This is a genomic window from Lactiplantibacillus sp. DA1, from assembly GCF_032681335.1.
GTDB lineage: Bacteria > Bacillota > Bacilli > Lactobacillales > Lactobacillaceae > Lactiplantibacillus.
Genome location: NZ_JAWHTQ010000004.1, coordinates 230,686 through 288,356 on the forward strand (window position 1 = coordinate 230,686; position 57,671 = coordinate 288,356).

61 protein-coding genes, 1 tRNA gene and 2 other annotated features (2 of these 64 only partly in view) are annotated in these 57,671 nt (G+C 43.4%); of the genes, 50 read left to right on the top strand and 12 right to left on the bottom strand.

The window, feature by feature from the left end; all coding sequences use genetic code 11:
- The 5 genes from gndA to RXV91_RS08195 all read left to right on the top strand — a co-directional run.
- Nucleotides 1-741, top strand: the 3' portion of a protein-coding gene (gene gndA / locus RXV91_RS08175; protein ID WP_316439474.1) for an NADP-dependent phosphogluconate dehydrogenase. The gene continues 696 nt to the left of window position 1, outside the view; the window shows 741 of its 1,437 coding nt (coding positions 697-1,437); its start codon lies beyond the left edge, outside the window; it ends in the stop codon at nucleotides 739-741.
- Between the two features lie 168 nt (nucleotides 742-909).
- Nucleotides 910-2,256, top strand: coding sequence for a replication-associated recombination protein A (locus RXV91_RS08180; protein ID WP_316439475.1), 1,347 nt, complete (start codon nucleotides 910-912; stop codon nucleotides 2,254-2,256).
- Nucleotides 2,257-2,446: 190 nt separating this feature from the next.
- Nucleotides 2,447-3,133 carry a response regulator transcription factor gene (locus tag RXV91_RS08185; RefSeq protein ID WP_003638551.1) on the top strand — a complete coding sequence of 229 codons (687 nt, stop codon included), beginning with the start codon at nucleotides 2,447-2,449 and terminating at the stop codon, nucleotides 3,131-3,133.
- Nucleotides 3,133-4,776 (top strand): HAMP domain-containing histidine kinase, encoded by a 1,644-nt coding sequence (locus RXV91_RS08190; protein WP_316439476.1) that lies wholly within the window; start codon nucleotides 3,133-3,135, stop codon nucleotides 4,774-4,776. Before RXV91_RS08185 ends, RXV91_RS08190 begins: the two co-directional genes overlap by 1 nt.
- Nucleotides 4,777-5,620: 844 nt before the next feature.
- A complete protein-coding gene (locus RXV91_RS08195; RefSeq protein WP_316439477.1) occupies nucleotides 5,621-6,589 on the top strand; it encodes a UbiA family prenyltransferase in 969 nt (322 codons plus the stop codon).
- Between the two features lie 143 nt (nucleotides 6,590-6,732).
- On the opposite strand, the gene RXV91_RS08200 is transcribed toward RXV91_RS08195, so the two are convergent.
- Complete coding sequence (locus tag RXV91_RS08200) at nucleotides 6,733-9,918, bottom strand: SMC family ATPase (protein ID WP_316439478.1); 3,186 nt, start codon at nucleotides 9,916-9,918, stop codon at nucleotides 6,733-6,735.
- Nucleotides 9,919-9,920: 2 nt separating this feature from the next.
- Nucleotides 9,921-11,102 (bottom strand): exonuclease SbcCD subunit D, encoded by a 1,182-nt coding sequence (locus RXV91_RS08205; RefSeq protein WP_316439479.1) that lies wholly within the window; start codon nucleotides 11,100-11,102, stop codon nucleotides 9,921-9,923.
- A 575-nt stretch (nucleotides 11,103-11,677) separates the two neighbouring features.
- On the opposite strand from RXV91_RS08205, the gene RXV91_RS08210 reads away from it, so the two are divergent.
- Entirely contained in the window at nucleotides 11,678-12,256 is a 579-nt protein-coding gene (locus RXV91_RS08210) for an SdpI family protein (RefSeq protein WP_316439480.1), read from the top strand.
- A 144-nt stretch (nucleotides 12,257-12,400) separates the two neighbouring features.
- Here the strand turns inward: RXV91_RS08210 and yidC are convergent, their stop codons facing one another.
- Together yidC and RXV91_RS08220 are read right to left on the bottom strand one after the other, a co-directional pair.
- Nucleotides 12,401-13,324 carry a membrane protein insertase YidC gene (yidC, locus tag RXV91_RS08215; RefSeq protein ID WP_316439481.1) on the bottom strand — a complete coding sequence of 308 codons (924 nt, stop codon included), beginning with the start codon at nucleotides 13,322-13,324 and terminating at the stop codon, nucleotides 12,401-12,403.
- Between the two features lie 63 nt (nucleotides 13,325-13,387).
- Nucleotides 13,388-13,660 (bottom strand): acylphosphatase, encoded by a 273-nt coding sequence (locus tag RXV91_RS08220; RefSeq protein ID WP_003638559.1) that lies wholly within the window; start codon nucleotides 13,658-13,660, stop codon nucleotides 13,388-13,390.
- 259 nt (nucleotides 13,661-13,919) lie between these two features.
- Between RXV91_RS08220 and RXV91_RS08225 the strand changes: the two genes are divergently transcribed.
- The 8 genes from RXV91_RS08225 (at nucleotide 13,920) to greA (ending at nucleotide 22,073) form a co-directional block, all read left to right on the top strand.
- Nucleotides 13,920-14,687, top strand: coding sequence for an RNA methyltransferase (locus RXV91_RS08225; RefSeq protein WP_316439482.1), 768 nt, complete (start codon nucleotides 13,920-13,922; stop codon nucleotides 14,685-14,687).
- Nucleotides 14,688-14,787: 100 nt separating this feature from the next.
- Nucleotides 14,788-15,297, top strand: a complete 510-nt coding sequence (locus tag RXV91_RS08230) for an HD domain-containing protein (RefSeq protein ID WP_021731700.1) — start codon at nucleotides 14,788-14,790, stop codon at nucleotides 15,295-15,297.
- Between the two features lie 22 nt (nucleotides 15,298-15,319).
- The gene (locus tag RXV91_RS08235; RefSeq protein WP_003638562.1) at nucleotides 15,320-15,679 is read left to right on the top strand and encodes a helix-turn-helix domain-containing protein; all 360 of its coding nucleotides are present in this window, start codon (nucleotides 15,320-15,322) and stop codon (nucleotides 15,677-15,679) included.
- Nucleotides 15,680-15,725: 46 nt separating this feature from the next.
- Nucleotides 15,726-15,953: a binding site (T-box leader), on the top strand.
- 55 nt (nucleotides 15,954-16,008) lie between these two features.
- Nucleotides 16,009-17,055: a phenylalanine--tRNA ligase subunit alpha gene (locus RXV91_RS08240; RefSeq protein WP_316439483.1), complete on the top strand. Its 1,047-nt coding sequence runs from the start codon at nucleotides 16,009-16,011 to the stop codon at nucleotides 17,053-17,055.
- Nucleotides 17,056-17,063: 8 nt separating this feature from the next.
- The gene (gene pheT, locus RXV91_RS08245) at nucleotides 17,064-19,481 is read left to right on the top strand and encodes a phenylalanine--tRNA ligase subunit beta (protein ID WP_316439484.1); all 2,418 of its coding nucleotides are present in this window, start codon (nucleotides 17,064-17,066) and stop codon (nucleotides 19,479-19,481) included.
- A 146-nt stretch (nucleotides 19,482-19,627) separates the two neighbouring features.
- Nucleotides 19,628-20,833, top strand: coding sequence for an endolytic transglycosylase MltG (gene mltG, locus RXV91_RS08250; RefSeq protein ID WP_316439485.1), 1,206 nt, complete (start codon nucleotides 19,628-19,630; stop codon nucleotides 20,831-20,833).
- A gap of 18 nt (nucleotides 20,834-20,851) precedes the next feature.
- Entirely contained in the window at nucleotides 20,852-21,481 is a 630-nt protein-coding gene (gene udk / locus RXV91_RS08255) for a uridine kinase (protein ID WP_131509768.1), read from the top strand.
- 109 nt (nucleotides 21,482-21,590) lie between these two features.
- On the top strand, nucleotides 21,591-22,073 hold the full coding sequence (gene greA, locus RXV91_RS08260; protein ID WP_316439486.1) for a transcription elongation factor GreA: 483 nt from the start codon (nucleotides 21,591-21,593) through the stop codon (nucleotides 22,071-22,073).
- Between the two features lie 409 nt (nucleotides 22,074-22,482).
- Here the strand turns inward: greA and RXV91_RS08265 are convergent, their stop codons facing one another.
- Nucleotides 22,483-23,184, bottom strand: a complete 702-nt coding sequence (locus tag RXV91_RS08265; protein WP_316439487.1) for a LiaF transmembrane domain-containing protein — start codon at nucleotides 23,182-23,184, stop codon at nucleotides 22,483-22,485.
- Complete coding sequence (locus tag RXV91_RS08270; protein ID WP_316439488.1) at nucleotides 23,185-23,640, bottom strand: LytTR family DNA-binding domain-containing protein; 456 nt, start codon at nucleotides 23,638-23,640, stop codon at nucleotides 23,185-23,187.
- A gap of 184 nt (nucleotides 23,641-23,824) precedes the next feature.
- Here RXV91_RS08270 and RXV91_RS08275 point away from each other — a divergent pair, with 184 nt between their 5' ends.
- Complete coding sequence (locus tag RXV91_RS08275; protein ID WP_021731692.1) at nucleotides 23,825-24,127, top strand: HesB/YadR/YfhF family protein; 303 nt, start codon at nucleotides 23,825-23,827, stop codon at nucleotides 24,125-24,127.
- A gap of 109 nt (nucleotides 24,128-24,236) precedes the next feature.
- Here the strand turns inward: RXV91_RS08275 and RXV91_RS08280 are convergent, their stop codons facing one another.
- The gene (locus RXV91_RS08280) at nucleotides 24,237-26,885 is read right to left on the bottom strand and encodes a YfhO family protein (protein ID WP_316439489.1); all 2,649 of its coding nucleotides are present in this window, start codon (nucleotides 26,883-26,885) and stop codon (nucleotides 24,237-24,239) included.
- Between the two features lie 199 nt (nucleotides 26,886-27,084).
- Here RXV91_RS08280 and RXV91_RS08285 point away from each other — a divergent pair, with 199 nt between their 5' ends.
- The 8 genes from RXV91_RS08285 (at nucleotide 27,085) to RXV91_RS08320 (ending at nucleotide 33,432) form a co-directional block, all read left to right on the top strand.
- Entirely contained in the window at nucleotides 27,085-29,124 is a 2,040-nt protein-coding gene (locus RXV91_RS08285; protein ID WP_316439490.1) for a penicillin-binding protein 2, read from the top strand.
- 123 nt (nucleotides 29,125-29,247) lie between these two features.
- Nucleotides 29,248-29,397, top strand: a complete 150-nt coding sequence (gene rpmG / locus RXV91_RS08290; protein ID WP_003638573.1) for a 50S ribosomal protein L33 — start codon at nucleotides 29,248-29,250, stop codon at nucleotides 29,395-29,397.
- Nucleotides 29,398-29,544: 147 nt separating this feature from the next.
- Entirely contained in the window at nucleotides 29,545-30,111 is a 567-nt protein-coding gene (locus RXV91_RS08295; protein WP_316439491.1) for a 5-formyltetrahydrofolate cyclo-ligase, read from the top strand.
- Complete coding sequence (locus tag RXV91_RS08300; protein ID WP_316439492.1) at nucleotides 30,098-30,781, top strand: rhomboid family intramembrane serine protease; 684 nt, start codon at nucleotides 30,098-30,100, stop codon at nucleotides 30,779-30,781. Before RXV91_RS08295 ends, RXV91_RS08300 begins: the two co-directional genes overlap by 14 nt.
- Nucleotides 30,782-30,799: 18 nt before the next feature.
- On the top strand, nucleotides 30,800-31,021 hold the full coding sequence (locus RXV91_RS08305) for a YqgQ family protein (protein WP_021731687.1): 222 nt from the start codon (nucleotides 30,800-30,802) through the stop codon (nucleotides 31,019-31,021).
- A gap of 18 nt (nucleotides 31,022-31,039) precedes the next feature.
- Nucleotides 31,040-32,002 (top strand): ROK family glucokinase, encoded by a 963-nt coding sequence (locus RXV91_RS08310; protein ID WP_316439493.1) that lies wholly within the window; start codon nucleotides 31,040-31,042, stop codon nucleotides 32,000-32,002.
- 117 nt (nucleotides 32,003-32,119) lie between these two features.
- Nucleotides 32,120-32,758 (top strand): Type 1 glutamine amidotransferase-like domain-containing protein, encoded by a 639-nt coding sequence (locus RXV91_RS08315; RefSeq protein WP_316439494.1) that lies wholly within the window; start codon nucleotides 32,120-32,122, stop codon nucleotides 32,756-32,758.
- 260 nt (nucleotides 32,759-33,018) lie between these two features.
- Entirely contained in the window at nucleotides 33,019-33,432 is a 414-nt protein-coding gene (locus tag RXV91_RS08320) for a rhodanese-like domain-containing protein (protein ID WP_021731684.1), read from the top strand.
- A 49-nt stretch (nucleotides 33,433-33,481) separates the two neighbouring features.
- Here the strand turns inward: RXV91_RS08320 and RXV91_RS08325 are convergent, their stop codons facing one another.
- Complete coding sequence (locus RXV91_RS08325) at nucleotides 33,482-33,658, bottom strand: DUF3042 family protein (RefSeq protein ID WP_003640329.1); 177 nt, start codon at nucleotides 33,656-33,658, stop codon at nucleotides 33,482-33,484.
- 99 nt (nucleotides 33,659-33,757) lie between these two features.
- On the opposite strand from RXV91_RS08325, the gene RXV91_RS08330 reads away from it, so the two are divergent.
- The 7 genes from RXV91_RS08330 to RXV91_RS08360 all read left to right on the top strand — a co-directional run bounded on the left by RXV91_RS08330 (nucleotide 33,758) and on the right by RXV91_RS08360 (nucleotide 39,885).
- Nucleotides 33,758-34,492 carry a glycerophosphodiester phosphodiesterase gene (locus RXV91_RS08330; RefSeq protein WP_316439495.1) on the top strand — a complete coding sequence of 245 codons (735 nt, stop codon included), beginning with the start codon at nucleotides 33,758-33,760 and terminating at the stop codon, nucleotides 34,490-34,492.
- Nucleotides 34,493-34,496: 4 nt separating this feature from the next.
- Nucleotides 34,497-35,432 (top strand): tRNA (adenosine(37)-N6)-dimethylallyltransferase MiaA, encoded by a 936-nt coding sequence (gene miaA / locus RXV91_RS08335; RefSeq protein ID WP_316439496.1) that lies wholly within the window; start codon nucleotides 34,497-34,499, stop codon nucleotides 35,430-35,432.
- Between the two features lie 111 nt (nucleotides 35,433-35,543).
- A complete protein-coding gene (locus tag RXV91_RS08340; protein WP_021731680.1) occupies nucleotides 35,544-35,924 on the top strand; it encodes a MerR family transcriptional regulator in 381 nt (126 codons plus the stop codon).
- A gap of 43 nt (nucleotides 35,925-35,967) precedes the next feature.
- Nucleotides 35,968-37,314, top strand: a complete 1,347-nt coding sequence (gene glnA / locus RXV91_RS08345; RefSeq protein WP_316439497.1) for a type I glutamate--ammonia ligase — start codon at nucleotides 35,968-35,970, stop codon at nucleotides 37,312-37,314.
- A gap of 133 nt (nucleotides 37,315-37,447) precedes the next feature.
- On the top strand, nucleotides 37,448-38,383 hold the full coding sequence (locus tag RXV91_RS08350) for an exonuclease SbcC (protein WP_316439498.1): 936 nt from the start codon (nucleotides 37,448-37,450) through the stop codon (nucleotides 38,381-38,383).
- Nucleotides 38,373-39,329 carry a hypothetical protein gene (locus RXV91_RS08355; protein WP_316439499.1) on the top strand — a complete coding sequence of 319 codons (957 nt, stop codon included), beginning with the start codon at nucleotides 38,373-38,375 and terminating at the stop codon, nucleotides 39,327-39,329. The genes RXV91_RS08350 and RXV91_RS08355 overlap by 11 nt, the downstream gene beginning before the upstream one ends.
- 16 nt (nucleotides 39,330-39,345) lie before the next feature.
- Entirely contained in the window at nucleotides 39,346-39,885 is a 540-nt protein-coding gene (locus tag RXV91_RS08360; protein WP_316439500.1) for a dUTP diphosphatase, read from the top strand.
- A 43-nt stretch (nucleotides 39,886-39,928) separates the two neighbouring features.
- On the opposite strand, the gene RXV91_RS08365 is transcribed toward RXV91_RS08360, so the two are convergent.
- From RXV91_RS08365 to RXV91_RS08375, 3 genes are all read right to left on the bottom strand, one after another.
- Nucleotides 39,929-40,267: a hypothetical protein gene (locus tag RXV91_RS08365; protein ID WP_316439501.1), complete on the bottom strand. Its 339-nt coding sequence runs from the start codon at nucleotides 40,265-40,267 to the stop codon at nucleotides 39,929-39,931.
- A 56-nt stretch (nucleotides 40,268-40,323) separates the two neighbouring features.
- Entirely contained in the window at nucleotides 40,324-40,524 is a 201-nt protein-coding gene (locus tag RXV91_RS08370; protein WP_033611728.1) for a hypothetical protein, read from the bottom strand.
- A gap of 343 nt (nucleotides 40,525-40,867) precedes the next feature.
- Nucleotides 40,868-40,941 (bottom strand) — tRNA-Arg (locus tag RXV91_RS08375).
- Between the two features lie 475 nt (nucleotides 40,942-41,416).
- On the opposite strand from RXV91_RS08375, the gene RXV91_RS08380 reads away from it, so the two are divergent.
- On the top strand, nucleotides 41,417-41,542 hold the full coding sequence (locus tag RXV91_RS08380) for a hypothetical protein (protein WP_015380266.1): 126 nt from the start codon (nucleotides 41,417-41,419) through the stop codon (nucleotides 41,540-41,542).
- 92 nt (nucleotides 41,543-41,634) lie between these two features.
- On the opposite strand, the gene RXV91_RS08385 is transcribed toward RXV91_RS08380, so the two are convergent.
- Nucleotides 41,635-41,790 carry a hypothetical protein gene (locus RXV91_RS08385; RefSeq protein WP_003640341.1) on the bottom strand — a complete coding sequence of 52 codons (156 nt, stop codon included), beginning with the start codon at nucleotides 41,788-41,790 and terminating at the stop codon, nucleotides 41,635-41,637.
- Nucleotides 41,791-43,015: 1,225 nt separating this feature from the next.
- Between RXV91_RS08385 and RXV91_RS08390 the strand changes: the two genes are divergently transcribed.
- The 19 genes from RXV91_RS08390 to RXV91_RS08480 form a co-directional block, all read left to right on the top strand.
- Nucleotides 43,016-43,645 (top strand): TetR/AcrR family transcriptional regulator, encoded by a 630-nt coding sequence (locus tag RXV91_RS08390; protein WP_251898161.1) that lies wholly within the window; start codon nucleotides 43,016-43,018, stop codon nucleotides 43,643-43,645.
- 61 nt (nucleotides 43,646-43,706) lie between these two features.
- Nucleotides 43,707-43,780, top strand: a sequence feature (ribosomal protein L21 leader region).
- Between the two features lie 22 nt (nucleotides 43,781-43,802).
- Complete coding sequence (gene rplU, locus RXV91_RS08395) at nucleotides 43,803-44,111, top strand: 50S ribosomal protein L21 (RefSeq protein ID WP_003640343.1); 309 nt, start codon at nucleotides 43,803-43,805, stop codon at nucleotides 44,109-44,111.
- A gap of 21 nt (nucleotides 44,112-44,132) precedes the next feature.
- A complete protein-coding gene (locus RXV91_RS08400) occupies nucleotides 44,133-44,468 on the top strand; it encodes a ribosomal-processing cysteine protease Prp (RefSeq protein ID WP_021731672.1) in 336 nt (111 codons plus the stop codon).
- Nucleotides 44,469-44,492: 24 nt separating this feature from the next.
- A complete protein-coding gene (rpmA, locus tag RXV91_RS08405; RefSeq protein WP_003638594.1) occupies nucleotides 44,493-44,771 on the top strand; it encodes a 50S ribosomal protein L27 in 279 nt (92 codons plus the stop codon).
- Between the two features lie 191 nt (nucleotides 44,772-44,962).
- Nucleotides 44,963-46,027, top strand: coding sequence for an aminopeptidase P family protein (locus RXV91_RS08410; RefSeq protein WP_316439502.1), 1,065 nt, complete (start codon nucleotides 44,963-44,965; stop codon nucleotides 46,025-46,027).
- 70 nt (nucleotides 46,028-46,097) lie between these two features.
- Nucleotides 46,098-46,655, top strand: a complete 558-nt coding sequence (efp, locus tag RXV91_RS08415; protein ID WP_003638596.1) for an elongation factor P — start codon at nucleotides 46,098-46,100, stop codon at nucleotides 46,653-46,655.
- A gap of 47 nt (nucleotides 46,656-46,702) precedes the next feature.
- A complete protein-coding gene (locus RXV91_RS08420) occupies nucleotides 46,703-47,161 on the top strand; it encodes an Asp23/Gls24 family envelope stress response protein (RefSeq protein WP_316439503.1) in 459 nt (152 codons plus the stop codon).
- Nucleotides 47,158-47,577: a transcription antitermination factor NusB gene (gene nusB / locus RXV91_RS08425; protein WP_021731669.1), complete on the top strand. Its 420-nt coding sequence runs from the start codon at nucleotides 47,158-47,160 to the stop codon at nucleotides 47,575-47,577. Before RXV91_RS08420 ends, nusB begins: the two co-directional genes overlap by 4 nt.
- A 146-nt stretch (nucleotides 47,578-47,723) precedes the next feature.
- Nucleotides 47,724-48,584: a tetrahydrofolate dehydrogenase/cyclohydrolase catalytic domain-containing protein gene (locus RXV91_RS08430; RefSeq protein WP_316439504.1), complete on the top strand. Its 861-nt coding sequence runs from the start codon at nucleotides 47,724-47,726 to the stop codon at nucleotides 48,582-48,584.
- On the top strand, nucleotides 48,577-49,920 hold the full coding sequence (xseA, locus tag RXV91_RS08435) for an exodeoxyribonuclease VII large subunit (protein ID WP_316439505.1): 1,344 nt from the start codon (nucleotides 48,577-48,579) through the stop codon (nucleotides 49,918-49,920). The genes RXV91_RS08430 and xseA overlap by 8 nt, the downstream gene beginning before the upstream one ends.
- Complete coding sequence (locus RXV91_RS08440; RefSeq protein ID WP_003638601.1) at nucleotides 49,920-50,150, top strand: exodeoxyribonuclease VII small subunit; 231 nt, start codon at nucleotides 49,920-49,922, stop codon at nucleotides 50,148-50,150. Before xseA ends, RXV91_RS08440 begins: the two co-directional genes overlap by 1 nt.
- Nucleotides 50,143-51,033: a farnesyl diphosphate synthase gene (locus RXV91_RS08445; RefSeq protein ID WP_316439506.1), complete on the top strand. Its 891-nt coding sequence runs from the start codon at nucleotides 50,143-50,145 to the stop codon at nucleotides 51,031-51,033. The genes RXV91_RS08440 and RXV91_RS08445 overlap by 8 nt, the downstream gene beginning before the upstream one ends.
- A gap of 14 nt (nucleotides 51,034-51,047) precedes the next feature.
- Nucleotides 51,048-51,866 (top strand): TlyA family RNA methyltransferase, encoded by an 819-nt coding sequence (locus RXV91_RS08450; RefSeq protein WP_021731665.1) that lies wholly within the window; start codon nucleotides 51,048-51,050, stop codon nucleotides 51,864-51,866.
- Between the two features lie 83 nt (nucleotides 51,867-51,949).
- Nucleotides 51,950-52,408: an arginine repressor gene (locus RXV91_RS08455; protein ID WP_021731664.1), complete on the top strand. Its 459-nt coding sequence runs from the start codon at nucleotides 51,950-51,952 to the stop codon at nucleotides 52,406-52,408.
- A gap of 101 nt (nucleotides 52,409-52,509) precedes the next feature.
- A complete protein-coding gene (gene recN / locus RXV91_RS08460; protein WP_316439507.1) occupies nucleotides 52,510-54,204 on the top strand; it encodes a DNA repair protein RecN in 1,695 nt (564 codons plus the stop codon).
- Between the two features lie 571 nt (nucleotides 54,205-54,775).
- Nucleotides 54,776-55,960, top strand: a complete 1,185-nt coding sequence (locus RXV91_RS08465; RefSeq protein ID WP_021731662.1) for a betaine/proline/choline family ABC transporter ATP-binding protein — start codon at nucleotides 54,776-54,778, stop codon at nucleotides 55,958-55,960.
- Nucleotides 55,957-56,586, top strand: a complete 630-nt coding sequence (locus RXV91_RS08470) for an ABC transporter permease (protein ID WP_021731661.1) — start codon at nucleotides 55,957-55,959, stop codon at nucleotides 56,584-56,586. Before RXV91_RS08465 ends, RXV91_RS08470 begins: the two co-directional genes overlap by 4 nt.
- A gap of 12 nt (nucleotides 56,587-56,598) precedes the next feature.
- Complete coding sequence (locus RXV91_RS08475; RefSeq protein ID WP_316439508.1) at nucleotides 56,599-57,534, top strand: osmoprotectant ABC transporter substrate-binding protein; 936 nt, start codon at nucleotides 56,599-56,601, stop codon at nucleotides 57,532-57,534.
- A protein-coding gene (locus tag RXV91_RS08480; RefSeq protein WP_003640359.1) for an ABC transporter permease crosses the window boundary here: on the top strand, nucleotides 57,534-57,671 show its 5' portion. It continues 516 nt past the right edge of the window; only the first 138 of its 654 coding nucleotides appear in the window; the start codon lies at nucleotides 57,534-57,536; the stop codon falls past the right edge of the window. Before RXV91_RS08475 ends, RXV91_RS08480 begins: the two co-directional genes overlap by 1 nt.

Consider the following 57,671-nt stretch of genomic DNA (forward strand, 5'->3'; position numbering starts at 1 on the left):
TACTTGATTGAAATTACCGCTGACATTTTGTCACGTAAGGATGATTTAGGCGATGATAAGACTAAGCCGATCGTTGACATGATTTTGGATCGTGGGAATAACAAGGGGACTGGTAAGTGGAGTTCCGAAGATGCCTTGAACGTCCAAGTGCCACAATCAGTTATCACGGAAGCAGTCTATGCCCGTTATATCTCGATGATGAAGAACGAACGGGTCGCTGCTTCTAAGCAGTTAGCTGGTCCAACTGCCGATGTTGAATTACCAGCCAAAGAAGAATTGGTTGAAAAGATTCGGCAAGCACTCTACTTCAGTAAAATCATGAGTTATGCTCAAGGCTTTGAACAACTCCGTTTTGCTTCCGAACATTACGGCTGGGACTTGAAGTTTGGTGAACTTGCTCAGATCTGGCGTGCCGGCTGCATTATCCGGGCACAATTCTTACAAAACATCACGGATGCTTTCGATAAGAAACCAGACTTAAATAACTTATTAATGGACGACTACTTCACTGATATCGCCGCTAAGTACCAACAATCAACACGTGAAGTACTTAGTTTAGCCATCCAAGCGGGCGTGCCAGTGCCTTCATTTAGTGCCGCATTGTCATACTACGATTCATATCGGGCCGAAGTTTTACCTGCTAACTTGTTACAAGCACAACGGGATTACTTTGGTGCCCACACGTATGAACGGACTGACCGTGAAGGCTTGTTCCATTACAGTTGGTACGAAGAACAATAAAACAATTTTGAGCTGAATAACTGTGACTGATGACGATGTTCGCCGTTAGTCACAGTTTTTTTGTGCTGAAGTTGGGTTGACCTATGATTAGCGGTGATTTAAGTGGATTAGAACGTACGTTTGCGTTAAGATTAAAAGTAACGAACAAACGCGAAAGTGGGGGTTGCTATGCGACAAGAATCATTATTTAATCCGGATAAGGCTAGTAGTCCGTTGGCGTACCGAGTCCGACCAGTGACGTTAGCTGGCTTTGAAGGTCAAGATCACTTGCTTGGTCCGGGTAAATTATTGCGACAATTAATTGCTGAAGATCAGTTACCGTCCTTGATCTTCTGGGGACCGCCGGGTGTCGGCAAGACGACGCTAGCCGAAATTATTGCGCAACAGACACAATCACACTTTATTACTTTCAGCGCGGTTACTAGTGGTATCAAAGAGATCCGCCAAATCATGGATGAAGCGGAAGCCAACCGTGATTTCGGTGAGAAGACGATTGTGTTTATTGACGAAATTCATCGGTTCAATAAAGCCCAACAGGATGCATTTTTGCCCTACGTTGAACGTGGGAGTATTACCTTGATCGGAGCGACAACGGAAAATCCGTCGTTTGAGATTAACGCAGCGTTACTATCACGATGCAAGGTACTGGTACTAAAGACATTGACGGTCGCTGATTTGGAAGCAGTCTTGCAAGGGGCGTTGCATAATCCGAATGGGTTTCCCAATCTGGAGATTACGTTGCAACCAGATACGTTACGACTAATTGCGGAATTTGCCAATGGCGATGCTCGCATGGCACTCAACACTTTGGAAATGGCGGTCTTAAATGGTGATCGGGATGGTACCCGTGTCACGGTCACCGCAGCGGGACTATCGCAATTGATCAATACAAAGTCGTTGCGTTACGATAAGCATGGCGAGGAGCATTATAATATTATTTCTGCATTACACAAGTCGATGCGCAATAGTGACGTGGATGCGGCGATCTATTGGTTGATGCGAATGCTTGCTGGCGGTGAAGATCCCTTGTATATTGCACGACGTTTGATTCGTTTTGCCAGTGAAGATGTTGGTTTGGCTGATCGGCAGGCCTTGCCATTGACGGTGGCAGTATTTCAAGCCTGTCAACTGATTGGTATGCCTGAATGTGATGTGAATTTGACGGAAGCCGTGACTTATCTAGCACTGGCTCCGAAATCAAATGCACTATATGCAGCCAAATCGGCAGCTCAGTCAGATATCAAAGCAACGGGAAATTTACCGGTACCGTTACAAATTCGTAATGCACCGACAAAATTAATGAAAGATTTAGGTTATGGTTCTGATTACCAATATGCACACGATACGGCTGATAAATTAACTACCATGACAACGATGCCACCAGAGTTAAGTCAGCATCGTTATTATGAACCAACTAGCCAGGGACAGGAGAAAGCCTGGCAACAGCGCTTAGCTACCATTCGACAGTGGCACCACCAACATCCACAATCGAAACCGACCGATGACGAGACTTAAAGATTGCAATTCAATGAGAATTCACTAAAATTAGATTTGGGTGAGGAACAGACACTGGTTGAGGTGTAGGAAATTCAGTGTTTTCATGTTAAAATAACGTGTTGTACTAGCTTAAGGCAGATTAGTGAGAATCAATCACTATTTTGTACGGTTTTTAGATAAGTTGAATATTAGGAGTGACTAAAAGTAAATGAGTCGAATATTAATTATTGAGGATGAAAAAAACCTCGCACGCTTCGTTGAATTAGAGTTAAAACACGAAGGCTATGATATTCAAGTCGAATATAACGGCCGCAAGGGGTTAGACGCAGCGTTAGCTGAAGATTTTGATGCTATCCTATTAGACCTAATGTTACCAGAACTAAATGGTTTGGAAGTATGTCGGCGGGTGCGTGAAGTTAAGAACACGCCAATTATCATGATGACGGCCCGTGACTCTGTGATTGATCGAGTTTCCGGCTTGGATCATGGGGCAGATGATTACATTGTTAAGCCATTTGCTATCGAAGAATTACTGGCACGCTTACGGGCGTTATTGCGGCGGATCGACTTGGAAAGTGAGCAACAGAGTACTAAACAAACGACCGTCACTTATAAAGATTTGACGATTGAAAAGGAAAACTTAGTCGTTAAACGCGGCGACGAAGTCATCAACTTGACGAAGCGTGAATATGAACTGTTATTAACTTTAATGGAGAATATTAACGTAGTCTTAGCACGGGATGTCTTGTTAAACAAGGTTTGGGGTTATGAGTCAGAAGTTGAAACGAATGTCGTTGATGTTTATATTCGTTATTTACGGAATAAGATTGACCGACCAGGTGAAAAGAGTTACATCCAAACTGTTCGTGGGACTGGATACGTGATTCGTTCTTAATGACTAACGTCAATATTAATAAGGTGACGCCCAAACCACGGCGCCGTTGGTCATTAAAATGGAAATGGGCGCTCGGAACCGCAATTGGGTCCGCGCTCATTTTTATTTGTTTTTCATTATTGGTTTATAAGAGCTTCACGAATCTCTTATTGCACCAAGAACAACGGAACGTGGCGAGTGCTGTCACGACGGTTCAACAATCGTTGCGAACAGAGTCTAAGGGTCTGACAATCAAATCAGTTGCCGCTAAGTTGCAACCAGAGGCGAGTGTCGAGCCAGCGACTAGTATGAGTGAACGCAAGCATGGTGTGTTGCAAAGCAAGATTTTTTCAGATTCTGACTTAACGGCTTTATCGCGTACTAATTTGGCCATTACAGTCTATGATCCACATGGAAACACATTATACTTATCACGGAAGGATGCTCATGAGTTTTCTAAGAGTAAAGCCCGACAAGTCGAGGTGGTTGGGCATGGTGGTGATGCTGAATTAGTTGGGCGGGCGCCTATTTATGCGGCTCACAATCATCGATTGATTGGTTATACCCAAGTGACTGACAATTTGGCAGAGTATCATTCGACGACACAAAATTTAATTTGGATTTTCATTGTCATGACGATGATTACCATCTTTGGCGCCACACTTTTAGGTTATTTCTTAGCTGCATTCTTATTACGACCGATGCGGAAAATTAAACAGACAATCAATGCCGTGAATGATGATCCTCAAACTGATTCACGAGTGCCAGATCTTAAGCGCAATGATGAGTTGTCTGATTTAGCGGTTGTATTCAACGATATGTTAGATCAGATGCAACGTTATATTAATCAACAGCAACAATTCGTTGAGGATGTCTCCCATGAATTACGGACCCCGGTGGCCATTATTCAAGGTCACATGGAGTTGTTGAATCGGTGGGGCAAGGATGATCCGCAAGTGTTATCGGAATCATTAGCGGCTAGTTTATCAGAGACTAAGCGGATGCAGAGCCTAGTTCAAGAGATGTTAGACCTATCACGAGCTGAACAATTAGAGATTAACTTCAGCCATGAGACGTCAGATGTTCAGAAATTGGTGACGCAAGCCTTTAACGACTTCAAAATGATTCATCCGGACTTTAATTTTACATTTGACGATGACGTTAAAAAGCCGGTTTATGCTCAGATCTATCGAAATCACCTTGAACAAATTTTGATTATCTTATTGGATAATGCGGTCAAGTATTCGACTCAACGTAAAGAAATCCATTTGTCATTATCCACGGATTATCGCTACATCGAAGTAGCGGTCCAAGACTTTGGTGAAGGAATCTCTAAGGATAATCTCGACCGCGTTTTCAATCGCTTCTATCGTGTTGATAAAGCGCGTAGTCGTGACAAGGGTGGCAATGGATTAGGGTTATCAATCGCCCAACGGTTAGTTGAAGGTTACCATGGCCATATTAGTGTGGAATCGGTAGTGGGCCAAGGTTCAATCTTCCGGTTCCAGTTGCCAATTTTACGTGATTCAAAACTGTTGGTTAAGGCCGAGGCTGAGACCAACGATGTTGAAAAAATTGCTAAGTCGGAATTGCCAGCCGGAATCAAGCCAGCAATTAGTGATCAAGATGAAGCACCATTGGATGATCATGAGCACGACAATTAGTTAATTGAATAATGTGAAAATGCACTTTCAAGTTGAATGACTGACTTGAAAGTGCATTTTATGTAGCTCATTATAATTTATGAAGGCTCAATATAAGGTGTATACATGTTGTACTAGTTAATTCGGTCATGAATCATGATTAAAATAGGCCAGTTCTTAAGTTCAAAAGTAGCCAAGACCCGCTGAAAAAGGTGAAATTTAGTGTCAACTTGCTTAATTAGTGCTTTCTACACCGACTCCAGGCATTCGAAAGATAGATATTGGCGATCCAACGTTAGTTAAACTAATCGTTGTTTTGCATGTGGCAACGGCTGTGAAATTCGGTGATAAGGTTGATAATAACTGCAACCACTCAGTTACTATGTTAATATTAAATGCTTTAAACAGAGCTAATGGACTAAATATCAAGCCGCATTAATCCGTTGGACAGGTAATGCTGCTCATGGTTGCGTGCAGACTTGAGACTGGAGAGGCTTGGGTACCAATGACCAATGACTAATTCTCAAGGGCGAGAGTCTTCTTGTCTGGGCTAGAAAGAAGACTCGTATTCGAAATTGCACAGCGGGCTTCTGCGTGAGTTCAAGCCGATGGCTGCCATTGATACTCAGCCCTGGAAGTCGGACTAGGGCGAACAAGTGCGGACGAACTGTAATCTAACTAACGACTCATTTTAATGGTGGTTAATACTGAATCATAACTAGCGCAATGTGTAAGGGGATAATAAAAAAGACGGTAACGATCAGACACAATCAAATTTCCGTTGCACATTTGACATGCAAGCATTTTCACAAAGCTGCTTTTTTGTTATAGTGAGAAGAGTAGTTAATTTAACCAGGGGGCGAAGTTGTTGACGAACGAACCAGCTTATCGGCCAATGACGTTCAAGATATTCTTGGAATTCATTCGGCTTAATGCCAAGGCGGCCAGTGTTGTGCCGTATTTTATTGGTGTTTTATTTTCAATCTATTATTTTCATGCGTTTAATTGGATTAATTCGTTAATTTACTTAATTGCGCAAGTAGCAATCGCATTGTTTGTGACGGGGTTCAATAATGTGCAAGACTACTACTTAGCTAAGGATTTACATTATCGGGATACTTATAACATTATTGGCCGTGAACACTTGTCACCACGGCGGTCACTAAGTCTGATGTTAGTTATGCTAGCAACCGCGATTGTTTTAGGCTTAGTGCTAGTTGTTCGAACTAACTTATTATTATTATTCATGGGTGCGGCAGCGATTGGCGTGGCCATCTTTTATACCTATGGTCCGGTACCGTTCTCGCGCTTTCCGTTAGGCGAACTATTATCGGGATGCGTTGAAGGTTTTGGTGTCTTTTTTTTGAGCGTTTACATGAACGTGGCGACACCTGTATTGGCTGGTTTTACGTTTGACTGGCCACAGTTTGCAATCGTCGGTAATTTACAGCATATTCTAGTCATGATTTTGGTAGGGTTACCAGGAATCTTTTTGGTGGCAAATATCATGCTGGCTGATAATATTTCAGATCTACAACAAGATATTCGGAATGAGCGTTATACAGTGCCATATTATATCGGGCATCATTGGGCATTACGAGTTTACGATATGCTTGCGCTGTTAGGTTATTTGCCAGTTTTGGTGAGTGTTGTCTTGCAAATATTACCAATTTATCAGCTGGCAGTGCTATTAGTTTTACCCAAAATCTTGAAGAATATTCAAGCCTTTAACGCGGTACAAGTAAAAGAAACCACGTTTAATACGGCACCACAAAATTTAATGATGTTTCAAGGGATGCAATTATTAGGATTGATATTGGGTATTTTCTTTTAAACTGGCCTATTAAAATTGTTCAAAAAACTGCATCCGCCATTCAGCACTAAAGATGAATGGCGGATGCAGTTTTTTAGACCAGTTATTTAACTGAAATTGTTAACAAGACGTGACCAGCATGCCGCTGCACTTGTGTCGGCAAGTTATTTACTGATCAACTGCACGGTACTACGACCATCACCCATCTTCTTAATGAGGACTTGCTGGCCAATCGTTCGTTTCATTGATTCAATGTGGCTGATGACTCCGACCATTCGGTTCTCACCAATTGTTTCGAGAGCTTGCATGGCTTTTTCTAAGGTCTCATCATCGAGTGAGCCGAAGCCTTCGTCAACAAATAATGCGTCGATTTGGACACCGTTAGCAGAAGATTGAACGACTTCGCTAAGTGAAAGTGCAATCGACAGGGCCGCGATGAATGTTTCACCACCGGACAAAGTATTGGACGAACGTGAGTTGCCGGTTTCATTATCATAAACATTGATATCCAGGCCATGGTCGCTACGGTTGTCACTCGCTTCGGCAGCTAGCTCGAACGTGTAGCGGTTGTTGGAAAGCAAGTTGATAAAGTGATCGTTGGCGTAGTTTAAAACGCGCTGCAAGTAGTTTTGGACAACGTAGGTCTCTAATTTGAGCTTGTGATCGTTGCCATCTTTACCAGTCATGATGTTATACAGACTGGTAATTTCGGCGAACCGCTTCGCAAATGTGCCTTGCTGGTGCACGATTTGTTGGACTTTTTCGAGGCAACTTTGCGCGTCGGTTAAGGTTCGTTCCGCCACGGTTTGTGATTGGAGTGCTTGATCCTTATGAGATTGCAGGTCTGTCAGCTGAGCTTGAATGTTGGCAATATTCGGCCGCTCAACGTTTGTTAAGGCGGTTTGCAGTTGCTCGATTTCGGTTGTCAGGCGTTCTTTATCTTGCCGATAGGTGGCGATTTTGACTTGCAAGGCTGTCAGTTGACCATTAGCAAGTTCTTCTAACCAATTTTCAAGTACGGTCTGATCATGGGTCGGTGCTTCTGGATCAGCTAAAGCTCGTGTGATTGCTTGCTCAAGTTGCGTGCGACTGGTTTGCGTAGTCTTCAATCGGTCGTTCAAATCATCGAGTTTGGTTTGATGTTTTGATAAGGTAAGTCGACTATCTTGAACGGCAGCTTGAGCGGCCTCTAGGCGTTGTTGGTAGGTCGCGACTGTCTGATTGAGATGTTCTTTTTCAGTCAGTAGGTCAGTGCTTGTCACCTGGAAATCGGTACCGATGGCAGCTTGAGCCGCGGTCAGATCAGCTTCATTATTGTGCAATAGGGCTCGTTGTTGGCTTAACTGTAACTCGGCTTGTTGGGCCTGTTTTTGTTTGGCTTCCAGTTTGTCAGTAAGTTGCGCAATCACTTGAACTACTTGTTGAGCTGCTTCTAGCTTCTTCGTAATGGCGGCGAGTTGCTCAGTGAAAAAAGCCTTGATTGTGGTTAAATCATAGGGTGATTTGAGTGCTAGCCCATTGGTTTCAATCAACTGTTGATAAGTTAAAGTGAGCTGCGCTTGCGCGGTGGTTACTTGCTGCGTGGCCTGGTTAACTTCTTTTTCAGCCTGTTCAACACGTTGTTGTGTTGCTTCCACTTGCTTGCTGGCTGCCGCCAGCGCGTTTTGAGCGTCGTCAACGGCTTGCATGGATTGTCGTAAGTCAGCTTCATTCACAACGATGGTTGTGACCGGCATCTGCGAATGATCGGTTGACCCACAGACCACGCAGGGCTGGCCGTCAACGAGTTCTTGTTGTAATTGGGCAATCATTAAGCTTTGGCGTTGACCACGTTGTTGTTCAAATTGGACTTGCGCATTGTGCTGATTCTGTTCATCGCGGGTAAGTTGCGCCCGTAAATCAGTCAGTTGCTTGGTGACGCGCTGCTGTTCTTGTTGTGCACTTCGCCATTGACTATCAAGTGGCGTCAAGGTGTCGACGAACTGTTCCCGTTGTTTAATCAGCAAATCTTTAGTGGCGTGTAAGTCATCAATAGATGGCAAGGTCGCTTGTTGGGTGGTGATTTTGGCGGTCAGTTCCTTGATGACGGTCTGGTGCTGTGCAAAAGTCGCCTTTAGATCAGTAACACTCGACTTGAGCTTGGCAAGTTGCGCGGTGAGGCTCTCAACGTGCTGGGTTTGCGGAATCAACGCAGCTAATCGTTCCAAACGTTGTTGGTGTTGATGGATCGTATCACTTTGGTCGTTCAATCGTTGAACCGTAACTTGCGTTTGCTGATAGTCGTTCTGCGCTTGTTGCACGTTACCCATAGCTGCTTGCTGGTCAAGCGTCAATTGCTTTTGGTCACGTGTTTGTTGAGTGAGGGCTTGCATGGTGGCTTGTAGAGGCTGGGCCCAAGTTAACGCGTGCAACTGTTGCATGGCTATGGTAATCGCCGGTGCTTGCTCTTCAACTTTAGTTTGATAATCAGCCTGTGCCTGTGCAAGCCGGTCGAACTGTTGTTGGCGATCGCGTGCTTGCTGGTAGGTCGTTTCGGCCGCTTTAACAGCCTGATTGATTTTGCTGGTTGTTCGCTGTGCTTGGTCAAAAGCTCTTTGACGCGTCGTAACAAATGTTTGTAGTAATGGAATTTTTTGATCATCCGCAACCGCTTGAAGTTGGGACTGTTCCTCATCATTCCAAGTTGCTGAGGCAAGTGCGACTCGCAAATCGGCGACAAACTGATCACCAGTCTTGCTGGCGACTTGATACTCCGCTTTAAGTTCCGCAGTAAAGTCTGAATAAAGTTGCGTTCCAAAAATCTTTTTAAGGATTTTTTCCTTGTCAGTCGTTTTTGACTTTAAGAATTCTGAGAAGTCATTTTGGGGGAGTAAAATGATCTTTTTAAATTGGTCGGCGGTTAAATTTAAAATGGTCGTGATCTCGGGGCCAACGTCGGCTGGCTTGGTTGCAATACTCTCAATCTCAACACCACCAACGTGATCAACGACAGCTAATTTGGCCGTACTATTCTTTTTTGTTAGTCCAGACCCCTTTTTCTTCGTTAAGTATTGTTCAGGGGTGCGGTCAATCTTATAGAGTTGATTGCCTTGTTCAAAGTAGAAGGTGACGCTGGTCGGTTGGTCAGCAGGGGCGAACTGACTGCGCATCTCTTTGGCTGCCCGACCATCCGTCCCATCATTCGTCGTACTGCCAAAGAGGGCAAAAGTCATGGCGTCGAAAATAGTTGATTTACCGGCCCCAGTATCACCACTAATCAGAAAAATCGGGGTACTTTCTAGCTTGCTAAAATCAATAATTGAATGTTCGTGGGGGCCAAAATAGTTCATGGCTAAATAAACGGGTTTCACGGCTAATCCTCTTTTCTTAAGTTGACGAAAATCTGGTCAACGAGTTGTTGTTGTGTCGTTGAGAGCTGGTTACCAGTAATCGCGTGGAAAAATTGCCCAACAATTGTATCAGGACTCAGTTCGTTCATGTTTTTGGGGCCGCTGATGGCGGTGGCTTGGTGGTTCGATTCGTAGTCCAGTTCGACAATGGTACCGTAGATTTTTTCGAGTTGCGCCCGGACGTTCAGATGCTTACTACGGTCGAATTCCTGGACGGTGATCGCAAACCAAGCCTGCTTTAACGGCTGTTGCTGATAAAAGTTGGGATCAAGTAACGTTTCCCAAGGCGCACGCAACGTAACCAAGTCAGTTTGCGGCTGAATTGGCTTGAATTCATGGGTGATCGCAGTGGGTGTGATTGTCACAATTTCAACACCTTTGCCATGGAACTTAGGGTTGGCTTCCTTGACGTTAAATTTGACGGGGCTACCGGCATAACGAATTCGATCTTTGTCGGGTGAGGCTAACCGAGTGTGAATATGGCCCAGCATCACGTAGTCGAAGTCTGCGAATAAATCGGTGGTCAGCGTCGCCAAACCGCCCACTTTGGAAGTTGTTTCACTTGTTAATTCCAAGTCGTCATCCGCTTTGGGTGTGACGGTAAAATGAGTAATCAACAAGTGCCGTTTTTCAGGATCAAAGGTGGCAACGAGGTCACTAACCACGCGTTGCATCGCATCGTGAATGGTGTGAATCGCCTTGACTTGTTTTTCGGGCAAACCTTGTTGCTGATAGTAGACCCGCGCGTCAATGGGGTCAAAAAACGGTAACATAAAGATTTGTGCCGTTGGGGTCTCGATGGGCGTGAAGGCCTCGGCTAGTAACGTATTGATATGAAAATTATTATAGGCTAGCCATTCACGACCGTAGTTGAGACGTTTAGCGCCATCATGGTTGCCAGCAATGGCATAGATTGGTAGGTGATGCTCGATATTAATAGCCTGCAGCATGTGGTCGAGTGAAGTGACCGCATCGGTACTCGGAACGGCCCGGTCGTAGATGTCCCCAGCAATCACGATACCATCAACTTTTTCAGCCAATGCAATCGCGAGGATTTGTTTGAAAGCGGCTTCCTGTTCATCTAACAAAGAATAACCGTTAAGCGTCCGGCCGATGTGCCAATCCGCTGTATGTAGTAACTTCATGGGAGTTCCTCCTTGAGTTTGAATTGTTAATTTCCATTATCGCATATTTACATAAAATTTCAGGTCTCGAAGTGTCATCTGCCCAAAGTAGATTAATTTTGACGAAATACGTTTGATTTAGTTTGAAATGTTGGTGAACAAACCTGAAAGTGGGCAAGTTCCACCCCTTATTATGCAATTCAGCTATAATTGCGCTTAACTAGTTGAGCAATTATTGGTTAAAACATACTGGTGAGTGATTGGTTGGGCGTCATATTCCGATATATGGGGCCGAGAAGCCGCCCGAATAGCGGATGAATGATCACATTACGGGCTTATGAAGAATAACGATTAATCTATTAAAAGTCTGGTGACTCCATGTCGACCATTCGAACACCATCTTGACTGAAAGCCGGCTTGAAACGTGCAAATTCAGCAAGTCTAAGTTGATTGGAACTTTTCAGCAATTTTTGCTGATTGTTCTTGTTCTAAGGAATTATGTGTTTTAATCACATTTAATGTAGGACTCGGTATTGGAATAATTAGTGTGCTAAAATGTTATTTGGTTAGCAGTTTAAAAAATGGAGGGCTTAATCATGATTCCAAAAAGATGGCAACAGACGCTTGGAGTTAAATTGATCGTCGTGATGAATTTTATCAATTTGGTTATCTTGGCAGTGAGCAAACTAGCCAGTGGTGAACCCGTGTGGCAGGTTCGTAACGCACCGTTGGCCGTGGTTGGTGTGTTGTTTGTATTTGGAATTAGTTTGATTTTGTTCTGTAATCAGTATCCCAACCGGCGCAAGGGGGTGTATCTCGGTGCTGATATTAACTTGACCGTTTTGCTTTATTTGTTACTCATTGATCTCAATCGGATTTCCACGATTGACTTCGCGCTGATTGCGATGATAATCTCGATTGTCGCATTACCAATGGCGTATGTCCCCCGTAATCGCTTGGTTGGAATCAGGATTCCATGGACCTATTTGTCAGAAGAAAACTGGCATCGGACTAACGTACTGGCGGGGAGATTATTTGGAATTTCAGGGCCACTGTTAGTGGCAATGGGGAACGTGTCGACAAAGACATTTCTCAATGTCTTTGTTACGATCATCGTTTTGATTGTAATTCTGACCGTGGGTTATTCCTATCGATTAAGTAAGAAATTAATCTGATAAGCATGTCAGAATTAATCGACTGCGTGGTGATGTTCAGGAAATCAGTTAAGAGGACGGTTGCGTGTTGTTTCTTTGAAAAACATAAAGCGCCGCCATGAGAATTCTCATAGCGGCGCTTTAGTATTGACTAAACCGCGGTCGTTATTTACGGTGCCGTTGTTGTTTCCCGGCGTTCCGGCCACGACCCACATTGTTTTGCGGACGTGGGCGACTAGGATTAGCTTCAGTCGCACTGACTGATTTTGGTTGTGTCGGTGTTGGTGTCTTGATGGGATGCTTTTTGAGCTCAGCTTCAACTTCGCGCCGAATACGTGGCCGGAAGAAGTTGATGATCAGAGTTTGTAAGCAAGCAAATAACCCACCAACGAAGAAGTAAAGGCCTAAGCCAGCTGGAGCGGACATGGAAACAAATAAAATCATGACCGGACTCATAATGAGCATGAGGCGCATTGTCTTCTTCTGTTCTTCAGGTAAACCAATCATGGATAAGTAACCCTGAGCCAAGTAGGACAGGAACGCCAAGATGGCTAGAATTAGACTAGATTTCCCAAGTGAGATACCCATGAAGGTCGCCTTGGATAACTCAGGTGAATATCGAATGGCGTAATACAAGGCTGAAAAGATTGGCAGTTGGATTAGAAGTGGCAAACAACCGATACCACCAGTCATGCTGATACCGTTGTCGCGGTAGAGTTGCATGAGTTCGTTACTGATCGCTGCTTTTTCTTCTTGCGAAGTCGCGGCCTTTTGCCGGGCCTGAATTTTTTCCATCTGTGGCCGAACGGCGGACATCTTTTCTTGTTGGTAAGTCGATTTACGTTGTTGGTTGATCATCATTGGCAGTAAAACTAACCGTACAATGACCGTCAAACCAATAATAGCCCAGCCATAGTTGTTGCCGAATAGCTGCGACAACCATTCCATGACGTTTTGACCTGGTCTTGCTAAGTATTCGTAAACAAACCCGTATGGTTTACCAGCTTTGGTCGTTTGCACACAACCACTTAGAAACAGTGCTAACGTTCCTAAGGTGACGGTGAGCGTAAGGCCTTTTTTTGATTTCACTAGTTAATAATCCCCTTTGTTAAAGTCATATAATGATGATGATACTAAAAATGTCGGGGGAATTCAATTGGTTATCCGAAAATCATGATAGTTTTGTGGTTCGACTTCATGTACTTCCAGGTGTTTGACCTTACCAAAGTCAGTCGGCGACTGCCGAACGACGTCGATAAAAACTTGCACTCGTTGGTCTTCACCCTCAGCCTCAATGAAAACTGAACCATCCATCAGATTGCGGACGATCCCATTTACGCCACATTTATCAGCGGCAACTTTGGTGGCCCAACGGAAACCCACCCCTTGGACGCGACCGGTTGCTTTTAACGTTACTGCACGCATAGTGTCACTTCCTTACTTAACTTGTTCGGCTAGTCAAACAAGTGACTAGCGCCTTGATTGTGCGTGTTGACAATCGTATTGAGTCAATACCATCAGTATTAGTTATATAATAGCATGGAAATGTTCAATCGGCGATATGCTATACTTGGAATAAACGATGTGCTCTGACATGGATTCGGATAAAAGAATGTGCGCCATGGGGACCGGATTGATATGTTCAGCTCATGGCCCAACTGATTAAGATTAAAGGAAGCTTACAATGGAAAAAATTAATTCATTACAAAATGTGCACGTCAAGGCGTGGAAAAAACTACAAACTAAGAAAGGCCGTAAACAACAGGGCCAATACTTACTGGACGGCTGGCACTTAGTCAATGAGGCCGTTAAAGCACACGTGGCGATTCAAACCTTGCTCATCACTGAAAAACAGCTGGCGACTAAACCGGATTTGACCCATTTTCCAGCCGTCATCGAAATCTCTGATGAAGTTGCCAAACACATCAGTGCGACGGTGACGCCGCAGGGGGTATTTGCGTTAGCGACTCTGCCCGCTGCAATTGAAGATCTATCACAATTAGATTTAACGCGGCCTTGGTTACTGCTCGATAACGTCCAAGATCCCGGAAACATCGGGACGATGGTGCGGACTGCGGATGCTGCGGGTTTTGCTGGCGTGGCCTTTGGTACTGGGACCGTGGATATTCACCAGCCAAAAGTTGAACGAGCCATGCAGGGGAGTCAGTTTCATTTACAACTAATCAGTACTGATCTCAATCAACTTGTTAATCAATTGCAAGCTCAGGGGGCACCAGTCTACGGTTCAGAATTGAATCCACAGGCGGCCCAATATTTAGATGTTGATGCGCCAGCTAGTTTTGGCTTGATTATGGGGAACGAAGGTAATGGGATGAGCCAGGAATTGTTGGCACGGACAGACCAAAACCTATACATCCCCATCAAGGGGCAGGCAGAATCGTTAAACGTAGCCGTGGCTGCCGGTATTTTGATGTTCGGTTTATATCGCTAACTTACAATTAGTAAGAAAATGCTAAAATCCAGGTAAAATACTTTCAAAACAGCTAGCTTTTTAGTAGAATAGCCGTAGATATTAGCAAAGGGAGCTTTAGATGAAAACTAATAATGTGTGGCAACAAGATTCTGAATACGTGGCGATCGTCGAAGACTTATTAGCACAGCCGGCTGTTCAACGGCTTGCTGAATTTACGCAACACCATCATTCGAATCGATTAGATCATTCGATTGCGGTTTCATATGATAGTTATGTTTTAGCGAAGAAATGGCATCTTAATACGACGGCAGTGGCGCGTGGTGGATTATTGCATGATTTGTTTTATTATGACTGGCGTGAAACCAAGTTTGATCTCGGCTCACACGCATTTATCCATCCACGGGTCGCGTTGCGCAATGCTGAAAAGCTGACGAAATTAACGCCAATGGAAAAAGATATCATTTTGAAGCATATGTTTGGTGCAACCTTGGCTGTACCAAAATATCGGGAAAGTTTGCTCGTCTCTTTAGTTGATGATTATGAAGCAGAACATGAATTTTTTGGACCATTGCGTATAAAAGTGGCCAAACAACTAGATCGGTTCCGAGGCAAGGTCTCCGCCGGTTAATTCAATAATTGGGGGTCATTGCATGTCAGAAATGCTAGCTGATACAGTTACAGAGTCCAATGTGGATTTTGAACTGTGTCCAAAATTCGAAAAAACATTTTCCATTCTAGGTAAAAAGTGGAACGGGTTAATTATTGACGTTTTATTGGAGGACGGTCCGCAACGCTTTAAGAATCTGGCTCGCCGAATTCCTAAGTGTAGTGACCGGGTGCTTGTGGTCCGACTTAAAGAATTAGAAGAAAATGGGATCGTCAGCCGGGTCACACATTGTGATTCAGCTTTGATTGAATACCGGTTAACGACTAAGGGCCAAGATTTACGACAAGTGATGGATACGGTCCATAATTGGTCCGATAAGTGGTTTAGCCCGGCCGAATCCTAATACGGGGTTGACGTGCAAGGAACTTTGCCATAAACTGACAATGTAGATAAAAGCCTTGACGAGAAATAGTAGTTGACTGCGGGGTCGTAGGGACGGGTGTCACCGATTGAAAGCACCCTGACAACCAAAGTTGACGAATTCACTCTCCGAGCTGAAATTGGGCGTTTGTGAAAACAAATAATTTTCCGGTATCCCGACCGTTATGACGGGTAGTGAGTGTGCATAGTGATTACTGTGCAAACAAGGGTGGTACCGCGATGACCTCGTCCCTTTTTTTGGGGATGGGGTCTTTTTTTGTCCACAACGCAACTAAAAATGGGAGGCAGCACATGAGTTTACAAGATCGATTAACTGAATTACGTGATCAGGGCTTGGCCGATATTAAGTCAGCTGACGTCTTAAAAAAAGTCAATCAAGTAAAAGTTGATTTACTTGGTAAAAAAGGGCCAATTACCGAGGTTTTACGTGGGATGCGTGACTTGAGTCCTGAAGAGCGCCCTAAGGTAGGGGCCTATGCCAACGAGGTTCGTGACCGAATTCAGGCCGCAATTGATGAACGCCGAGAAGAATTAGAACAAGAAGCGATTAATGAACAATTAGCTGCTGAAAAGTTGGACGTGACATTGCCTGGCCGAGAAGTTCCTCAAGGACAACCGCACGTGATTACGCAGATTATTACCCAGTTAGAAGATTTATTTATGGGGATGGGCTATCAAATCGTTGATGGTGATGAGGTTGAAGAAGACTATTACAACTTTGAACGTCTGAACTTACCGAAGGATCATCCTGCCCGTGATATGCAAGATACGTTCTACATTACCAAAGACGTATTATTACGTACACAAACGTCTGCGGACCAACCGCGGTCATTGGAAAATCATGACTTCTCGAAGGGACCGTTGAAGGTCTTGTCACCTGGCCGCGTTTATCGGCGCGATACCGATGATGCGACCCATTCACATCAATTCCATCAAATTGAAGGATTGGTCGTCGATAAGCATATTACAATGGCCGATTTAAAGGGGACCTTGATCCTCGTTGCTAAGACGTTGTTTGGCGATCAATTCGATGTCCGGTTACGGCCAAGCTTCTTCCCATTCACGGAACCATCCGTTGAAGCTGACGTGACGTGCTTCAACTGCAATGGCAAGGGTTGTGCGATCTGTAAGCAAACTGGTTGGATCGAAGTGTTGGGTGCCGGCATGGTTCATCCCCACGTGTTAGAGATGTCTGGCATTGATCCAGAAGAATATGGTGGTTTTGCCTTCGGGTTAGGACCAGACCGCTTTGCAATGTTGAAATACGGTGTTGACGATATCCGCAACTTCTACTTAAATGACGTGCGGTTCTTGTCACAGTTCTATAAGAAAGGTTAGGCGTCCACATGAGAATTTCTACGACATGGTTACGCGATTATTTGAAGCTGGACATTCCGGCCGATGAATTAGCAGAAAAGATTGAACGGACGGCCGTTGAAGTTGACGGTGTTATTCGTCCCAGTGAGGGATTAAAAAAAGTAGTGGTGGGACACGTCTTAACGTGTGAACCCCATCCAGATTCTGATCATCTCCACGTGTGCCAAGTGGACGTTGGTGAGGCTGAGCCTTTACAGATTGTCTGTGGAGCGCCTAACGTTGCGGCTGGTGAAAAAGTGATCGTGGCATTACCCAATTCATGGATTGGCGGTCATACGAAGATCAAGAAGAGTAAGATGCGTGGCGTACCGTCAAACGGTATGTTGTGTGCGTTAGATGAACTTGGCTTTGACGAAAAATTAGTGCCAAAGGAAGTTGCGGATGGTATTTTCATTCTTCCTGACGATGCCACACCTGGCGACCCGGTCTTTTCATACTTAGGGATGGATGATGAAATTATTGACATGTCCGTTACCCCCAACCGTGGTGACATGCTCAGTATGAACGGGACGGCACATGAGCTGGCTGCCATTTACGATCAGCAACCAACGATGCCAAAAGTTGATTTGCATGAAGATGCTACGACGTTGGCTGCGGATGATCTACATGTGGCTGTCGCTGCCGATGAACATGATGTCCCAATGTACAAAATGCGTCTAATTAAAAACGTTACGATTAAACCAAGTCCGTTATGGCTCCAAATTCGAATTTGGAATGCCGGCATGCGACCAATCAATAACGTCGTTGACGCCACGAATTACATTCTGATGCAATATGGCCAACCGTTGCATGCTTTTGATTTTGATCAATTGAATGACGGTCAAATTAACGTCCGGTTGGCGAAAGCTGGCGAGCATTTAACGACGCTAGATGGTGAGGATCGTGAATTGTTAGCGAGTGACTTGTTGATTTGTAGTGGCGATCAACCAATTTGTTTGGCTGGGACCATGGGTGGCTTAGCGACCGAAGTCACTGATCAGACGACGACCATTGCGTTGGAAGGTGCGGTTTTTGATGCTGTTAAGATTCGTAAAACGGCCCATAATCATGACTTACACAGCGAAGCCTCAATGCGCTACGAACGGGGCATTGACCACGGCATAACCGCAACGGCCTTAGACGCTGCTGCAGCCATGATTGCAGAACTTGGTGATGGTCAGGTGGCTAGTGGGATGGTCAGCGGTCGTGATGAGGATGTGCAACCAACTACCGTAACGATTGACTTAGCACGGATCAACCATGTCTTAGGAACTGAGTTGTCATTGGACACGGTCAGTGATATTTTCAAACGATTGGGCTTTCCAACGGTCGTTGCTGATGAAACGTTCACGGTCACGGTGCCATCACGACGTTGGGATATCCATATTCCAGCCGATCTAATTGAAGAAATTGCCCGCTTGTATGGTTATGATAACTTACCAGCGACCCTACCAACGGGCCAACCAACGATCGGTAAGCTTAATGAGACCCAACAGGTGATTCGTGATTCACGAAAGTTGATGGAAAGTGCTGGTCTGACCCAAGCAATCAGTTACTCATTAACGACTGAAGCTAAAGCGAAGGCCTTTGCATTACATGCTAGTGACGTTACTAAGTTGGACTTTCCAATGAGTTCGGAACGGACAACGTTACGGTTGAGCTTAGTTTCTGGTTTGTTAGATGACTTAGCATACAATAACGCTCGTAAAGAACATAATGTCGCCTTATACGAAGAAGGACGGGTCTTTTACAGTCAGCCTGAACAAGTTCGGCCCAAAGAAATTGAGCACATCGCTGGGGCCATTACTGGTTCAATGGTACAAAAGAGCTGGGGGGTTGCTGAACAACCCGTCGATTTCTTCCAAATCAAGGGAATTGTCGCGGGTTACTTGAAGAGTTTAGCTTTACAAGATGCGGTCAGCTACGTTGCGACGACTGACCATCCAGAAATGCATCCTGGTCGGACCGCTGACATTTATGTTGGTGACCAATTGGTTGGCTTTGTTGGTGAAGTTCATCCAACGACGGCTAAAGCTTATAAGATTCGAGAGACCTACGTCTTTGAATTAGATTTGACCACATTGATTGCATTGCCAAAAGCCCGGCAGCAATATCAACCAATTTCGAAATTCCCAAGTATTACTCGGGATGTGGCGATGTTGATTGATGATGATGTGACGAATGCAACCGTAGTCGCCTTGATTAACAGGAAGGGTGGCGCCCATTTACGACAAGTTCAACTCTTTGATGTTTATAATGGTAGTCACGTACCAGCTGGCAAAAAATCGCTAGCTTATACGTTAACGTATCAAGACCAAAATGCAACGTTAGTCGATGATGATGTCACAACTGCTTTTGAAAAAGTACTGACAGCCTTGACGGACGAATTAGGTGCCGAAATCCGTTAGTTTGTTGATAGTCTGGATGAACGCCGAATGATTTTAGGTCATTCGGCGTTTATCGTGTGCCTAAGATACTAAAAAACCATAAAACTAATGGTGAACTAGTGCAAACTAGGCAACAGTTTTGTATAATTGATAAGATTAATCAATAAATGGAGGGGCGAGTCTTGAATAACAACCAGGATAACCAAGATCAAAAGAATCAAAACGATTCACAAGATCAAGGGGTAAATGAACCTAATCGTTCTGAACAAAAACAGCGGAAGTCATTTTCGAAGCACGTCATTGGTGGCGTTGTTGGTATTTTAATCGCACTTTTAGTCGTGATTGGGGTATTGGGTTACCGGTATTTTGATAATGCAACCCAGCCGTACGACAGTAGTGATAATCAGGTCGTCCAAGTTGACATTCCGTATGGTGCCAATGGCAAGAAAATCGCGGATATTTTGCAACGTGAAAAAGTGATTAAGAGTGGCTTCGTGTTTGAATATTGGACCAAGGCGCACAACTTATCGAATTTCCACGCAGGCTATTATCAGTTAAAGCCATCAATGTCGTTGGCTCAAATCGCGAAGGCTTTGAATAAGGGTGGTTCATCTGAACCCGTTCAGAGTTCAAGTGGTAAGGTTTTGATTGTTGAGGGTAGTCAGATCAAGACGATTGCCAAGACGGTGCAAAAACAAACTGATTTTACGTCAGCGGAATTTTTAGCCTTGATGAAAGATCAAACGTTCATTAAATCATTGGCCAAGAAGTACCCGCAACTATTGAATTCGGCAATGAGTGCTAAACAAGTTCGGTATCGCTTAGAAGGCTATCTATTCCCGGCAACCTATGTCGTTGGGAAAAAGACAACGTTGAAGCAGTTAGTGACACAGATGGTTTCTAAGACCAATGATGAACTAAAGCCATACTATGCCCAAATTAAAAAGTCGAAGATGTCCGTCCAAGAAGTGATGACATTGGCCTCCCTTGTTGAACGTGAAGGCAGTACGACTAAGGATCGACGTTTGATTGCCGGCGTCTTTTTAAACCGGTTAGATGCTAAGTGGCGCTTAGATTCTGATATTTCAGTGTTCTATGCGATCAACTCGAACAAGTCAACGTTAACTAATAAAGATTTGCAGACTGATTCACCATATAACCTACGATTGAACTTAGGATATGGCCCTGGACCGTTCAACAGTCCTAGCTTAACGTCGATTAAGGCCGTTTTAGATCCTGCCCAACGTAGTAAGGATTACATGTACTTCGTGGCAGATTTGAAGACTGGTGACGTCTACTATGCAAAAGACGCTGCGGGACACGCGGCCAATATTAAAAAGGTTTCAAAGCACAATGAAGCCGCTGAAAAATAAGAATGAGGCGTAACTTAAATGACTGAAAACAAACATCGCCGACCAGTAGTCATTGGGGTAACTGGTGGTTCCGGTAGTGGTAAAACTACGGTTAGCAATGCCATTTACAATCAATTATCTGGCCAATCGTTGTTGATCTTGCAACAAGATTCTTACTATAACGATCAAAGCGAAATGACAATGGCTGAACGACATGCTGTTAATTATGATCATCCGTTGGCATTTGATACGGAATTAATGATTAAACAAATCAAACAATTGCTAGATTATCAACCGATTGAAAAACCAGTCTATGACTATGAGCAGTATACTCGTAGTCAAGAGACGATTCATCAAGAGCCACGTGATGTGATTATCGTTGAAGGTGTTTTGATCCTTGATGACCAGCGGTTGCGCGACTTGATGGATATTAAGGTGTTCGTTGATACCGATGATGATATTCGCATTATTCGGCGTATTCAGCGTGATATTAAAGAACGTGGTCGGACGTTAGATTCTGTGATTGGGCAGTATCTAGCGACGGTCAAACCAATGTATCATCAGTTCGTGGAACCAACTAAGCGTTATGCAGATTTAATTGTGCCAGAAGGCGGCGAAAATGAAGTTGCCATCGATTTATTGACAACTAAAGTTCGCTCAATTTTATAAAAATAACGGCTTAACCAGCGCTATTTTGGATTTTGGAGTTTACTTTTAAAATCTGAAATGGTAGGCTGGTTTTTGATAACTATATTGAGTATTTGAGGAGTGAAACACATTGGCTGAAGATAAGACATATCCAATGACAGAAGAAGGGAAGGCCAAGCTTGAAAAGGAGCTTGAAGACCTTCGGATTAATCAGCGTCCAGAAATTATTAACCGCATTAAAATTGCACGTAGTTACGGGGATTTATCAGAAAATTCTGAATATGAATCAGCAAAAAATGAACAAAGCTTGTTAGAAAACCGGATTAAGACGGTTGAACACATGCTTCAATATGCTGAAATCATTGATAGTGATAAGATTGACGAAACGGAAGTCTCCGTTGGTAAGATTGTCACGTTCAAAGAGTTACCAGATGAAGAACCGGAAAGCTATACCATTGTTGGGGCTGCTGAAGCTGATCCAATGGTCGGCAAGATTTCTAATGATTCCCCAATCGCCAAGGGCTTGATTGGGCATCACGTTGATGAAGAGGTCTCCATCAACATTCCAGCCGGTACCATGACGGTTAAGATTTTAAAGGTTGAAAACGCGTAATTAAAAAAGGTTGTTTCAAGGTAGCACATATCTTGAAACAGCCTTTTTTAATTGGTGGTCAAATTGAGCTGCCTAGTAGTTGTTATTGAGTAATGAAAGTTGGCTATAAAAGATTGCTTGCTATGGACAATCATCCTGAGTGACACTGCTACCTATGAGTGACGAAAAATTACTTGAGATCGGCCGGTTTATGTCAGGGTGCCCATCTTTAGCGGGTAAGCTGGGGCTGACGAATGGAAAGGCCGGTCACATACTGTGTTGTCCTTAGGCTTAAGTACGGTAGCCGTGCGTATTGATGAAACAGTGTGCTGCATTACTGGCCTAAAGTTGTAGGGCCTAGTGATTAGGGCAAAAACGTCCAGGTTAACCGCATCTTAGCTGGTTGACCTGGACGTTTTTGAAGCCTGTCTTAAATATAAATAATTCGAAGTTCACCAAGTGAGACACTACCGCTTAGTGTGATACGCGGACCAACCGTAGTCGGGCTGCCTTCAAACGAAATGTGACCCATTGAATTACTGAGACTATCTTGTACTTGCCAAGTTTTTGGTAAGTACAACTCCAAGCTACCCAATGAGACGTCGACGTTAATGATAGCTTGATTTTCTTGGATATCAACGTCATCAAAATAAATTTTGGCACCGGCCATCGACACGTTCAGATTAGCAGAGCTAAAATGGTCACTGTGAACATAGCGGATACTATTGCCCAGGGATAAGTCTAAATTAACGTGGTCATCGCTAATTGTGCCCGTTGATGTATTATCATCACCGTGGTTATGATGATGATGGTCATGATGGTGATAACGATAACGTGGCCGAATTAATAGCCCTAGTCCAATGCTTAATAATAAGGCAGCACCCAGAATGGTCCATGGCACAAGTTTGGTAATACCAAGTGGCTGTGCGTAGATAATGGCTAAGAATGCAAGGGCAAAGACAACGCCCGGCATGTTTAAATAACGGAGACTACTAATTAGTGCGGCAATTAAAATTAAGGTTAGAAACAGGCTCCAGGCACTGACACGGAAGGTGAATAGGCCCAGTTGACTGACGACAAGGATCACGGCGCTTGCAATTAAGAAGACTGGCCAGAACCAATTTTTACGCATTTATAACAGTCCTTTCTGTTCAAGACATTGCTTGAGATCGTGGTAATAACGCCTCGAAGCATATAATTGTTTAGGTGAGTTGTGAAACGCAATCAGGTTACCAGTCAGCGTCTTAGTTAATGAATAAACCTGTTGGGTATTGACGATTGCTGATTTAGCGACCCGCATAAAGTGGGTTGGTAATTCAACACCCACAGCGCTCAGTGACCGGGGCACCCGGTAAACCTTGTCAATCGTGTGGGCAGCGACTTGATGACCCGTAGCTTCAATAAATAGAATCTGAGCGAGAGGCAACTGAATCAGTTGTCCTTGTTGTGAAACGGTTAACGTAGCGCTCATTACTGAAAAGTTTTCGAGGGCGGCAATGAGAGTGGCCGCCTCGGGATAGTCCGTTGGAATGTGAAGGGTGATCGTCGGCAATGTAATGTCAGGGTCGGGTTCAATGTTCACCTTCATGGGTTTCACCTCCTTGAATAATCTAAGTACACCATAAACTAAGGTATCTGTAAATCACGATTTCCTTAGTGGTCATATTAACAGCGCAAGTGGTCAATTGCTTGCTCACTGACTGGCAATGTTGCGTTTTGAGCGTAAAAAGGTCACAATAGCTGTAAACGATTTCAACAATGAGGTGGCAATAATGAAAATAACGATTACAGATGCGGCTAGTCAATGGTTTCATGACGATATGGGGGTTACAACGGGTAACGGCGTGCGGTTTTACGGTAAAACCTATGGTAAGACAGCGGTCCACAGTGGCTTTTCAATTGGAATTATGCGCGATGATGAGCCGCATCAACCGATTGCCATGGTTGAAAAAGATGGTGTTAATTACTATGTCAATGACCGTGACGAGTGGTTCTTCAAAGGGTATGATCTAACGGTCGATTATGATGAGCAAAACGATGGTCCTAAGTACGACTATATTCCTAATAACGAGTAAGTCGTAGCGTTGATCGGGTTACTATCAGATATAATTATTGCTGAAAAAATCAGTGCCACTAGAAGTTACAATTCTAGTGGCACTGATTTTTTAATGACTAATTGGTTAATTACAAAGCTTGTCGACGTCGGCGCCGAACAAGCACCCAGCCAACCGTTCCTAACGCACTGACCCCAGTAATGAGGCTACCAGTGACTAAAAATGGTGGCCGATACGTTAAAGTGACGGTGTGCTTACCTTTACTTAAAGGAACGGCAACAAAGGTATTGATCACTTTCTTGGTTGCCACCGTTTTACCATCGACAGTGGCGTGCCAGCCCTTAGAGTATGGAATGGTCGTCATCAGGACTTGATGTTGATGCTTAATATTGATCGTCCCGGTAATTTTACGACTCGAATGGGCCGTAATGTTCCAAGGCGACTGTTGAAGCTTATTAGCAGATTTCTTAAATTGGCTATTATTCAACTTGTAGAGGGTGAAGTTTTGTAACCAGAGAGAGGTCTTCTTCATCTGAATCCCAAAGGTGACGGTTTTACCCTTACTATTAGAAGCAACGTTAACGGCGATCGTGTGCCGGTAAGTTGGGTACTGCTTAAGCTCTTTACCATTAATATAGTAACTAGCATTCGAAGTTGTTAAGTTCTGTCCTAACGTGATGTAATAGGAATCATTCGTCGTAGGGGTGAACTTAAAGTAAACTGATCCTGTTTTAGCGAGATTTTGTTTGTTGAGTACGGCACCAGTCAGTGTAGTGACTTTTTTAACGTTTTGGAAGACCACTTCGTTAAAGTTTTCGGCGCTGATCAGCCCGCTGGTAGAACGATTAGCTAAAGTTTGGTAAATCAATTCTTGCCGGGCAATCGGATCACCAGTTGTTTTTGAAACTTTTAAGCTGGTAATCTTATCAGATGCCGCAAATCCTAATCCTAAGGCGTACGGATTTTTATAAGTCGTTACTTTGCTGGTGCTGAGCTTAGCCGACTGCTTGTAGTTCGTCAAATCCTTTTTCGTACTTGTTACCGGAATATAACTCCGATAATTAGTGTTATCGGTTTGGTCAGTTGGTACGGTCTTATCCATAAAGTACTGCATGTCGAGTAACGAATCAGTAATCATGGTCCCATTAGTGTAAGCAACCACGCCATCGCCATCTGGTTGACCAATTGAACCGAAGAAGTTCGGGATAATACTTTCAAAGGTTGAACTAAAGTGATCAGCACCATTATAAGCTGCTTGCATCGGATCATCTTTAGTTCGGGTGAAGGTCTTGCCAATCCGGTAAAAACCATTGTTGCTAGCTTTGATTTTATTAACCGCATTGTCAAGGACTTGCGTGTATTTCCCAAACTCGCTCTGTGACACATATGAAATGTTATTCAAGGAAGCTACCACGTTGATTGACATATCAGTCGCAACTAAGATTAACGCGACAATTTGATAAATTAGCCGTCGTTCCTTCGGTAGCGTTAAGAAAATCAAAGTAATGGCTGCTAAGGCAATCGTGATTAAAAGATTAGCTTTGGTAACGTAGCTGACTTTCTTAATGTTCAAGTAAATCGTTGTAAACAAAGCGACCAGCAATGCGAGCATCGTTAGAGCTTGCCAAAGTTTGATCGTTATTTTGTCTGTCAGCGCTTGGGCCCCAATCCAGACGATCCAGAAACAGAAGACAAAGGAGAAACGGTAGGGGTACCAAACTGGAAATTGGCCCGCATGCCACAATAAATCAAGTGGTTCGTAACAAAATGATAAGATAAGTGTTGCGGTCACAATCAAGGCACTCAACTTCACGGACCATTTGAACTGGCGCCGTAAGAAGAAGAGTACAAAGGCGAGGACTGCTAACCATGCCACATAGAAGTTCGGTTGACCGGATGGCATCTGATCAAAGTTGAAGGTACCAGTGACGAACTTGGCTAATATCTTCCAAGGTGCGTATTCAAGTTTCCAATGAATCTTGGTCACGTTATATTGAGCCTTACTTTGAACGAGCGCCCAGAAAGTTGGTAATAGCAACCATGCGGAGAATGCAACACCTAGCAGGCCGCCCCAAGCAAATTTGAGGGCGTGAGTTGCTAAGGTCTTCATGTTTTGCCAATACTTAGTTGCGCCATACAACCAGTACAAGCAACTAAATAAAATGACCATGTAGCCCATGTAATAGTTGTCAATCAACATGACGGCTAGCCAGCCGGCGAAGTAACGAACTTTACCAGTTGTAAATAAGCGTTCTAGCCCCAGAATGACTAAGGGTAAAATGGCGACGGTATCTAGCCAAATCATATTCAGTTGGTTAGCGACCATCCAGCCCATCAATGCGTAGGCGGTACTAAAAGTTGGCACCAACCAACCCTTTTGCGTCTGCGTTTTAGTCAGTAGCCAGGCGAAGGAAAGTCCTGCAAAACCGTACTTTAATACAGTGACGATAAAAATACCGGTAGTGATTGATTGACCAGGGAACAATAAGTAGATTAAATTAAAGGGACTCATCAAGTAATAAGCCCAGACCCCCACCATCTCGCCACCAATGGTTTTGGAGAAGGAATAGAAAAAGGCACTTGGGTCATGTAGCAGGGTATGACGGAAATAGGAAAATAAGTCAACGTATTGTTGGCCTAAATCGACCGTTAACAGACTACTTGATCCAAAGGGAGCCATGTGCCGATAAATAAAATAACCGGTCATGATCAGTAAAGGTAACCAAAAACTGATCCATAATGGCCATGTGTGTTTATCAAAAAAACGACGGAGTTTCAAAAAATGCCACCTCAATCTCTAATAATTCACAGCCAAACAGAAAAATAATCAAAAAAACATTAAAATCCGTAATAACGGCTGAAATTTTTATGTCTATCGTTTAGAATAACATAAGTATGGTATTTATCTAGGATTGCTAGTATCATCTGGTAAATTTTTGCGAAATGTTTACCAAATTAAGAATGGGAGCGCCTGAGAATTGAAATTGTTTAAGAAAATTACGATAAATCGTGATCCCAACAAGTCGCATATTCCATTTCGGCTGAACTTCTTGTTTTTTATTGTTTTCTTGTTATTTGCTGCGTTAATTGCGCAGTTGGCTTACTTACAAGTTGACTACGGACAGAAATTCCGAAGCACAGTGAATTCAGCCAATAATACGACGGCTACGGGAAACGTTCAACGGGGATCGATTTATGATTCAACCGGTCGGGTCTTAGTGGGAAATAAATCTCACCAAGCGATTCAATACACGAAGGGGCTGTCAGTTGCGTCAACTAAGATGTATGAAGTGGCGAACAAGTTAGGCGAGTACTTAACCATTCCAACGGATACATTAACGGATCGTAACTTGGCTGATTATTACTTAGCGGGGGCGGCGAATTTAAAGTCGGTTGCTAAGAAGGTCAAAACGTCTAGCGATGATGATGTTTTGTATGCACGGGAAGTTGCTTATGCGGAAAAACACATCATTAATAATTTAACGGCTACGCAAAAAAATGCGGCAGCGATTTATTATAAGATGAGTTCGGCATACTCTTTATCAACGGTTAATATCAAATCGACTGGTGTGACGAGTACGGAGCTTGCCGAAATCGGTGAGCACCAATCCGAAATGCCAGGGGTCAAGGTTGGGACTAGTTGGACAAGAAGTTATCCCAATGGGACTGATTTAAGTAGTGTACTTGGAACGGTCACGACTGAAAAGCAAGGATTGCCTAGTGATAGCATTAAGACGTTACTAGCAGAAGGTTATTCTCGTGATGATTCCGTTGGTCAAAGTCAATTGGAAAAACAGTATGAGAATGTCTTGCGTGGAACTAAGTCACAGACTGAAGTTAAGACACAGGATGGGGTCATCCAAAAGGAAATCAAGAAGTATGGTGGTCAAAAGGGTGACAACGTCCAACTAACGATTAATGCAAAATTCCAGAAGAAGGTTCAAAGTATCATTATGTCGGCTGCCAAATCTGTTGGTAGCGGGAACCCTTATTCACCAGGGGCGTATGCAGTTGTTTTAAATCCTAAAACTGGTGCCGTATATGCACTGGCTGGTGCTAGCCGTAACTTGTCGACTGGTAAAGTTTCTGAAAATGCTTTGGGCACTATCAATCAATCTTTTGTTATGGGTTCCGTTGTCAAAGGGGCTACGGTTATGGGGGCCTTACAAGATGGCGTTATTACGCCAACTAACAGCACCTTGACTGATACGCCAATTAAGTTAGCTGGGACGGCCGCTAAAACGTCGTGGTTTAATAAGACTGGTAATACAAACTTAGCTTTGAACGCTTCAACCGCTATGGAAGTTTCCTCTAACTCCTATATGATGCAACTGGCCATGAAGGAAGGCAACTTCAATTATGCTTCTGGCAAAGCCTTGACAATGTCTAATTCGATTTTCTCAAAACTTCGTGGTTACTTTAACGAGTTTGGGTTAGGGGTCAAAACTGGAATTGACTTGCCGGGTGAAGCATCTGGATACCAAGGTAGTTCGAGTCAATCACAAATTGGTAAGGCGTTAGACTTGTCTTATGGAAACTACGATGCTTACACGACTATTCAAGTTGCACAATATATCGCGACTATGGCTAATGGTGGGAGTCGGATTGCGCCGCACGTTGTGTCTGCTATTACTGGAACTAAGAATGATGGGACACAAGGTGTCGTTAAGACTAATGTAAGGTCGCGCGTGCTCAATACGATTGACGTGCCTTCATCTTATTTTGATGTGGTTCACCAAGGTTATTGGGATGTGGTTCATGGAAGCATGACACAAAGAACAGGTAGTGCGCTAGCTGATATATCTCCAGCGGTCGCAGCGAAGTCTGGAACTGCTGAAACATTCCATGGAACAACTTCAACGGAAACATTGAGCCTAGCCACGTATGCGCCATACAAGAATCCTAAAGTAGCAATTGCGATTGTATTTCCTGGGATGAATGACAGTACTACTAGTAAAATTAATATGACCACTGCGCAGGAAATTTACAGTGCGTTCTGGAAATATTATAGTAAATAAAAATGTGATTTTCCGTACCAGTATCTTAATTGATACTGGTATTTTTTAGTCATTAATGGTATAGTAGTTCAAGTTAAGGGTTCCGGCCCTGTAATATGCGAATGAGTTTGGAGGGTCAACAACATGCGGGTACACATTACACTTGAATGTACAGAATGCCATGAACGTAACTACTTATCTTCAAAGAACCGCCGGAACAATCCGGACCGGGTTGAATTTAAGAAGTATTGTCCACGGGAACACAAAGTGACATTACATCGTGAAACAAAATAACAACGGGGACTCCTGTTGTTTTTTCTGTAACATTGTCATCAGACAATGGGTTTCTCATTTGTTGGCAACTGCCAAATTGAATTTTCAATTTGACATGTTAATGAATGAGATTTTTTTATACCAATTTTATTTTTGGGGGTGTCGTACGTGGATAAAAAAACGTTTCGTAAGCAACAGCTGGAACGACTAAGCCAAATGACGTCGACGGATCGTCAGCAGCAAAATCTGGCGCTACAGACCCAACTATTTACTAGTTCAACTTGGCAAGCTGCACGGACAATCGCCATGACTATTAGTAGTGGGATTGAAGTGGCAACTCGCCCATTGATTGAACATGCGTGGGCGGATGGTAAAATGGTGGTTATTCCAAAGACATTGCCAAAGCGACAAATGGCATTTTACCCTTATCAGGAAGCTAGCCAGCTTGAACGGACAGCTTTTGGTATTTTGGAACCTGTTTCGGGTGAACCGGTGTCTAAGCAACAAATTGGTTTAATATTGGTTCCTGGTCTTGGATACAGTCGTGATCAGCGCGCCCGCATTGGCTTTGGCGGTGGTTATTATGATCGCTATCTAGCCGATTATACTGGCAAGAAGTTGACGCTTGCTTATGACCAGATGGTCTTTGAACACGCCGAGTGGCCAGTTGATCGATACGACGTCTTATTGGACGAGCTTTTGGTGGCAGGGGATGAACAACATGACAAGAATTAGACGTTGGTGGCAAACCGAACCAGCAATCACCCAGGTTTTATTAGGAATTACGGTAGCTGTCTTTTTGATTGAATGGTTGATGGGTGACGGCGCCATGTTGGTTTTTAATTCGCTAGGTGCTAAAAATAATCAGGCAATCGTGGCCGGTCAGTGGTGGCGTTTTGTGACACCGATGTTCTTACATATGGGACTCACACATATTGCACTGAACGGCGTTGTGATTTACTTTATGGGGATGCAAATTGAAGCGATGTACGGCCATTGGCGAATGCTGGCGCTTTACATGTTGGGTGGCATTAGTGGTAACATTATGAGTTTTGCACTATCCAGCAATCAGTCAGTTGGTGCTAGTACGGCTTGCTTTGCCCTATTCGGCGCTTTTTTGACGATTGGCGAATCGTTTTGGGAAAACCCAGTAATTCGGCAATTAACGAACCAGTTTTTATTATTGACGGTTTTGAATCTGGTGTTCGATATGTTCTCTAATGGTATTGATATTTGGGGGCATGTTGGGGGCCTTGTGGGTGGCTTTTTACTGGGCTACGTACTGGGTGTACCACGGATTGGCAAGATTGCACCATTGAAGCGAGTCGTGGCGGCAGTTGTTCTAATTATTGGCTGGTTAGCGTTATTAAAAATGGGTTTTACAAATGTTAATTTAACTGTATAATTAATCGAGGATATGCACATGAAAACACTTTACGACGTCCAACAGTTACTTAAAAAATTTGGCGTGTACGTGTACGTGGGTAAACGGATTTGGGATATTGAACTAATGGCAATTGAGATTGATCATCTCTATCAAGCTGGTGTGATTGACCCGAAGATGTATGCGCGCGTTAAGCTCGTATTGAGTCATGAGCACCGGATAGAAGCAGAACACGCCCGTGAAGACGCGGCGCATGACTAATTGGAGGGATTTAGCAACATGGAACGTAAGTTAATCGGAGTCGACCTTGGTGGCACGACAACTAAGTTTGCCATTTTAACGGAAAATGGTGATATTCAACAAAAGTGGAGTATTGAAACCACGATCTTAGATGAAGGGGCACACATTGTACCTAACATCATTGATTCCATCAATCATCATATTGATTTATACAAGATGGATCGTTCACAGTTTATTGGAATTGGGATGGGTACTCCTGGGACTGTTGATTTGGATAAAGGCACTGTTATTGGGGCCTATAACTTAAACTGGAAGACTTTACAACCGGTTAAAGAACAAATCGAAAAAGGAACGGGCATCAAGTTTACTTTGGATAACGATGCGAATGTTGCCGCACTCGGCGAACGTTGGAAAGGCGCTGGTGAAAACGGCAGCGATGTTGTCTTTGTAACTCTTGGAACTGGCGTTGGTGGTGGTATCATTGCCGATGGCCGTTTACTGCATGGTGTTGCGGGTGGCGCCGGTGAAATCGGCCATGTGACGGTTGAACCTAATGGCTACATGTGTACTTGTGGCAAGAAGGGTTGTTTGGAACAGTATGCTTCTGCAACAGGTGTGGTGCACGTTGCCCGTGATATGGCTGAAGAATTCTCCGGTGATTCTAAGCTGAAACAATTATTAGACAATGGTGAAGAAATCAGCTCGAAGATTACCTTTGATTTAGCTAAAGACGGCGATGTCTTGGCTAAGCGAGTTGTTGACCGTGTTTCCTATTACTTAGGGCTGGCTTTAGCTAACGTTGGTAATACGATGAACCCATCGTCAATTATTATCGGTGGTGGCGTTTCAGCGGCTGGTGATTTCTTGTTGAACCAAGTAATCAATTATTTCAAACAATTTACGTTCCCAACAATTCGTGACACAACGGCTTTGAAGTTAGCAATCCTGGGTAACGATGCTGGGGTTATCGGTGCTGCTTCGCTAGCTCAGCGGTTTATTTAAAGTAATGATAAGGAAGCTTAGAAGTGATTTCTGAGCTTCTTTTTTATGATGATATTCTAGACTAGTTATTAACGATCTGAAAATTAAATGGATTAAATTATCGATGGGAGGCCGGCGATGTCAAACCTATTATTATCCTCACGCGCGTTTTGCCATGTGACATTGACACACGCTTTTCTAGCTTTAGTGTCCCCGGTTGATCGTACAACTGCGAAGATTGTGATTATTGTTAATTCGGTCAACAACGGTAAAAAGCATCCCAAAATGTTGGAATTGCAACAAACGGTGCGACGACTTGGTTTCGTGGACGTTCAGCTCTTAGATGTGTTAACGGATGACTTGACAGTGCTAGATACAGCGACTGCCATTATCTTGAATGGTGGTTACGAGTTTTTGCTGTTAGAAAATTTACGGCAGATGCACTTGTTACAGCGGCTACGACAGTTGGCATTGGCTGGCAAGCCCATTTATGGGATCAGCGCGGGGGCTATCTTGTTAGGCCCTGATTTGGATCTATATGCACAACTGTACCCTGAAGATAACACCGAACGGCTGACGACGACAACGGCGATTGGCGCGACGACTATTCGAATTTACCCGCATTATGAGGTTCATTGTGAGCTTAACCCACAATTGCCACACCTAATCGCTGATTGGGAGCGGCAAACCGGCGTATCAGTCACCTGTCTGACTAACGATCAAGGTTTATTATTGCAGGGATCACGGGTACAGCTGATTGAACGAAGTAGCAGTTGAATCACAAGTTTTAGGTGGCTACAGCGGTTACTATTAGATGCAGAATAGCGTTAAGACTGCATTGCATTGGTTTACGATATTCATAATGCTGGCACCTAAGCCAAGCTTTACTTAGATATTAATCGATTGCAAGTATTAATTGATGATATCAAAGAGTGTGGGATCGTCAATAAAGGTTAAATCAAGCCTTTTACCGCTTACCCCTAGTAAAAGTAAGCGGTTTTGTGTAAAATAGGTAAGTAGAAATTAGGAGGGATAACGTGGTTTTAGGTGCATTGAGCGGTCTGACTTATGTTAACATTGTGTTAGTTATCATAATTGCGGCCTACTTTATTTATGAGTTGTATAGTTACATTCGGCGGCGACAAGTGTCCACGATGCTGGACGAAGAAGCCTTTCAGGCAGGAATGCGTAAAGCACAAGTTGTTGATTTACGTGAAAAGAAAGAGTTCGATGCGGGCCATATTTTAGGTGCGCGAAACATCCCATTTAACAGTTTGAAAGTACGGATGAATGAACTTCGTAAGGACATGCCGATCTATGTTTATGATCAAACCCATACGTTAAGTACACGGGCCGTGGTAACATTAGCTAAGAATGGCTATTCACAGCTCTATATTTTAAAGCCTGGCTATGCGCGTTGGGAAGGTAAGACGAAAAAAGCGAAGTATTAAAAAATGGCGGCTAGAACAAAAACTTGTTCAGCCACCATTTTTTAGTTAATTAACCGTTGTGAGCAGAGCGACTTTTGCGCATTGCCTTTTTACGGTTTTCTTCGAATTTGTTTTCTTGGTCTTCAATGGGGTCAACAACTTGCTTCTTAAATGATAAGACGGAACCGATTACGGCACCAGCAGTTGCGACGACTCCAAACAAGAAGCCACGGGTAAATGATTTCATTAGTAAAACCTCCTAGCTATTGTTAGTTTTATTATGCTTGTTTTACGTGGAGATAGCAATCAATTCAAACTAAATTTTAAAAAAGTGGGGTGAAAAGTGATGCTCACCAAGATTATTGCACACCGTGGTAGTAAGGGCACCCGGCCAGAAAATACGTTACCCGCATTTATTGCGGCGATTGAGGATGGTGCGGATGGCATTGAGACGGACGTTCACCTGTCACGAGATGGTCACCTGATAATTATGCACGATGAACTTGTTGACCGCACGACTGATGGGAACGGTCGCATCGTTGATCACACGTTGGCAGAACTAAAGCAGCTAGATGCAGGTCGTAAATATAGCCCGGCCTATGCGGGGACGCCAATTCCAACGTTAGATGAAGTGGTTCAGTTATTGATCCAGCGAAATTTTACGGGTATTTTTAATCTAGAAATCAAAACGAACAAAATTCATTATGAAGGTATTGAAGACCTTGTCGCGGATTATTTCAAGCATCATCAGGTACCATTTACACTGGTCTATTCGAGCTTTTATGGTAAGTCGATTGAACGATTGCATATTTTGCAGCCCGATGTTGAATCGGATAGTTTATTTAAGACCAAGGTTCAAACCGCTAAGCGGCTACATGCGCAGCATATTGTTTTAGGTTATCACCCAGATATTCGTTGGGTTCGCTTTCACTGGTTTTTACTTCCCAAGGTTCAGCTACGGCCGTGGACGGTTAATACCGCACGTGATATGCGGTTTTGCTATCGGCATCGCTTTGCGGGGCTGATTACGGATTATCCGGGATTGGCGCGTGAAGTTCGCAAACAAATTCAAGGAGGTTAAGTGAGTGACGGCAACAACTAAATATAAGGTATTATTAATTGCAGGTCCGACGGCAGTAGGTAAGACTGCATTATCACTAGCACTGGCAAAGCAGTTGAATGGTGAGATTATCTCTGGGGACTCAATGCAAGTTTATCGTCATTTAGACATTGGTACGGCTAAAATTATGCCGGCTGAACAGGCCGGCATTCCCCATCATCTAATCGACATCAAAGATGTCAATCAGCGTTTTACGGTTGCTGAATTTGTTAGTCGGGCCACGACATTGATTAATGGAATTAGTGCTCGCGGCAAGTTGCCGATAATTGTCGGTGGCACTGGCTTTTACTTACAATCCTTACTGGCAGGCTATCAATTTGGACCAGCCGATAAAGCCCCTGATATGACGTATCGACAGGTTTGGTTTGACCGAGCAGCAGTTGAAGGGCCCCTGGTGGCGTGGACAGCACTCCAAGAGCGTGATCCGCGAGCGGCGGCCGCCATTGCGCCTGCTAACCTGGTTCGCGTTGTTCGTGCGCTAGAATACCAGCATACGACCGGTCAACGGTTTTCTGATCAAGCCGATACGGTCAGTGAGACGCTTGATGCCTACACATTATGTCTTACGGCGGACCGGACACTATTGTATAACCGGATTAATCAACGTGTTGATCAAATGGTAGCAGCAGGATTGGCACAGGAGGCGCGCTGGTTGTTCGACCAAGGTGGGGCAACTATACCAGCCGGCAAGGGTATCGGTTATCATGAGTGGTTCCCATATTTTGATGGGGAACAGTCGCTTGATGAGACGATTGCGGCTATCAAACAAGATTCACGACGCTACGCAAAACGGCAATTGACTTGGTTCCGTAATAAGATGACGGTTGATTGGGTCAACTTATTGGAACACCCCGAACTACGAGCCTCAATTGACCAGCAGCTAGCTAGTTGGTTAAGCTAAATTATAAATTGGTATACCTTTGATAAAACGTGTGATATTTTCTAACATGAATGATTGACATTCAATGATAACATTGCTAATATTAAGTCTGTATTAAAGAGGAGGGTCGTTATGAAGGAAAAGGAACTGCGTCGCTCGTTAGCTGTCTTACCAATTGGTACGGTTATGAAGCTGACCGATTTGTCCGCACGACAAATTCGTTACTATGAAGAGCAGGCATTGATTACGCCGGAACGTAATGCTGGTAATCGGCGGATGTTTTCGTTAAATGATATTGATCGGTTACTTGAAATCAAGGATTTTTTAGCGGATGGCATCAATATGGCAGGAATCAAAGAAATTTATGCGCGCCAAAAGCAGCGGGCTGAACAGAAACAAGCTGATTTGGCTAAGCCACTAACTGATCGCGATGTGCGCCGCATCCTTCATGATGAATTCCTGAATCTCGGAGGTTTGCAGTCCGACAAGGGTCCCAATTATCCGGCACGTTAAGGTATTTGCATCCGTTAGTCAATAAATTTAAGGAGCGATTTTCATGGCAAAACAGTCCTATTCAAAAGACGATATCCGCCGCATCGTCAAAGAAGAAAACGTTAATTTTTTGCGGTTAATGTTTACTGATTTATTTGGCACAATTAAGAACGTTGAAGTTCCGGTTTCACAACTCGACAAACTTTTGGATAACAAGTTGATGTTTGACGGTTCATCCATCGATGGTTTTGTTCGGATCGAAGAAAGTGACATGTACCTGTATCCTGACTTGTCAACTTGGTTGATCATGCCTTGGAATACGGAACATGGTAAAATTGCACGGATCATCTGTGAAGTTTACACCGCTGACCGTAAGCCGTTTGAAGGTGACCCACGGAACAATTTGATTCGTGTCTTGAATGACATGCGGGAAGCAGGGTATACGTCATTTAACTGTGGGACTGAACCTGAATTCTTCTTATTTAAAATGAATGAAAAGGGCGAACCAACGACTGAATTGAACGATAAGGGGAGTTACTTTGACTTATCGCCAATGGACTTGGGTGAAAATTGTCGTCGGGATATTGCACTTGAACTCGAACGTCTTGGCTTTAACGTTGAGGCCAGTCATCATGAAGTTGCTCCTGGTCAGCATGAAATTGATTTCAAGTATGCGGATGCGTTGTCGGCGGCTGATCATATTCAGACGTTCAAATTAGTTGTTAAGACGATTGCTCGTAAGTATAATTTGTGGGCAACTTTCATGCCTAAGCCGTTAAACGGTGTTAATGGTTCCGGGATGCATGTGAATATGTCTTTATTCCATGATCAAGGGAATGCTTTTTACGATGCAAATGACAATAATGGCTTAGAATTGTCATCCGATGCTTATCATTTCTTAGGTGGCTTGATGAAGCATGCGCGTTCTTACACGGCTGTTACGAATCCAACGGTCAACTCATACAAACGGTTGGTTCCAGGATACGAAGCACCAGTGTACGTGGCTTGGTCAGCCTCTAACCGGTCACCAATGATTCGAATTCCAAGTGCACGCGGCTTATCAACACGTCTTGAATTACGGAGTGTGGATGCATCAACTAATCCATATTTAGCCTTTGCAGCAGTGCTGGAAGCTGGCTTAGATGGTATCAAGAATGGCATCGAACCACCAAAGAGTGTTGATCGTAACATTTATGTCATGGATGAAGATGAACGTGCAGCAGCTGGTATCGATGACTTACCATCAACGTTACACAACGCCCTGAAAGAATTCCAGACAGATCCAACAATGAAAAAAGCGTTGGGGCCACATATTTATCAGAGTTTCTTGGAAGCTAAACGGCTAGAATGGGCATCATACCGTCAGCAAGTTAGCGAATGGGAACGTGATCAGTACATGGAACTGTATTAAATAACGAATTAAGATTAAAGTAAGACGGTTAGGGCACCTTAAATGGCGGACTAGCCGTTTTTGTTATAAAATTAGTAAATTGTGGTGTTAGCCTTTATTAATGCATCAATTTTCGGTAACATTAAGAATAGCAATGCAATTCAGCAAGTTTTCAATTATTATTGATTGCAAGGAGATTATTATGGAAAAACAAAATCAGCCTGATCTTGAAAGACAAGATCAACCTACGCGCGCGCTTACGAAGCGACTTCAACAAAAGTTAGACTATGTAACTACGGTGCGCCAAGCAATTACGGCTGGTGACGACCGGTTGATCTATGAATTGATCGATGGTGACCATTATCACCAAGCCTTACTTAATGAGGAACCGGATCCAACCCGTAATGCCCAAGTGGATTTAATTACGGATGTTTATCCGGCAATCAGTCACTACTTGAGTACTAAGTTAATTGATTATTTGGCTCATGAATACCCATTCTTCTATTATGAGGAAACGCAACTCGGTGAGTTTCAGATTTATTTTGGTAACTGGTGGGATCGGCGACGCTTTGGCAAATTAAACGTGTTAAAAGTGGCGTTTGAATTCAGTTCAGAAGAATATAATAAATTACAAAAGACTTTTGAATTGGCGCCAGCCCATAAGCGATTTAATACAGACCGTATTCAACAGATCTCGGCTGGTAGTGATCAGCTCCAGAAGCTAATTGACGCTCAATCAGAACGAGATGCTCAAAAAGAAGAATTACGCAAGCAACTGAAAGAAAACGGGCAACGTAACTCGTTGTTTGATTCTGGCCGGATCAAAGAAGAACGCCAACAAATTATTGATCAATTATCTAAGTTGGCCGATGAAGATGAACAGGCCAACAATGCCCACGCCACTATGAAAGATAATGAAGCTAAGATTTTAACGCTTTCTAAGGAAGATACGATTTTAGCTTACGAAAAGCAAGCGATTGAAAACGCCTTTAAGAGCTTTGAGAATTTTAATGAGCGTAATCGTAGTCTTTATGTGGACTACTTGACCACGCTGATCGGGAAGGCGCAGGTAGCGGCTGATGGCGAATAATACGGACAAACAGATTGATACGGCAACATTGAGTACCCATGGTAAGTTGAGTACGTTCAACGAAGGTCTTAAAAAAGGACTCGCTAATGGTGAAAAGTTCACAGCTCTCATGGATCAATTGATTGACACGGCTGATGGCGAGACTTTATTAGCTGCTGCGCAACAGTTAGCGGATTTTAAACTAGATACGGCCTACGTGACGTTCCCACACCAATATCAAAATGCGGATTATTACTTGATTTTCATGAGCCGGTTATTAGGGATGCATGGTGATGAACAAGCCGTACTGAACTCACAACGGCATACTGAAGCTTTATACCATGTTTACGGCGCGTTGACGGATGATTATACATTCTTGTACCAAGTTGTTGATAAGGGGAATGGCGGTGCCTATTACCGCGAACAAACGACTGGTGAAAATTTATTTTATATTCATTTAGAACGGCGCTTATTGCGATTCAATAGTTCGGCGTTTACAAATTTATTTATTAATAAGTTGTTGTTAAAAGGGACGGGCGTTGATCAAATCAACGTGGTGCTAGCAACGCTAATTAAGTTTGGACATTGCTTACAAGATGATTTTGGCTTTAATGTCGATTTCAATATTTTGGACGTGGCTAATGTGGCCAAATATGAATTACGTGCTGCTGACCTTGATCGGGCGATTGTTGATAAATTATTCGTAAGTGCCGCTGAAAACGATTATATGTTACGCAATTCGCAACACGGCCAGGGTGCTCAAATTGAACTGCGGCCAGGCTTGACCGTTGATATTTTTGATGCGGCTGAGGCTGATGGAAATCGAAAATGGGTATTAACTGTCCATGATCCTGAACAAGCAGTCTCATGGTTTGATGTGTTGTTGCATTTTGGTTTTATGCGTGATTGGTACTTGGATAATATTGATTCGCTAGAAATAAAAGCGGATCCATTAGTATTTGCTTAAGTAACGGAGGAATTTGATGCTAGAATTAACAACGTTATTGCAACAATCAATCCGCTTAGATCGTGATATTACAGCGCGTCAGCAGATTCATTGGCGGCCACGAGAACGATTGCAAAATGCAATGGTTTCGCTGGACGTGGAACTAGCTGAGATGGCGAATACGTCGGAGTGGTTTAAAGTTTGGAAAATTCACCGAGGCAAGGCTGACCCAGATAAGACACACCGGGAAACTTTGTTGAATGAATATGTGGATGCCATGGATTTCTTTTTTCTTGTTTCGGCTATTCAACAGTGGACACATTTAATACCAGTTACGGCAGAACAATTGACCAGTATCACGTCCAAGCCAACAACGGATTTGAACAAACAGTATTTAGCAATTAAGCATTTATTATATGATGCCTACTTTAATCATCGTCAGGAAAGCTATCAGCACGCTTGGCACGTTTTCTTAAAGATCGGTTTAGTTGACTTTGGGTTTGATCAAGATGAGATTCAAGCAGCTTTTACCGCTAAAAATCATGTTAATGAGCAACGTCAAGCGAATAACTATTAAAAATAACCTAATTACGCGAGCAGTTCACGTAATTAGGTTATTTTTAAGCATCGGCGATTAATTGTGCCTCGTTATCTTTATCTTGAGCAACCAGCTCATTGACTTGGTCGATCAGTGTTTGTCGCTGGTCAAGATCATCGTCGCATTCAAAGAAAGCGCCGAGTTCTTCAGCTAGGGTGTCTTTGCCCGCATCCATATACCGGAAGTCATGACTCGTAATCGTATAGTGCTGCTGATCTGGCATCCGCACAATCACGCAACCAGTGGCTGATTTTCCCTTGGACGCTTTGTCAGTGAATTCCACGGCTAGCACGTAGGGAGCGTCGGTTGAACGATCCTTGATGGCGTGAGCGATATTCCTAGTAATTGCTTCAAGTTTCAATTGTTTCACCTCAGAATATATTATACGCACTATTGAGGCGGGATGCGAGAATTGTTTTAGTCTAAGCGTTGTTCGGCCTTGCGGTTCTGTTCAGCGTAAAAGATATTGAAGGCGCGGTGGGCACTGATGACGAGGCGGTAATGATGCTGCGCGACTAACAGATTATTACGGAATTCAAAAGTGTCGCGGCCTTGTTGAATAAACGTTAGGGTGTCGTTGAGATAGATATTATTAGTTAAGCCATGGCGTAAAAGCATTGTTGATTCCCCCAGTATTCGATAAATTGATTGTACTACTTTGGTGGTGCGCGCTGCTGGTGAGGGCACTTGATTGTAAATTGTTGATGTAAACTCGGTTAATTAAGAAAAATGGTTAACCAATGCTTAAATGAAATATAGAAGTACTCAATTTTGAATGAATGTCGGTGTTTGATAAAGCCTGTGATTTTGTTATTTAATTGTCAGGCTGGTAATAATATTATGACAGTTCATGGTTCTAAATCACAATAAGCGAGTTGTGATTTAGAACCAAAAAGCAATCCTGTCAAAGACGGTTTGACAGGATTGCTTTTTTGATTATTTACATGCGGGTCGCTATTAATGTCACGAGTGAGACTTGAACTCACAACCCTCCGCTTAGAAGGCGGATGCTCTATCCAGTTGAGCTACCGTGACAACAACAAGATTAATTATAGTTAAGAAGCGGAAGTGTGTCAATTTTTATTTGGCTTTTCGTTAATCTGAAATGCTAAAAATGACAGTTGGCATGAAGGATTTTTTTGAAATGTAATATTTGTAACAAAAAGAAACTGAATTTAAGTAAGTGCTTTTAGCATTAGGTATAGTAATAATATGAGCTGATGAAATTGAAATTAAAAATGGTGAAATTGTAAAATCATGTGATTGCCGAAATTTAGATGCGATAAAACAACACTATGTAAATGCTGTAATAGCGGTAACTAAACCTCGTCGTAATCAGTTTGATTTTTTAAAAATTGGTATTACATATTGGTATCGAAAAAGCTAATTTGGCCAAGAATATTTAAGAAAAGCTAAAGAAACTAACAAAACTGACTAAAATAGTTTATTTTGCTTGAAATGTTTCTGTAACAAAACGATAATGATCACGTAACAAGGAAGGAGAATTCTTATGGGTTCAGTATTTGCAATTGTCGGTATCATCGCCATCGCTGGTGGGATTCAATATTATTCAAACTTTGTTGCCAAAGAAAATGCAAGCAGTAAGCATTTCACTGCTTCCCGTAATGACCGTTAGTCAACGGGAGTTCTTGAACTTGCACATTGGCATTATACAATCAATCAATTAAAAAAGAACTGCTCACTATAAGATGAGCAATTCTTTTTTAATTACTTGATTTTTGGTGTTTTTTCGATGGTGTCAGTCTTGCCGGCAGCCCAACGTTGGATAGCAGCAACTTCTTTTTCGCGACGAATGCGCTTTTGCTTCCCAGCAACTGGCCGACGTGATGCCCATGTGTTATATGGTTTTGCAACAACAGTCATAAGAGTATGTCCCTCCTTTGATTAGTCCAATAACGACTATATTAAACAAGAATAGTGTACATTGCAACCGAATTAACAGGAAAAGCCAGACTTTTCCCAAAAATTGCATTATTAGTATAACGGTTATTTCGGTCGCTTGTCAAGATAAAATCCTTTACAGCGTGCATAAAGGTCTTTTTTACTATTCGTTAACAACGCATTGTACTAGTAAATTTGTCATGAATCATGATTAAAACAGGCCAGTTAGTTGGATTACTATTCGTCATTAATATGTGCGTTCTAGGCCGACCTCCGGGGCTGGGTGCCAATTGCTGGAACAGGGCGGACGTCGATTTGAACTCACGCAGAAGCCCACTGCGCAATTTCAAATACGAGTCTTCTTCTAGCCCGGGAACACCACCCGGACAAGAAGAACTTCGCCCTTGAGCATTGTCACCCAGCCCCTCCAGTCTCAAATCTGCGCGGAGCCGTGAGTTGAGACCGAGCATTGTCTAGCCTACAAATTAATGAGGTTTGCATTAGTCCGTTGGCATGGTAAGCACAGGTTTCAGTGGTACCGAGCACGTTTCAGGGCTGCTCGAATGGCTGATAAACGATCACGCTGCTTGGTACAATTGATTGTGGAATAGTTGTTGTGTGGTACTTTTAGCTAACCATGGTGTTAGTCTAAGTCAGTTGTTTGAAACGCTTAATTATTAGCATGGTAACTAAAAAACGAATAGCTGATTGCAGTTACTACCAACCCAAACAATTGCAGCTTAAGCTGTTGCTGTATATGAAACAACGACTAGTTTAATTAAAGTTGAGCCCATCAATAACTGCCATTTAAATACAATCCCGGCAGGAATGCCTGGAAGTCGGCGTAAAACGCGCTAATTAAATAATTTTTCTCTAAATTGCACGGCTCTTCAGCGGGGCTCAGCTGGTAGCTTTTAAACTTAGAAATAACCATTTTTAATTATGATTCATGACAAATAATAACTAGCACAATGCTTATTAACTGTAAATGTGTAGCCATAGACATCAAGGACCGCGATATTAACGGTTGATGCGATTGGGTAAACATGCAAGTCTGCCATTGTCTCGTTAAAGATAATCGTAAAAGTTGTTTAGATGTGATGGGGTGTTAGACGGAATTGAACTATTTGTCCGGCTGATTATCATCTGTTAGACGTTCCTGATAATTAATGTTATATTAGTTATGAAACGAAAGTAGGGAGCGAATATGAGCCATGAAATGGATCCGCGCGTCGATAAAACTCGGCGCCGTTTGCGGCAAGCATTAATTACATTATTACAGACAGAAACCGTTGATAATATTTCTGTGCAGAAGCTGACGAGTACCGCCTCGATTACACGGGGAACTTTTTATTTACATTATAAAGATAAACCAGCATTTGTTGATCAGGCTTTGGATGACTTGGTCAGTGAATTGTTCGCGGCGGCAATCGTAACGGTTTCGGTGAGCGATATTATGACGAATCCACTTGATCCGTTGCAACGCGTACAAGTTTTCTCATTGTCAAAGGCGTTATCGTATATTAGTCAGCACGCCGAAGCGTTTGAGACGTTATTGTTAGATCAACGCCAGTTAGCAGTTAATCAGCGGATCAATCAGCAGATGACGACGTGGATGACGAAATTTTATCATGACTTTGAAGACCAGTTTGCAGATTTGGAAGTGCCGGTTAGTATTCAAGTTGCATACTATGTGGCTGCTACGGTCGGTTTGATGACCGATTGGCTGGCCAATGATATGATCTATACGCCACATTATTTAACTAAGTGCATCAAGAAGATGCACCATCTGATGGCGGTCGGTAGCATTAGCTTTACGGACTTTTTTGTAAACTGAAATCAATCCTTGACTATTATGAAAAAATTTGATAATATTTTCCTGTTGTATTTGTGGACTTCTACAGCTACAACCGCACGGATTGAGTCTTAAGTTCAGCAATGGCACTTATATTCGGCGAGTCTAAGTGATTCATAATTTAAGGAGGTGCACAAACGTGTACGCAATTATTGTAACTGGTGGTAAACAATATAAAGTTGAAGCAGGCCAAGCAATTTACGTTGAAAAACTTGACGCTGCAGCTGGCGACAAGGTTACTTTTGATCAAGTAGTCTTTGTTGGTGGTGACACAACTAAGGTTGGAACGCCGACTGTTGATGGTGCGACGGTTGAAGGTACTGTTGAAAAGCAGGGCCGTGACCGTAAAGTGGTTACTTTCAAGTATAAGGCCAAGAAGGGCCAACATACGAAGAAGGGTCATCGCCAACCATACACTAAGGTAACGATCGACACAATTAATGCATAATTAAGAAAGTAGGCATTCCTTATGATTCAGGCAACCATTTCTCGTAATGCAACCGGTCAAGTGACCGCTTTTAAATTGACGGGACATGCTGATTCAGGTGCTTATGGACAAGACATCGTTTGTGCGGCGGTTTCGGTGTTAGCAATTAGTACAATCAATGGGATTGAACAAGTTGCCCACTTACAGCCCGCAGTGCAAAGTGATGAAACTAATGGTGGGTTACTAATTGCAGATTTTACTAAGTTAGACTTAGCAAATTCCCAATTACAAACTTTACTTGAAAGTTTCACACTTGGTTTGAACGATGTGGCCACGAATTACGGTGATTATATCCGGGTTCGTGAACAAACAAGATAACCACATTCGGAGGTGGACTTTACTATGTTAATGAACTTGCAATTCTTCTCTCACCATAAAGGTGGCGGTTCAACTGCCAACGGTCGTGATTCAGCTGGTCGGCGTTTAGGCGCTAAGCGGGCTGACGGCCAAACTGTTAAGAATGGTAACATTCTTTATCGTCAACGCGGAACCCATATTTACCCAGGTGTAAACGTTGGCCGTGGTGGCGACGATACATTATTTGCAATGGCTGACGGTGTCGTTCGTTTTGAACGCAAAGGTCGCGACAAGCGCCAAGTATCTGTTTACCCAGCAAAATAATTTTTGAAGAGCCTCTGCATGGAGGCTCTTTTTTTGTGAAACAATCCGGGCAGGCGTGCTAGTTAATCAGTTGTTAGCCAACGCTGCGGGCTAACCGATGTATCGCTGGTTAGTGGGCTTCAACAAATCGTTACCTTCAGCTTTTAGAAAGTTTGGTATAATAAAGCATGGGTTATGATGGGAGTGACGATATGAAGAGTCGAGTTGAACGGTTACAAAAACAGTTTGATCAGTTAAAAATTGATGCGTTCTTAGTCTCGAGTGAGGCTAATTTACAATATTTAACAGGAATGGCGGATATGGCTGGTGATGGTTATTTATTGGTGCTGGCCCAGGGTGTTTACCTGATTACGGATGCCCGTTATCAAACAGCCTTTGCTGATCAGTATGATGATCAACACTTAATCATTACTCGTGACTATCTGGGGGCAGTTTGCGATATTATTGCAAACACGCACACGGGGGTCATGGGTTTTGAAGCCGATATTCCATATGCCGCATACAGTTATTTGGACGAGAACTTGGTCAGTGATTTGGTAGCCTTACCAGACGTGGTTGATGATCTTCGAATCACGAAGAGTTCTGATGAAATTGACCGTCTACGAGCGAGTGCTCACTTAGCGGATGCTGGCTTTGAATATGTCACAAGTATTGTACGGCCAGGGATGCGCGAAGTTGATGTCAGCAATTTACTAGATGCGTTTATGCGGACGCACGGTGCTAGTGGGCCATCGTTTACGACGATCGTGCTCGGTGGCGCGCGGGCGGCTTTGCCCCACGGAACCGCCTCTAAAGCTGTTTTGGCAGCCGGTCAACTTGTGACGCTTGATTTTGGTTACTTCTTAAATGGTTATACGTCTGATATGACACGGACGTTTGCATTAGGAACGCCAGATGCGAAGTTGGTCACAGCTTATCAGGCAGTTCAAGCAGCCCAACAAGCCGTGGTTGACCAAGTCAAAGCGGGGGCGGCAACCGCCCAGTTGGATGCCGTGGGCCGAGATTTACTGACGAAGGCCGGTTATGGTAGTGCTTTTAACCACGGAATGGGCCATGGCATTGGCTTAGCCATACACGAAGGCCCGTTGATTTCCAAAAATACAACGGCAACCTTAGTTGCAAATAGTGTCGTGACCGTGGAGCCCGGGGTGTACTTCCCAGATTTAGGCGGAATGCGGATCGAAGACGATGTCTTAGTGACCACCGATGGGCATGAAAGATTGACGACAGCGACCCGGGATTTACTGATTTTATAGTTAAGACAGTTGCCACAGCGGCTCGGTCTTGTTATAGTTATAAGGATATATTCGAGGAGGATTTTTAAAAATGATTTCAACTGCAGATTTTAAAAATGGTTTGACGATTGAAGTAGACAACGCAATTTGGCGCATCGTGGAATTCCAGCATGTTAAGCCTGGTAAGGGTGGCGCATTTGTACGTTCAAAGCTTAAGAATTTACGGACGGGTGCCGTTCAAGACAAAACGTTCCGGGCCGGCGCGCGGATGGAACAAGCCCCAATTGAAAAGAGTACGATGCAGTACCTTTATGCCGATGGTGACAGTTATGTCTTCATGAATACTGAAACTTACGAACAAATTGAAATTCCTGGCGATCATATTCAAAACGAATTAAAGTTCTTGAAGGAAAACATGGAAGTTCAAGTAACTCTCTATAAAGGTGAAGTGTTGGGCATTGATTTGCCAAACACGGTAACCCTAGAAGTTGCCGAAACTGAACCAGGAATTAAGGGTGATACGGCTTCTGGTGGTTCCAAACCAGCAACGTTGGAAACGGGTGCGATTATTCAAGTGCCATTCTTCGTTAAGGCGGGCGACAAGTTGATCGTTAACACCGTTGATTCCACTTACGTTTCACGGGCTTAATTTTAGTAAACTAATACCGGCAAACATGGAATTGGAGGAATGTCAAAATGGCTGACAGTAGCAACATTACGTTACAAAGCAAAGAACCCAGCTTAGGACAAATTCAAATTGCACCAGAAGTGCTTGAAATAATCGTTGGTATCGCGGTAAGCCAAATTGATGGTGTTAACCGGATGCAAGGGACGATTTCTTCCAGTGTCAATGAGTTGTTCGGTCGCAAGAAGAATCTTGGTAAGGGTGTCAAGCTAACAATCATCGATGATCAGATTAGTGTTGATGTGTACGCATACTTAGACTATGGTGTTTCAGTTCCGAAAGTTGCCTTGGCAATTCAGGATAAGATTAAGCAGCAAATTCTATTTATGACTGATCTTGCATTGAGTGAAGTCAATGTTCACATTACTGGTATTGTGACTGAGAAGACTGAAAGTGCCATTGATCCAAACAATCTGTTTGGTGATGAAGATACCCAGACCGATGAAAATGAAGATGGTGAAGAATCGTGAGTTTAACGCGTCATGAAATCCGAGAAAAAGCATTTCAAGCGTTATTTGCCCTGAATGCTAATCCGGACGCTGATGAAAATCAGTTATTCCAACAGTTACTTAACCCTGAAGAGGCGGATGCAGTTGAAATTCCTGCGTATTTAAGTACGTTAGTAACTGGTGTTCGTGAACATCAAGCGGAATTAGACGCTCAAATTCAGCCCTATTTGAGCCAGACGTGGTCATTAGATCGGCTGGCTAAGACTGATTTGATTATCTTACGAATGGCGTTCTTTGAATTGCAGTTTGTTGACGACGTTCCAACTAAGGTCGCAGTTAACGAAGCAATTGAATTAACGAAGGCGTTCAGTGATGACCGGTCTCGAAAATTCGTCAGCGGTGTGCTTGGTAAAGTGGTTAAAAACCAAGCTAATTAGTCTAAAACCGAACAATCTTATGTTCTACCGTAAAAGTCTGGCAATTTGCCAGACTTTTTTTAATAACTTATTAGTAAACCGGTCATAAATCATCGTAGTGAATATGCTAAAATAAGACCAGACAGAGAAAGAGGAGTGTGGCACTTGTGACGAAGATTATTGATGGTAAGGCAGTAGCCAAGAAAGTTAATACGCAGACGGCAACCGCGGTGGCAGAATTAGCTGCCCAAGGAATTCAACCGGGAATTGCTGTAATTATTGTTGGGGACGATGCGGCCAGTCAGATCTATGTTCGAAATAAAAATCGCAAAGCCACTAAGTTGGGCATGCACTCCGTTGTGCGACAGTTGCCAGCAACTACGACGCAGGATGAACTATTAGCGATTATTGCAGCGTATAATACGGATGACAGTATTCATGGTGTCCTAGTGCAATCACCATTGCCGTCACAAATTAATGAACCGCTGATTACGATGGCGATTGATCCTAAAAAAGATGTCGATGGTTTTCACCCGGCAAACGTTGGTAAGTTAATTACGAACTTTCCCGGAAATTATCCCGTAGCCAATACGCCCCGCGGCATTATGACAATGTTGCAGGAATATGATGTCGATCCAGCGGGTAAAACCGCGGTTGTGATTGGTCGTAGTACGATCGTTGGTAAACCGATGGCTGCTTTATTGACCAATGCTAACGCGACCGTAACTATTGCCCACAGCAAAACAGCTGATTTAAAGGCGGTAGCTCGCACAGCAGATATTTTGGTAGTTGCAACGGGAATTGCTCATCTGATTACTGGTGCTGATATCAAACCTGGTGCGACTGTTATTGATGTTGGCATGGACCGTGATGACAATGGTAAACTAGTGGGTGACGTCGATTTTGATTCTGCACAAGGAATTGCTGGGTTGATCACACCAGTTCCTGGTGGGGTCGGTCCAATGACGATTGCCACGTTAATGCAGACAACGGTGGAACTTGCAAAGTGGAGTGATGTAAGTGAGTGAAAGTCAACAATATTTGACAGTGACAACTTTAACTCAGTATTTGAAGCGTAAATTTGAGGTTGATCCGTACTTGGGAAAAGTGTATTTAACGGGGGAAGTTTCTAACTATCGTCCGCGTCCCAATACGCATCAGTATTTTAGCTTGAAGGATGACCATGCTAAGATTTCGGCCATCATGTTTAAGTCAGCGTTTGCTAAGGTCAAGTTTCGACCAGAAGAAGGGATGAAAGTCCTCGTAGTTGGTCGGATTGGCCTTTACGAGCCAAGTGGTAGTTATCAGATTTATGTGGAGCGTATGGAGCCAGACGGCGTTGGCGCGTTGTATCAAGCTTATGAACAATTGAAAAAGAAACTAGCAACTGAGGGGTTGTTTAGTGCACCTAAGAAGCCACTACCACGTTTTCCTAAACGAATTGCGGTGGTAACTAGTCGGAGTGGTGCAGTGATTCGTGATATTATTACAACCACTCGGCGGCGTTTCCCAATTGCCCAGATTGTCTTGTTTCCGGCACAGGTTCAAGGTGATGCGGCAGCGGCCGAAATCAGTCGGCAGATTGAACGGGCGAATGCTCAAGGTAACTTTGATACTTTGATTATTGGTCGTGGTGGTGGTTCCATTGAGGATTTATGGCCCTTCAACGAAGAAGTGGTTGCCCGAGCGATTGCCCAGAGCCAATTACCGGTCATTTCATCGGTGGGGCATGAAACGGATACTACCATTGCTGACTTGGTTGCTGATGTACGGGCGGCAACGCCAACTGCCGCTGCCGAGTTAGCCGTTCCCGTGTACAACGATGTCCTATTACAATTGAAGCAAGATCAGACCCGGGTATTGAATGCGTTTCAGAATTTAGTTCAACGGGACCGGCAGCGCTTAAATAAATTGCAGACATCCTATGTGTTTACTCAACCTAACCGCTTGTACGAAGGCTACTTACAAAAGTTAGATTTTTTAAATGAGCGCCTTAAGCAAGCCGGTCAAAATAACTTTAATCTGGCCAGTCAGCGTTATCAACGCGCATTTCAGCAGTTACGGCAACAAACGCCGATTCACCAAGTTCGGCAAGCCCAAACACAATTGCTTAACTTACAGCAGCGGCTGAATCGCGGAACCCAATTAGTTGTGCGGCAGAAACGCCAACAATTGACGCAGACCGTTCAATCACTGGATCTATTAAGTCCGCTCAAGATTATGACCCGGGGTTATGCTTTTGTGACGGCTGATGAACAGGTCGTTCATGGGGTCAAACAGTTGCAGCCACAACAGACGGTTGCGATTCACATGGCTGATGGTGAAGCACAGGCACAGATTACTAAGATTGATGGAGGAAAATAATGGCTGAACAACCAACTTTTGAACAGAACTTATCTCAGTTAGAGACGATCGTTAATCAATTAGAACAGGGTGACGTTCCCTTGGAGCAGGCGTTAGACCAATTTCAAAAAGGAGTCGCGCTTAGTAAGCAATTACAAGCAACGTTAGAAGGGGCCGAGAAAACGCTCACTAAGATGATGGATGAAAATGGTGACGAAGTACCGTTTGAGCAAGCTGACGCTAATGAATAAGCAACAATTAGTGGCCTTCGAAACTAAGTGGCGTCCACAAATCAATCAGTATTTGGATGAACATTTGTTGGCTTGTTCTGATCAGCCAACATTAACGGCTGCCATGCGTTATTCTGTATTAGCTGGGGGAAAACGGCTACGACCGCTGTTGACACTGGCAATTTTGGATGTTTTTGGGATAATGGTGACGCCGGCCAACTTGCGAGCCAGTGTCGCAGTTGAATTGATGCATACTTATTCGCTGATTCATGACGATCTACCAGCAATGGATAATGACCAGCTCCGGCGTGGTGAACCGACCAATCACGTTAAGTTTGGCGAGGACGTTGCAATTTTAGCCGGTGATGCGTTGCAACCCTTAACTTTTGAGTGGATTGCAGATAGTGGGTTGTCAGCAACCATCGTTGCCGGCCAGACCTTGGCCTTAGCGCGAGCAACTGGTCCTCAGGGCATGGTTGCTGGTCAAATTGCCGATGTTTTGGGAGCAGGCCAACATTTGGCCCTACCAGCTTTACAACAGTTACACCGTGAAAAAACGGGGGCTCTAATTCACTATGCTGTTCAGGCGGGCTTGATTCAAGCTCAAGTGCGATCAGATGTTCAGGCCCCATTGTTGCGATATGCTGATGCCTATGGATTAGCATTTCAGATTTATGATGATATTTTAGATGTGACGAGCACCCCCGCCCAATTAGGCAAAGCAACGCATAAAGATGCTAATGAGCATAAGAATACGTATCCAGGATTGCTGGGCCTAACGGGAGCACAAACAGCGCTTAGACAAGCTGTGACGGCTGCTCAAGTCGCGTTGGAACAGGCGAGTGCCGCTAGTCATCAAAATATGGACTTATTAGCAGCTTTCTTGACGTATTTTACAGATTAAGGACTTAAATTTAGATGGAAAAAGAACGAGTTGACGTATTATTAGTACAACAAGGATTATTTGACACCCGTGAAAAGGCCAAGCGTGCCGTGATGGCTGGTGAGATCTTGGGTGTCAATGAAGAGCGTTTGGATAAACCCGGCATGAAAATTCCGGTTGCAACTGAGTTACACTTGAAGGGCAAACCGATGCCCTATGTTTCACGGGGCGGCTTAAAGCTCGAAAAGGCGCTACAAAGTTTTGATATTGATGTCACTGGTAAAACGGTCTTGGATATTGGCTCATCGACGGGCGGTTTTACTGACGTCGTACTACAAAACGGCGCTAAGATGAGTTATGCGTTGGATGTTGGTAGTAATCAGTTAGTCTGGAAGTTACGCCAGGACCCACGGGTGGTGGTGATGGAACACACGAATTTCCGCTACAGTCAGCTAGCTGACTTCACCGCTGGCCAACCTAATTTTGCGTCGATTGATGTCTCATTTATTTCGTTACATTTAATCTTACCACCGTTACATGCCATTATTGAAAATGGTGGTTCAGTCGTTGCTTTGATCAAACCACAATTTGAAGCTGGTCGTGAGAATGTTGGCAAACATGGAATTGTCCGTGATCCGGCCGTTCATCAAGCGGTGCTAACGGATATTGTTGAATTTGCGCAAGCGAATGGTTATAACGTTTTAGGACTCGATTATTCACCAATCAAGGGTGGGGAAGGCAATATTGAATTTCTGATTCATTTGCAAGCAACTGATGAAACCCCACAAATAGCGCCAACTGTGTCGATCGAGAAAACGCAAGCAGCGGCTTATGAACAATTAAATCAAGCTTAAAATTCAAATCCGGACTTTCATATTTATGCAATTTGGCTTATGATGTGTTTAAATAAGTATGAATAGCTACCGGGGGTGATCGGGTGAAGAAGCAAGAGCGCCAACGCTACATTAAACGATTATTGAGTTCGAACGAAATTGAACGTCAAGAAGACTTTGTTAAGCTGTTACGTGCCGAGAATATTGACGTGACACAGGCAACAATTTCGCGCGATATTAAGGATATGCAGCTGGTCAAGGTTCCCTCGGCAACGGGCGGTTACCATTATAGTATGCCAGTTCAGAAACAAATGGATACGGAGAAAAAACTTAAACGGACGCTGAAAGATGCTTACGTGTCCTATGCAACGCAGGATAAGTTTGTACTCATTAAGGTGTTGCCTGGTAATGGGCCGGCACTGGCAACTCTAATCGAAGCGATGCATTATGATGAAATTTTTGGGACCCTTGGTGATGATGCCAATGTCTTGATTATTTGCAAGTCATTAGCTATGACTTTAGAGTTACAACAAAAAATTCAGCGCTTACTGAGTGATAATTAAGTCAGTAAGTCGTCTTCGACCTGTTCACACGCGTGTCAGGTCGCTTTTTTTCAAAATTTATAGGCTACTGGTAACGCAATTGCTTTTAAGGAGGGCTTGCGGTGTTACAAGAATTATCAATTACGAACTTTGCAATCATTGAACACTTAGATATTGCTTTTGAAGCTGGGATGACAGTTTTGACTGGTGAGACTGGTGCTGGTAAATCAATTATTATCGATGCGGTCGGTCTATTAGCGGGTGGTCGCGGATCATCGGAGTTTATTCGGACTGGTGCTGATAAGGCTATTTTGCAAGGTATGTTTATCCTGCCTGCCGATGGGGTCACGGCCCAATTACTAGATGAAGCTGGCATTGAACACGCCGATAATACCGTCATTTTACAGCGGGAAATCACTAAAAGTGGTCGTAATATGTGCCGCATCAACGGGATGTTAGTCAACACGACCACTTTAAAGCAGATTGGTGAAACGATTGTTGATATTCATGGCCAAAACGAGCACCAGGAGTTAATGCAACCTGAAAAACATCTGGGGTTGCTTGATGAATTTGCAACGACTAAGATTCGTAAATTAAAACAGCGCTATCACCAACAATATGATCGTTATCAGCAATTGAATCGTGAATTACGGCAAAAAAATGCCAATGAAAAAGAGTGGGCCCAACGCTTAGATATGTTGAATTTTCAAGTTGACGAGATTGCGGCTGCGCAAGTCAAAGTTGGTGAAGAAGCAAGCCTGATTGCTGAACGTGATCGGTTAGATAATTACCAGATGATCAATCAAGCGCTTCAGCAGAGTTACACGTTGCTAGCGGCCGGCGAGGAAACGACCGGAGCTGTCGATATGGTCGGTACGGCGATGAACGCACTAGAACCAATTGCGAATTTGGATTCAGCATTTAACGAAATTACGGTAAATGTCAAGAATGCGTTTTATGGGCTACAAGATGCGGCTGCTCAAATCTCAAATCAACTAGATTTGCAAGAATTTGATGAGGGGCGGCTTGATGAAATTGAGCAACGGTTAGACGTGTTGGCTCAGTTAAAACGCAAATATGGCGACTCAGAACAACAAATTTTAGATTATTATCAAAAAATTGCGACTGAGTTGGCCAAGATGACCGATTCTGAAGAAAATAGTGAGGATTTGGCCCAACAAGTTGCCGACTTAAAGCAACAATTACTTGCCACTGGAGCGTCATTGTCTGATAAACGACGAGCTGCTGCTAAAGTATTACAACGTCAGATCCATCAGGAACTAAAGGATTTGTACATGGATAAGGCAATCTTTGAAGTGCGCTTCAAGCCGACAAAGGGTCAAATTTACCGCAGTGGGCTTGATAGTGTTGAGTTTTATATTCAGACTAATCCAGGTGAACGAATGCGCCCCCTGGCCAAGATTGCCTCAGGTGGGGAACTTTCGCGAATGATGCTGGCATTGAAAACGATTTTTTCTGAATCACAAGGGATTACGAGTATTATTTTCGATGAAGTCGATACAGGTGTCAGTGGTCGGGTTGCCCAGGCAATTGCCGAAAAGATCAATGGCATCGCCCATTTCTCGCAAGTCTTGTGTATTACCCATCTGCCACAGGTTGCAGCGATGAGTGACCACCATTACTTTATTGCGAAAAAAATTACTGGTAAGCGTACCAAAACAAGTGTGACGAAGCTAGATAATGCCGCACGCGTCCAAGAATTGGCTCGGATGTTGGCGGGAACAAAGGTAACGAAGTTGTCGCTTGAACATGCCGAGGAATTATTACAATTAGCGGATGAAGAAAAGGACCGTTGATAAGATTTTAGTTGCGCATTTAATAGGACTAACCGTATCAGGGTTGGTCTTTTTTGTTAGGCTAATTAAGTTAAGACGATATTAGTAATGCGGATAAGGATAGCGATAACTTACAATATCATGCGTTGTATTAGATGCCATTTGATTAAAACCGGTTGTTAGTTTGCTGCCCATCAGCGGGTGCGGGCTACTATGGCCGCTATACCGAGCGAATAGCACGTGTCTACTATCGGCTTAAAAGCGTGTGGAACTTTCTGCCTTGGATACAAGTCTTATTCTGAGTCGTTGACCTCTTAATTGCTAGTGTTTCTAAGCGGATTACTTTAGGGTTTAAGGGTTGGCCTGCTTGGATTGCGATTTCCAACCGATGAATTCAGCACAATTGCGTGGCCCTATTAGAATTTTAAGTAATGTATCCCAAAATACGGTGGCGAGCACGATAAAATACGCAGTTTATATGTCGTGTCGTTTGCATTTTGCTTTCGTTATAAGTTATGCTGATTATAGTACAGTTTATTAGGCAATAAAATAAACTGAGTAAATGATTGGAGTGATGAGGTTGTTTCTGACAATGGAACATTTGAATAAAACGTATCCGGGTGGCAAAGTTGCCGTTGAAGATTTTAATTTAGAAATCGAAAAAGGTGAATTTGTTTGTTTCATCGGGACGTCTGGTTCAGGTAAAACGACCACGATGCGGATGATTAATCGGATGTTAAGTCAGACTTCCGGTACCATTAAGCTTAATGGTAAGGATATTAGCCAGATTGACCCGGTTAAGCTACGGCGGCAAATTGGTTACGTGATTCAAAATATTGGGTTAATGCCCCATATGACGATTCGGGATAACATTACTTTAGTGCCACGCTTATTAAAGTGGCCTCAGGATAAAATGGATGAACGGGCTAAGGAAATGATTAAGTTAGTCGAATTGCCAGAAGATTACTTGGATCGTTACCCATCGGAACTTTCAGGTGGGCAACAACAACGGATCGGGGTTGTCCGGGCATTAGCTGCGGACCAAGACTTAGTATTAATGGATGAACCTTTTGGGGCGTTGGACCCAATTACGCGTGAAGCATTGCAAGATCTGGTTAAAGATTTGCAAGAACGGCTGGGCAAGACGTTTGTATTTGTGACCCATGATATGGATGAAGCGTTAAAATTAGCGACACGAATCGTCATTATGGATGGCGGCGATATCATGCAAGTCGATACACCAGATGGCATTTTACGCCATCCGGCAAATGAATTTGTGGAGAATTTGATTGGTAAGGATCGCTTAATTCAAGCACGGCCAAGCATCACAACGGTTGGTCAAGTGATGTTGAAAGATCCGATTGCAACAACTCCTGGCAAATCATTAACGGTTGCGTTACGTCAAATGCATGATAAGCGAGTTGACTCCTTATTAGTAACCGATGAAGCGGGAATTTTGAAGGGCGTCATTGGTATCGAAGATGTTGATTATAACTTTAATTCAGCCACTAGTGTTGGTGATATTATGAAAACCGATATATTCTACGTTCAATCGAATTCGTTAATTCGTGATACGGTGGAACGGATTTTGAAACGCGGCTTAAAGAATATCCCTGTGGTTGATGATCAACATCGGTTAGTCGGTATCGTGACCCGGGCTACTTTGGTTGATATTGTTTATGATGCACTCTGGGGCGATGAAGACGAAGATGAAGCTGAAAATAATATTCATCATGGGGAGGACGATGCGCCCGCTGAAGGCGGTGAACAGGCATGATAACTTTCCTACAAAACTATGGTTTGCAGCTACTGGTTAAGACGTGGCAACACTTGTATATTTCAGCGTTTTCACTGTTCTTAGGGATTATTGTAGCGGTGCCGATTGGTATTTTGCTCACACGGGTAAAGCCGATTGCGAATGTTGTCATGTCGATTGCTAGTATGTTACAAACCATTCCAGCGATGGCCTTGTTGGCCTTAATGATTCCGTTTTTCGGGATTGGGGCAATTCCAGCCATCATTGCGTTGTTCATCTATTCGTTATTACCGATTCTCCGTAATACCTATTTAGGGATGGAAGATGTTGATCCCGCTTTGGTCGATGCAGCCAAGGGAATGGGGATGACCAACTGGCAATCAATTGTTAAAGTTGAGTTACCGATGGCCGCACCAGTTATTATGGCCGGTATTCGGTTATCCGCAACGTACGTTATTGCCTGGGCCGCTTTAGCATCTTATATTGGTGCTGGTGGCCTTGGGGACTTTATCTTTAATGGGTTAAACCTCTATCGGACTGACTTAATTTTGGGTGGTTCGATTCCGGTGATTATTTTGGCCCTCATCGTTGATTGGCTGTTGGGTAAACTGGAAGCAGCGGTTACCCCAAGAACCACACAAGCGTAGGGGGGATTGAAGATGAAGAAAATTAAAAAGTGGTTGTTAGGTGTTGTTGCAACGGTTGCCAGTGGGTTGTTATTGGCTGGCTGTGGTTTTCCGGGGTTATCTGGGACCTCATCAGATACCATTCGGATTGCATCGCAAAACACGACGGAACAACAAATTATGGCATATATGATTCAAGACATGATCAAGCACTACTCTAACTTAAATACCACGATCATTAATAATTTAGGATCTGGGACGGTTAGCTTCAATGCGTTGAAGAATGATCAGGCTGACATTTCAGCGATTCGTTATACTGGGACGGACTTAACGACGATTCTGGGCGAAAAGATGGATCGGAGTAATATCAAGTCGATTGACCAAAAAGTTCGCTCACAGTTCAACAGCAAGTATCAGATGACCTACTTCCCAAGTTATGGCTTTGCCGATACCTATGCTTTTATGGTGACGAAAGCGACGGCCAAGAAATATCATCTAAATACGGTTAGTGATATGAAAAAAGTGGCCTCGAAGCTAACGGTCGGTTTGGATCAAATCTGGACTGAACGAAAAGGTGACGGTTATCCTGCCTTTAAGAAGTTGTATGGCTTTCAATTTGGGAAGACTTATCCAATGCAAATTGGTTTAGTTTATGATGCCTTGGAATCAGGTAAGATGGATGCTATCCTCGGATACTCGACTGATGGCCGGATTGGTAGTTATGATCTGAAGATTTTAAAGGATGATAAGAATTTCTTCCCACCATACAATGCAAGTGCGGTTGCGACGAACAAGGTGTTGAAAGAGCATCCGAAATTAAAATCTATTTTAAGTCGCTTAAATGGCAAAATCAGTTTGAAGACGATGCAAAACTTGAATTATCAAGTGGATAATAACTTAGTGGAACCGGAAGTGGTTGCTAAACAGTTCCTTGAAAAGCATAATTATTTTGAAGGGAGTGACAAATAATGGCGCAGATGAACTTACTGCAACAGTTGATATACTATTACCAACAAAACGGTGTATATGTGTTAAGCCAATTCTCGCGTCACTTCTTGATTTCAATTTACGGGGTGTTGTTTGCGGCAATCGTCGGGATTCCAATT

Excerpts from the sequence above, each read along its gene's own strand:
- RXV91_RS08180 (WP_316439475.1), top strand. The coding sequence starts at position 910 with ATGCGACAAGAATCATTATTTAATCCGGATAAGGCTAGTAGTCCGTTG.
- RXV91_RS08185 (WP_003638551.1), top strand. The coding sequence starts at position 2,447 with ATGAGTCGAATATTAATTATTGAGGATGAAAAAAACCTCGCACGCTTC.
- RXV91_RS08190 (WP_316439476.1), top strand. The coding sequence starts at position 3,133 with ATGACTAACGTCAATATTAATAAGGTGACGCCCAAACCACGGCGCCGT.
- RXV91_RS08205 (WP_316439479.1), bottom strand. The coding sequence starts at position 11,102 with ATGAAGTTACTACATACAGCGGATTGGCACATCGGCCGGACGCTTAAC.
- RXV91_RS08210 (WP_316439480.1), top strand. The coding sequence starts at position 11,678 with ATGATTCCAAAAAGATGGCAACAGACGCTTGGAGTTAAATTGATCGTC.
- RXV91_RS08220 (WP_003638559.1), bottom strand. The coding sequence starts at position 13,660 with ATGCGTGCAGTAACGTTAAAAGCAACCGGTCGCGTCCAAGGGGTGGGT.
- RXV91_RS08225 (WP_316439482.1), top strand. The coding sequence starts at position 13,920 with ATGGAAAAAATTAATTCATTACAAAATGTGCACGTCAAGGCGTGGAAA.
- RXV91_RS08230 (WP_021731700.1), top strand. The coding sequence starts at position 14,788 with ATGAAAACTAATAATGTGTGGCAACAAGATTCTGAATACGTGGCGATC.
- RXV91_RS08235 (WP_003638562.1), top strand. The coding sequence starts at position 15,320 with ATGTCAGAAATGCTAGCTGATACAGTTACAGAGTCCAATGTGGATTTT.
- RXV91_RS08240 (WP_316439483.1), top strand. The coding sequence starts at position 16,009 with ATGAGTTTACAAGATCGATTAACTGAATTACGTGATCAGGGCTTGGCC.
- pheT (WP_316439484.1), top strand. The coding sequence starts at position 17,064 with ATGAGAATTTCTACGACATGGTTACGCGATTATTTGAAGCTGGACATT.
- mltG (WP_316439485.1), top strand. The coding sequence starts at position 19,628 with ATGGAGGGGCGAGTCTTGAATAACAACCAGGATAACCAAGATCAAAAG.
- udk (WP_131509768.1), top strand. The coding sequence starts at position 20,852 with ATGACTGAAAACAAACATCGCCGACCAGTAGTCATTGGGGTAACTGGT.
- RXV91_RS08265 (WP_316439487.1), bottom strand. The coding sequence starts at position 23,184 with ATGCGTAAAAATTGGTTCTGGCCAGTCTTCTTAATTGCAAGCGCCGTG.
- RXV91_RS08270 (WP_316439488.1), bottom strand. The coding sequence starts at position 23,640 with ATGAAGGTGAACATTGAACCCGACCCTGACATTACATTGCCGACGATC.
- RXV91_RS08275 (WP_021731692.1), top strand. The coding sequence starts at position 23,825 with ATGAAAATAACGATTACAGATGCGGCTAGTCAATGGTTTCATGACGAT.
- rpmG (WP_003638573.1), top strand. The coding sequence starts at position 29,248 with ATGCGGGTACACATTACACTTGAATGTACAGAATGCCATGAACGTAAC.
- RXV91_RS08300 (WP_316439492.1), top strand. The coding sequence starts at position 30,098 with ATGACAAGAATTAGACGTTGGTGGCAAACCGAACCAGCAATCACCCAG.
- RXV91_RS08305 (WP_021731687.1), top strand. The coding sequence starts at position 30,800 with ATGAAAACACTTTACGACGTCCAACAGTTACTTAAAAAATTTGGCGTG.
- RXV91_RS08310 (WP_316439493.1), top strand. The coding sequence starts at position 31,040 with ATGGAACGTAAGTTAATCGGAGTCGACCTTGGTGGCACGACAACTAAG.
- RXV91_RS08315 (WP_316439494.1), top strand. The coding sequence starts at position 32,120 with ATGTCAAACCTATTATTATCCTCACGCGCGTTTTGCCATGTGACATTG.
- RXV91_RS08325 (WP_003640329.1), bottom strand. The coding sequence starts at position 33,658 with ATGAAATCATTTACCCGTGGCTTCTTGTTTGGAGTCGTCGCAACTGCT.
- RXV91_RS08330 (WP_316439495.1), top strand. The coding sequence starts at position 33,758 with ATGCTCACCAAGATTATTGCACACCGTGGTAGTAAGGGCACCCGGCCA.
- RXV91_RS08340 (WP_021731680.1), top strand. The coding sequence starts at position 35,544 with ATGAAGGAAAAGGAACTGCGTCGCTCGTTAGCTGTCTTACCAATTGGT.
- glnA (WP_316439497.1), top strand. The coding sequence starts at position 35,968 with ATGGCAAAACAGTCCTATTCAAAAGACGATATCCGCCGCATCGTCAAA.
- RXV91_RS08350 (WP_316439498.1), top strand. The coding sequence starts at position 37,448 with ATGCAATTCAGCAAGTTTTCAATTATTATTGATTGCAAGGAGATTATT.
- RXV91_RS08355 (WP_316439499.1), top strand. The coding sequence starts at position 38,373 with ATGGCGAATAATACGGACAAACAGATTGATACGGCAACATTGAGTACC.
- RXV91_RS08360 (WP_316439500.1), top strand. The coding sequence starts at position 39,346 with ATGCTAGAATTAACAACGTTATTGCAACAATCAATCCGCTTAGATCGT.
- RXV91_RS08370 (WP_033611728.1), bottom strand. The coding sequence starts at position 40,524 with ATGCTTTTACGCCATGGCTTAACTAATAATATCTATCTCAACGACACC.
- RXV91_RS08380 (WP_015380266.1), top strand. The coding sequence starts at position 41,417 with ATGGGTTCAGTATTTGCAATTGTCGGTATCATCGCCATCGCTGGTGGG.
- RXV91_RS08385 (WP_003640341.1), bottom strand. The coding sequence starts at position 41,790 with ATGACTGTTGTTGCAAAACCATATAACACATGGGCATCACGTCGGCCA.
- RXV91_RS08390 (WP_251898161.1), top strand. The coding sequence starts at position 43,016 with ATGAGCCATGAAATGGATCCGCGCGTCGATAAAACTCGGCGCCGTTTG.
- RXV91_RS08400 (WP_021731672.1), top strand. The coding sequence starts at position 44,133 with ATGATTCAGGCAACCATTTCTCGTAATGCAACCGGTCAAGTGACCGCT.
- rpmA (WP_003638594.1), top strand. The coding sequence starts at position 44,493 with ATGTTAATGAACTTGCAATTCTTCTCTCACCATAAAGGTGGCGGTTCA.
- RXV91_RS08410 (WP_316439502.1), top strand. The coding sequence starts at position 44,963 with ATGAAGAGTCGAGTTGAACGGTTACAAAAACAGTTTGATCAGTTAAAA.
- efp (WP_003638596.1), top strand. The coding sequence starts at position 46,098 with ATGATTTCAACTGCAGATTTTAAAAATGGTTTGACGATTGAAGTAGAC.
- RXV91_RS08420 (WP_316439503.1), top strand. The coding sequence starts at position 46,703 with ATGGCTGACAGTAGCAACATTACGTTACAAAGCAAAGAACCCAGCTTA.
- RXV91_RS08440 (WP_003638601.1), top strand. The coding sequence starts at position 49,920 with ATGGCTGAACAACCAACTTTTGAACAGAACTTATCTCAGTTAGAGACG.
- RXV91_RS08445 (WP_316439506.1), top strand. The coding sequence starts at position 50,143 with ATGAATAAGCAACAATTAGTGGCCTTCGAAACTAAGTGGCGTCCACAA.
- RXV91_RS08450 (WP_021731665.1), top strand. The coding sequence starts at position 51,048 with ATGGAAAAAGAACGAGTTGACGTATTATTAGTACAACAAGGATTATTT.
- RXV91_RS08465 (WP_021731662.1), top strand. The coding sequence starts at position 54,776 with ATGGAACATTTGAATAAAACGTATCCGGGTGGCAAAGTTGCCGTTGAA.
- RXV91_RS08470 (WP_021731661.1), top strand. The coding sequence starts at position 55,957 with ATGATAACTTTCCTACAAAACTATGGTTTGCAGCTACTGGTTAAGACG.
- RXV91_RS08475 (WP_316439508.1), top strand. The coding sequence starts at position 56,599 with ATGAAGAAAATTAAAAAGTGGTTGTTAGGTGTTGTTGCAACGGTTGCC.